This is a genomic window from Xenorhabdus sp. BG5 (genome assembly GCF_015163665.1).
GTDB lineage: Bacteria > Pseudomonadota > Gammaproteobacteria > Enterobacterales > Enterobacteriaceae > Xenorhabdus.
Window position 1 is genome coordinate 57,672 of the sequence record NZ_JADEUG010000011.1, and the last position, 47,218, is coordinate 104,889.

Sequence of the window (47,218 nt, forward strand, 5' to 3'; positions counted from 1 at the left end):
TTCGGGTATTGCCAGATCCCAAAGAAAGTACCGAAGTTTTCCGCCAACCAAATAAAAAAACCAATCAGTATAAAAGCAAGTAAGAGAGGCATTCTGCGTTCTTTATCCAACGGCGTATAAAAAACAGTACCACGTGCATATAAACCGAAAATAAAAGCAGTTAAATACCAGCGATAATCATCAATATAGTGATGACTAAAGAAATTAATATAAATTGCCACTGCCACCAGCGTTGCCATCCAATACGGTGGGTAATGCTCAATCCGTACCTTAAAAAAGCGCCATGACTGTATAATGTAACTCCCCACGGCCGCATACATAAAACCTGTAAATAGTGGGACACCCCAAAGCTTAGTAAACGCAGCATCAGGGTATTGCCATGAACTAATAGATGCTGACGTTTTAAATAGTTCCATCATAAAACCAACTAAGTGGAAGACACAGATCGCTTTCAATTCATCCCATGTTTCGAGTTTTGACTGTATTAGAAATACTTGAAAGGTTACTGCAAATACTAATAGTACATCATAGCGGGGTATACCCAGGATGCCTTTTGCAGGAACCAAAAATAAAGCCAAAAAAAAGAAACTTGCAAATAAGCACGAGCGTGCATTAATCAATCCAAAGAAAAGAAATTCTAAAATAAATCGCTTAATACCTGTGCTGTTATTGGGCTTATGATCCATTAAAAAGTTATCAACTCTACGCAGAATATTTAGTTTCTGGCACATACTTTCCATTTAATTAACCCTGTTGGTCTTATTTGTTGTTAATTCATTATGATAATGCCGATTTCACGCCGCAGATTCTAGCAAGAAATAGCATTAATGTTGATATGTAATGCCAGGACGGTATCACGAATATCTGAATTATTCATCGGGAGATCAACAATTTGCTTTTTACTTTCAGCCTGACAGGTGTGATAGGAATGATGAATCCAGTTCCATATATCAGGTGGTTCTAATTTTGTCGTTCAAAAATACATACGGTTCTTAGGAAGTATCTCAATATTTTCCGAAGAGAGTGTTAATGCTGAACATTGCTGTGCAAAGCGAACACTTTCTTTCAGTTTCATGCCTTCTAACTTTTATCCTGTTATAATTTCTTTTAAAACAGCGTGTTGGATTGATTTATGGAAACTACAAACATATGTTTGGTTTTTATGATTTGTTGATTTTCATGGCGAGGTGAAACTGGAGTATATGACGAGAAAAAATTACCCCTGGCTACATAATTAGCTATGTCACCAGGGGAGCTGATCTACAACTTAAATTCCATTAGTCGGTATTATTTTTGATCAGCTAACAGATGGTATGAAACGGCAATACCTGCGGCTTGACCGGCAAGTGAAGGTTCATCGCTGGCTAAGTACAGCCCTGCAATATAGTGACCATCAACAGCATATTTTCTGTATTTTGTCGCGTAGCGCTCACCAACTCTGAGTTGACGCCCATCACTTAACGTAAATAACGCCTCATCAACAGCGCCATTGCCCCATACTTCCAGCCTTTCGATAACACTATCATTGAGTTCAATTGAACTCGTTTCTGATGTTACTGTGCCGAGTGTATAGGATGAGCCGTTGGCAAATGTGATTTTAATACCACCCACTCTAGGGGCATTCCCAATTCTTCGTACGTAACCAAGTAACGATTTTATTTTATTGTATTTACCGTCAATCAAAGATGGCTTGAAGGGTTCCTGCATTTGATCGTCTTCTGTCAGGGCCTGAATTCTCGTCTTATTAGTAGGACGATCAAATACGGTTGAATAACTGATAGTTTTAGGATTGAAACCACTTTCCAGGCTATTATTTTGTAGATGTTCAATTAACTCAATACACTCTAAACCGTGTAATAAACAATATCCTCTTACAGACAATAAATTATTAGTGACACTTGCTGCTGTTGATGTGTTTATGGCATCGTTATATTCATTGGTATACATCATATGGATGTAGTTCTTGGCTTTGTCAACCAATTTGTCGATAAGTTGTTTTAACTCATTGACTTCAATATCTGTCAGCCCAATATCATTTTTCTTCTCTATTCCCATTTTCCAATAAGGAATCTGTAACATAACCGTGTTAGTGTACATTGGCAGAATCTGGTAGTTTGTTTTATTATCAAAAGACTTGAATTTTTCATCTATACTCACCAGATATCTCGCCAGGAACATATATGCATCATGGCTTTCTTGACTGCCAGGCGAGGTTTCCAGCATATATTGCACATGTTCCATTTTCCCTTTGATCTCTTGTATATCTCCATTAAGTATTCCTTTAATAGTTTGTAGAACGGCATTCTCTATCATTTGCTCTACTTTTTGGAGAATTTGCTCCCAGGTATTATCTTTCTGTTGAGGCCAAAATAGCCCTAACAGGAAGGACATTGCGGGACCTGCTCCTGGAATAAACCCTACGCCACCAATAATGGCATCCTTTATAATTGATGACATATCCCATTCATAATCGGGGGTAGAGGTGGTATAAGGCGCTATAAGCATAATATCGGTTGGTACAGGCAATATTTCATTTTTAGATACATTAATCGGTGTGGTATTCATGATTTTATTTTACCTTAATTCCTTAGTTAAATAGTTATTAAATTAAAACTTATTAGTTATAAATGTTTTTTCATATTGTTACTTATTATATCCAGTAACAAAGGCTCGTTTATCTGTATCGTTATAAATGACAACTTTGCTGTAATATAAAGAATTGCTTGGTGATTGTAATATGCCGTCTTCCCCGGCTTTCACTGTGATAGCAGAATATTCGAACCATTCTGATGTGAAAGAATGAGACCAATAAAAAACAGCCCTGACTGACGATGCGGGGCCAGAATTGGCTACATAGTAATTGGGGCGTGTTTCGGGAATAATAGGTGTGTCAGTTCTTGTGGCTTCAATAGAAGAGTGTGGCTCTATTGTCATATCCTTATAAGGGCTGACGGTAGGAGGGTCTGATGCTGGTGTGTTTGTATTATAAGTTAGTGGCTCAGGATTAGAATCATTATTACTTATGACTGTAACGTTACTACTGCTTATATTTATATTGATTGTGTTCATAAGATGTTATCCTATTTTAAAGGTTGGTTAAAATATAGTTTTGTGTTGATTTTAATATTTTGGTTATTGTTTTACAGCATATTTACTGTAGTTATAATATGTGATTATTTATAATTATGGCAGATTTCTCCTTACAGTTGATATTTTATTATTGAAAGTGAATCTATATATTATGACCGCGGATATTCTAAACATATTGGCATGGCAGGATAAAATATAAAAAATGTAAGTTTGGTTTAAAAATTATACTGCTTATTGAAATGCTATTGTTAGTGTGTAGATGTGATTAACATTTATTAATGGGGGTGGGTAAGTGATAGTATTTCTATTTTAAATAATGCTGACGAATTTGTTGATGCAAGATATAAACAGAGTTTTCATTAATAATGTCAGTTTACTTCTATAAATAAGTATTAATATAATTAAATATAGCCCAATATAATTGGGCTAATATTCATATTTATAAGTGCTCTCTAAGCAACCGCATTCTGATATAAATCCCAACGGTTTCCATAAATGTCTTCAAAAACGACGACCATGCCGTATTCTTCCTGACGGGGTTCCTCACAAAAATGGACGCCATTTTCTTTCATTTTGTAATAATCACGCCAAAAGTCATCAGATTGCAGGAACAAGAACACCCGTCCGCCACATTGGTTACCAATAAATGCTTCTTGTTTTTCGTTAGAGGCTCTTGCCAGCAGTAAGTTACAGTCACTTTCCGGGTTTGGCGTGACAACAACCCATCTTTTTCCTGGCTGTGGCGTATCTTCTACCAATGTAAATCCCAATTTATTGGTGTAATAATCGATAGCTCTATCATAATCATCTACAACGATAGCGACGTAACCCATACATCTTTTCTGTGTTCTCATGGTATTCCTGTTATTTTACGACTCAAAAAATTACAACATTCGGGTGCCTAATTTCACATTTTTTTCTGGCTGGATAAGGACAGTTCCTTGTTCGTCACAAACTGCGGCTAAAACCAAAACTTCAGATTTAAACCCCGCCACGCGCCTTGGGGGAAAATTCACTACTGCCAGTATTTGCTTACCGATTAATTGTTCGGCTGTGTAGTTTTGGCATATCTGGGCAGAGCTCTGTTTCTCGCCGATGTCACTACCAAAATCGATATAAAGTTTATAAGCGGGTTTAATAGCTTTCTCGTTTTTTTCTGCTTTGATAATTTTGCCAATGCGAACGTCGAGTGATATGAAAGCGTCAATTGTAGCGGGTGTCAGAGTTGTATTTTCCATAGGGTTTAATTCATTGTTTAAATTATGTTATTTATAATAAGGAAAATGTGAAGATATGTATAGATTTCAGCGAACACCCCCCGCAATGAGTTTAACCTGGTGAGTTTTTGGATAGTGCTCAGAAATTTTCTTTTGATGCAGCCACCAGCGTAGGTAATTGACATCATGGCGATGTGAGTCGAATAACAGGCCGACGACACTGCCACTATGGGCAACGTTCAGGCCATAGATACCCGTTTGCTCAACCAAATCCCGCAGTTGATCAAAACAGGGTTTCGGTAGTATCGATTGGCTGGCGATGGCGCTTAATGTGCAAGCTTCCCCAAGGCGGTAGTAGTCATGTCGTTGGTTCGCGGTACGAAATTGCCACCATGCTTGTTGGAATAAAGGAGCATTCTCCCGCCATTGTGCGTGATGATCCTGTTGGTGATATTCTTCTGTCAAAATGGTTTGCGGGCTTTCCAATAGCAAAATATCGATATTCGGTTGCCAATCGAAGGGAATTTGCGTTTGGGCGGTGAGATGATCAAACAAGGTTAATCGTTCGAATATCGTACTGTCAGTGGGTTCCAGTTTGACACAGAGTTGTGCTAGCTCCGTGCTTTCCAGTGACTTACCCAATAATCTGGCGGTGGCCTGGGCGGTAGCAGCAATATCCGCTGTGCTGCTGGCCATGCCTTTGGCGATTGGAATTGTCGATTGATATTCAATACGCAAGCCAGCAGTCAATTCTGGGGGTTCCTGCCAGTAATTCAGCAGTAAATTCACCATTTGGCGCATACGTGGCCGTTCATGTGGTATAGGGATCCCTTCGCTGACGGAAACACAGCTGAACCAATTGATTGGGCAGGAGATTAACTTTTCTCCTCCAAACAGCCATCCTTGTAGCAGCTCTCCACAGGAAGCGGGACAAGAGGCTTCAGCCATAGGCAAAAACCTGTTGCATCGCTGCAATTAGGCGCTGATTTTCCCACTCACTGCGCACGGCTATGCGATAGTAACGTTCGTCTAACCCGACATAATTTTTACAATGGCGAATTAACAACCGATATTTAAGTAAAGAATGCCATAAATCAACATTGGGCTTATGACAACGGAAGAACAGAAAATTAGCCGATGGCGGCCAGACAGTCAGTTCTGGGAAAGTTAAAAGCTGGGTCCATAGATAATGTTGCTGCGATGTTAGCCATTGATGTGTTGCAGCAATATAGTCATGTTCATCAAACAAAATTTCTCCAACCCGCGCAGCAAAGGCATTCATTGACCACGGTTCACGCCGATTTTTCATCTCTGCAATCCCTGCGATATTTCCGCTGATTAAATAGCCCAAACGTAATCCGGGAATGGCAAAGAATTTGGTCATTGAACGTAATACATAAAGATGCTTAGTGACAGCCAATTGCGGAATCAACCCTCGGTTATCAGGGAGAAAATCAATAAAGGATTCATCGACAATCAATGAGATCCCTTGTCGTTCACAATATTCCACTAGCGATTGCATAAACGGATGGTCCGGCATTAATCCGGTAGGATTATTGGGCGTAGCGATAAAAACGCAATTGGGTTGAATTGTAGAAAGCGTATTCAGCAGGCGTAAATCAGGTTGAAATCCGGCTTCCTCTGTTAATGGATAGTCGATAATTTCTGTGCCAATTTGCTGCAAAGCTCGTCGATATTCAGCAAATCCTGGGATAAGGAGCAAGGCGCGCTTAGGATTGAGATAACGGGTGATGGCATAGATCAGTTCTGTTGCACCATTGCCTGCGATTACTGAGTTGTAATCGCATTGATGGGCCTCTGCGATCGCCTGATGCAAGTGGCGATATTCCACATCTGGGTACTTTTCGATGTCGGCAAGACTATTTTTGATCAACGCCTTAACCCGTTTTGGTGCACCTAACGGATTAATATTAGCACTGAAATCAATCAGCTCGTTGGCTGGAAGACCATATTGCTGGGCAATACCGATGATATTGCCGCCATGTTCACTCATGGTATTGCTCCGTAAGTGGGGGGAAGGAGAGCCTTGTCCCTAAATTGACGACATCACCAACCACAATCAATGCGGGTGCATGTAAGTTCTTCTCTTCCGCTTTTGCAGCCAGGGTTTCCAGTGTGCCTATCACGCTCTCTTGTGTGGGGTGGCTGGCATACATGATCACCGCAGCAGGTGTTGTGGGAGGTTTACCATAGAGTATCAATTGTTGGCAGATCTCCATCAGGCGGGTCATCCCCATTAGAATAACCAATGTTCCTTCCAATTGGGCGAGTATCTCCCAATTCTGTTGTTCATTGCCTTGAGAAGTGTGTCCAGTCACAACGTGGAAACTCGATGCATAATTGCGGTGGGTAATGGGAATCCCGGCAGAGGCTAATCCGCCAATTGAGGAACTGATCCCCGGAATGACTTCAAATTTGATGCCATGTTGTGCCAGCACTTCCGCCTCTTCCCCTCCACGGCCGAAAACATAGGGATCACCGCCTTTTAAGCGAACAACCCGTTTTCCCGCCTGCGCATGTCTGACTAGAATTTGATTAATCTCTTCTTGTGGGATGGGATGGAAATCATGTTCTTTCCCAACATTAATAATTTCACAGTGGTCTGGTACCTGGGCAATAAGTTCAGGATTGACGAGACGGTCATGGACAATGACATCCGCAGATCGGATACAGTGCAGCCCTTTAACCGTAATTAAACCTGCATCACCAGGACCGGCTCCCACTAACCATACATTACCTTTATTCATTGGATTACCTCCTATGGAATTAAAATATAAATCATCAAAGGGAAAAATATATTTTCATCAGGATGGTGAGGCTCTGTTTTTATTTTTATAAAGGGCTGTTTATTCTGCCTTATGCTTTTTCTTTATTGCTTTATGGGTGATTTATTCTTGTTTTTATGAGCGCTATTATGTCTATTTCAATTTTTTATCATTATTGCTTTAATGTGGGATAAGTAAAATTGATTTATGTCAATATTCGCATTCTTAATTATGAATTATTTTCAAATTGAATTTTATTGCCTGTTGAAAATATTTTCCTATATAAATTCTTTTATCACATCAATGACTTTGGTTTTATACTTGATAAACGCAAGTTGCAATCCACAAGACGTATTGAGGCCTTATATTCCCCCCGTTGCGCGGGGAAATATAACACGCACCCCGAAGTTGGGTTTGTATGTAGTTTTTAATCAATTCAATAAGTTATGATAAATTGTTAATTACTGGGTTTGTAGTTGTGTATTAATTTTTATTTTGTTTGAAATAAAAACAGTGTTTAAGGATTCATAATCATGAACAAGATCACAAAAATAATAAAGGGTGTTTTTATAAAAATGAAAAGTGTGTATTTTGAAAATAAATTTATTTCTCCATTTTATTTTTATGCGAAATTAATATTGTGATAATGCTTTTTGTTAAGTTGCTTATTTGTTACGAGATAAAGGGTTGCGGATATCTACGTTATTCATGGAATATTAATTGTTTTGTCGAAAATGAACTAAAAGACGTTTATTTGATAAATATCAATGAATGAGAATCTGCGTTGCAGATTTAAAACTAATACCGATTTTAACACCAATACAGAATTTAAATGTTTTGGGGTAAGCACATGCAACAGAAACATGCTTTTGTCATTGCAGGTACAGGTAGCGGCTGTGGTAAAACCACCGTTGCTCTCGGCATCATGCGAGCCTTGATGAACCGTTCATTGCGGGTACAGCCGTTTAAAATCGGGCCTGATTATCTGGATGGTGGCTGGCATCGTGCTGTGACGGGCGTCGCTTCACGTAATCTTGATGCTTTTATGCTACCCGAATTCATCCTGAATGGTTTATTTAACCAGGCTATGGCTGATCAAGATATTGCCGTAATTGAAGGGGTTATGGGGTTATATGATGGCTATGGTACTGATCCCAATTATTGCAGTAGTGCGGCAATGGCAAAGCAACTTGGTTGTCCAGTAGTTTTATTGGTAGATGGGAAGGCGGTTTCCACCTCAATAGCCGCTACCGTGATGGGATTTCAGCAATTTGATCCAGAAGTCAATATTGTGGGCGTGCTGATCAATCGCGTTAATCGGGATAGCCATTTTCAGTTATTAAAGCAGGCAATTGAAGGCTATTGCGGTATTCCTGTTTTGGGGCGGTTGCCGTTGATGCCAGAGATTACCCTTCCTTCCCGCCATCTCGGGCTGATCTCTGCACAAGAGCAAGTCAGCCAACGCGAAGAATGCTGGATTCGCCTGGCTCAGCAGATCGAAGCCTCAGTGGATTTGGATAAGCTGCTGGCATTAACCCAGCTATCTTCCTTGCCAAAAGGCAATATTGATTCCCTTGTTGATCCTGTGATGGGGCAAGGCTTAACGCTGGCTCTGGCAGAAGATGAGGCATTCCACTTTTATTATCCTGATAACCTGTTGTTGTTGGAAAGAACGGGTGTGACTATCAAACGGTTTAGTCCCCTGCATGATCATCGGTTACCTGAATGCCAGATGATCTATTTGGGGGGTGGATACCCTGAGATTTATGCTCAGGCTCTGTCTTGCAATCACGCTATGCATACGGCATTACGTCAGGCGCAGCAAAAAGGCATTCCCATTTATGCGGAATGCGGCGGTTTGATGTATCTCGGCGATGCCCTGATTGATGCAGATAGTGTACGACATGGCATGGTAGGGTTGATTGCCGGTGAAAGCCAGATGGGAGAGCACCTGAAACGTTTTGGTTACTGCGAAGCCATGGCGTTGTGTGATACGCCTTTAGTAGCGAAAGGGGAAACGTTACGCGGGCATGAATTCCATTATTCAGATTTTATCACGGCCCAATCCCCCGTTTTTCAGTGTGTTAAATGGTCTGATCCAAAAGAAACCTTAAAAACAGTGCAGAAAAGCTGGCTGGGTGGTTACCAGAATGGCAATACCCTGGCGAGCTATCTGCATATTCATTTTGCTCAACGCCCCCATTTGCTCCGGCGTTGGCTGATGATGGCACGGAGGCTGTTATGACCGTCTTATTGTGGTTTGCGGCTTTTATTCTGGATATGAAATTGGGTGATCCTCCCCATTGGCCGCACCCCGTGCGTTGGATGGGGCAACTTATCAACCGAATTGAGCAACTTATTCGCCGGATTTGCCAAACTGAAACCGACTTGAAATGGGGCGGTGTACTGTTATGGCTGGTGGTTGTAGGGAGTGTCTGGCTGGCGAGCTATTGGGTTTTGCAATTGGCTTATGGCGTGACGTTCTGGCTGGGATGTTTGGTTGAAGTTTGGCTGATTTATACCGTGTTGGCAGGGCGTGGCTTAGGCGATGCGGCAAACGCTGTTTATCAGGCATTGCGTCAGGGAGATTTAGCGGCCAGCCGTCAACAGCTTGGCAAAATTGTCGGTCGGGACACTGGCCAATTGCAAACACCACAAATCAGCCGTGCCGCGATTGAAACCGTGGCAGAAAACAGCGTGGATGGCGTGATTGCTCCATTGTTCTTCTTAATGCTTGGTGGTGTTCCACTTGCCATGGCTTATAAGGCAATCAATACCCTCGATTCAATGGTGGGCTATAAAACGTCTCACTATCGGGCACTGGGGATGTTTTCGGCACGTATGGATGATGTGGCGAATTGGCTGCCTGCCCGTTTGGGCTGGCTTTTACTGGCAATGGCCGCGAAATGGCAGGGATTGGATTATAGGCAGGCGCTACGCATTGGCTGGCGTGATCGCTACCAACACAGTAGCCCCAATAGTGGCTGGCCGGAAGCAACTGTGGCAGGGGCATTGGGCATCCGTCTTGGCGGGCCGAATGTCTACTTTAATCAGCTTGTCGAAAAGCCGTGGATTGGTGATGCAAGGCGTGAAGTCACGCCTGATGATATCCCACAGTCTGTTCAGATGATGGTGGTGGCATCCGTGATAGCACTCCTGCTGTTTGCGCTGCTGCATAGTCTGGTCAGTGTGACGGTATAAGGAGGGAACAGCATGAGCGATTACATCCGACAACCTCAACAGATCGAAAGAAATAGCTTTGACATTATCAGCCAGCTTATTTTTGAATCGTGGCCTGATTATCGTTTTGTGGACGCGGATCAAGAAGCCGTGATCAAACGGGTGATCCATACCACCGCTGATTTTGACTGGCTTGATATTCTCTATTTTTCCCCGGATATTTTTCGCCACATTAGCGACGGTATTTTGCGTGGCTGTACGTTATATACCGATACGACAATGGCGCTATCTGGCATCAATAAAACGCGCTTGGCTCAGTATGGCAGCAAATGCCGTTGTTATGTCAGCGATCCCCGCGCCATACAAATGGCAAAAGCCCAGCAAATCACACGTTCAATGGCAGCAGTCGATCTGGCCTTGCAAGAAGCGGGGGAGAAGATTTTTGTCTTTGGCAACGCCCCGACTGCGTTGTTTCGTTTGATGGAACATCAAGTTGCCCCGATTGCCGTCGTTGGGGTGCCTGTTGGGTTTGTCGGCGCAGAAGAGTCAAAAAATGTCCTGATCAATAGCGGGTTAAATTGCATTGCAGCAAAAGGGCGTAAAGGGGGCAGTAATATTGCTGCCGCCATTATCAACGCCATTCTGTATCGGATGCCGGAGGTCAGGCATGAATGAAATCAGTGATACACAAGCTAATGGTCTCGGAACGGTTTGGCATCGGGGCAAGCAGTATCGCAAGGGCTACACCACGGGGTCCTGTGCCACAGCCGCTGCCAGGGTTGCTGCATTGATGATCTTGCGTCAGCAGATTATTCATCAGGTTTCTATTGTCACGCCTTCTGGTGTCACCCTGGCCTTGAATGTCGAACAGCCCTTGATTGAAGGACAGCAGGCGGTTGCCGCTATCCGTAAAGATGGTGGCGATGATGTGGATGCAACTCACGGTATGTTGATTTTTGCCCGTGTCTCCCTGAATAACAGCGGCGTGATCACACTGGATGGCGGTGAAGGCATTGGCAGGGTAACGCGAGTGGGGGTGGGTTTGCCGATTGGCTGGGCAGCCATTAATAAAACCCCACGACATACCATTGAAGAAGCGGTACGGGAGGTCATCGGTCCACACCGTGGGGCAGATATCGTCATCTTTGCCCCTGAAGGCGAGGAACGGGCGAAGAAAACCTATAACGACAGATTGGGGATTAAGGGCGGCATTTCGGTTATTGGTACGACTGGCATTGTGACGCCGATGTCGGAAGAGAGCTGGAAACGTTCTTTGGCGCTGGAATTAGAAGCCAAACGTGCCGATGGGCTGGATCGCATTATTTTTGTACCGGGAAATCACGGTGAACGTTTTGTCAGCCAGCAGTTGGGTATTAATGCGAATTATGTCGTCACAATGAGTAACTTTGTCGGTTATATGTTGCAAGAAGCCGTGCGTCTGGAGTTCCGCCATATCGTTCTGGTAGGACATGTCGGCAAGTTGGTGAAAATCGCTGCCGGTATTTTTCATACCCACAGCCATATTGCTGATGGTCGCATGGAAACGTTGATTGCCAATCTGGCCTTGATAGGAGCACCTTTCGAACTAATTCAGGCCGTGGATCAATGTGATACCACCGAAGCGGCCATTGAGTTGATTGCAGAACAGGGCTGGCAGGCCGTGTACCAACAAATTGCCCAGAAAATCTGTGGGCGTATTGACCAAATGCTACGTTTCGCCAGTGGTAAACCGCAGTGTGATGCCATTCTCTTCTCTTTTGATAACCAGATCTTGGGCTGCAACCGGCCTGTGGACTCGATAGTGAAGGATTTCATGGAGGATTGCCGATGATTACCGTTGTTGGTATTGGCCCCGGTGCCGTTGCAAACCAAACACTGGCGGCGTTGGAGGCGATCAGACAGGCCGAAGTGTTGGTCGGAGGAAAGCGCCATCTCGCCGAATTTCCCCATTTCAACGGAGAAACCCGCCGTTTGGATGCTGATGTGGATGGATTGATGCAGTGGCTTGAACAGAATCAGCATCGGCAAATTATTGTGCTGGCTTCGGGTGATCCTCTCTTTTATGGCATCGGTAAACGGATCACTGAGCATTTTTCTGGACAAAATACCCGCATTATCTCCGGCATCAGTTCAATCCAATATTTATGCGCCCAAATTTTGCTGGATATGAACGACATTTATCTCACCAGCAGCCACGGGCGCAAACCGGATTTTGATTGGCTACTGCAACACGAAAAAATCGCCATGGTAACGGATGACGTTATTGGTCCTTACCAGATTGCGCAAGAAATTCTGGCACGCGGGCAGAAACGGCGCATGGTGATTGGTAAAAATTTATCCCATGAACATGAACAAATTATTTGTTTGCAGGCGGAACAGGTTGTGCAACGCGGCGACATTGATTATGGCCTGAATGCAGTGGTGATTTTAAATGGTGAACCTGAATGAAAGATGAACTGTTTTTGCGCGGTCATCGCATCCCCATGACCAAAGAAGCCGTTAGGGCGCTGGCATTGGAACGATTGGAACTGGAAAAAGCCCACCGTTTTATCGATGTTGGTGCAGGTACAGGTAGCGTCAGTATTGAAGCGGCCTTGCGCTATCCCGCATTGGATATTCTTGCCATCGAACGCAAGGAAGAGGCCCTGTTATTGCTTGCTGAAAATATTCGGCATTTTGGCTGCCATCGGGTTCGTATCCAGTCTGGTATTGCCCCTATTCCATTGGACAACACCGCGGATGCTATTTTCATTGGTGGAACGGGAGGGTATCTGACAGAAATCATTGATTGGGCATTATTGCACCTGAACTCAGGTGGACGTTTAGTCATGACTTTTATCCTGCTGGAAAACTTCACGCAAGCATTATCGCACCTGAAATCCTGTTGGGTGACAGCGCTTGATGGGCGTGAAATTCAGGTGGGAGAACTGACGGCACTAGGGCAAGGACATTATTTCAAACCCAACAATCCCACTTATTTACTGTCCTGCCAGAAAGAGTCTGAGCAAAAGGAGCGGGATGATGCCTGAATATATTAACGCTGAACCGATAGATAACGTCAGTTTTGATCCTGAAAAAGTCTGGTTTGTTGGTGCGGGGCCAGGAGATAAGAGCCTGATTACCCTCAAAGGCTATCAATTATTACGTCAGGCGCACGTGGTGATTTATGCCGGCTCGCTGGTTAATCGGGAGTTACTGGATTATTGCCGTGCAGATGCCGAATGCCATGACAGCGCGAGATTGACGTTAGCGGAAATCACGGAATTGATGGTGAATGGCGTGAAAGCGGGCAAATTGGTGGTGCGCCTGCAAACGGGGGATTTATCGCTGTTTGGCTCCATACGTGAACAGGCCGAAGAACTGGCAAATCATGCTATTGGTTTTGTCTCTGTGCCCGGAGTGAGTTCGTTTCTTGGCGCAGCTGCACAGTTGGGCGTGGAGTACACCGTGCCCGAAATCACGCAAAGTTTGATTATTACTCGTATGGAAGGCAGAACGCCAATGCCGCCACGGGAAACGTTGGAAGCCTTCGCTGCTCACCAAACTTCAATGGCGATCTTCCTTTCGGTACAAAACATAACAGAGGTTGTGGCTCGGTTGATTCAGGGAGGATATGGACAGGAAACCCCGGTTGCGGTGGTTTACAAGGCAACCTGGCCGGATTGCCAGATAGTGCGGGGAACATTAGCGACGATTGCTGAACAGGTACGCAGCGCCGGCATCCGTAAGACGGCCTTGATCCTGGTAGGGGCTTTTCTTGGCGAAGAGTATCACTACTCGAAATTGTACGATGCGAGGTTCAGCCATGAATACCGTAGCGCCTAACTTAATCTTATCTAAGACTGAGTTACCTAAAATAATGTCACCTAACAAAGAATATGCCTTGTTTTGCCTGACAGAAGGGGGAATGGCATTGGCTCGTCGTTTGCGAACCCATCTGGCGGTGGATTGTTTCACTTCCCCGGAATTGGTGGCAAGTGACGTTATAAATGGCGGTAACGGGTTCAAGGCATTTGAAGGCGGTTTTGCCAATACGGTACGCAAGGTATTCACTCAATATGGTGCGTTGATCATGGTTGGCGCGACGGGGATTGCCATTCGGATTATCGCTCCTTTGCTCAAGGACAAAATGACTGATCCAGCGGTCGTCGTATTGGATGAAAAAGGACAATTTGCTATCAGTTTATTATCGGGACATATGGGAGGCGCGAATAAACTGGCACAACAGATTGCAGATATTCTCGATGGTCAGGCGGTGATCACCACTGCAACCGATGTTAACCAGGTTGCCGCATTGGATCTGTTATCGCAAGAAATTGATGGAACAATGGAGAATTTCCGGACGAATGTCAAAACCGTTAACCAAATGCTGGTTAATGGCAAGCGGGTAGGAATATGGTGGCACCCGAACTTAAGTGATGAAAAAGATCGCTATGACACGCGTGGGTTTATTCCTGTTGACTCTCTGGAAGAGCGGCCTGAGCTGGATGCTCTGGTATACATCAGCTATGAACGGACAAATCTGGCACTGGCAATCCCGACGTTTAAATTAATCCCCTGCCGTATTGTTGCAGGCATTGGTTGCCGGCGGGGCGTGGAAGCGGAGCGGCTCGCCGAATTATTAGATAGCCATCTGGCAGAACATAACCTTGAATCTTTGGCGTTAAAAGCCGTCGGCAGTGTTGAACTGAAAAAAAATGAACCGGCGTTAATTCAATTGGCACAAGAACGCCAAATTCCATACCAAATCTTCTCTGTTAATCAGCTTGCTCAGTGTGAACAGACATTTCCGGTTTCTGAATTTGTCCGAAAAACAGTGGGCATAGGCTGTGTCTCCCAACCTGTGGCCTGGCTAATGAGTCAGGGGCACCTGGTTGGCCATACCCTGCGTGAGCAGGGCGTCACCATCACATTAGGAGTATTGCATCCATGTTAACGGTCATTGGAATTGGTCCCGGCAGTGAAGCCATGATGACGCAGGAGGCGATTGCGGCATTGAAAGCAGCTGACATCGTGGTGGGTTATAAAACCTATACCCATCTGGTGAAACCACTGGTAGGCGATAAAGAAGTTATCAAAACTGGCATGTGCAAAGAGATTGAACGTTGCCAGACAGCCATTGAGCTGGCCGAACAGGGTAAAAATGTGGCGGTAGTTTGTAGTGGTGATGCGGGTATTTATGGTATGGCAGGCTTGATTTTGGAATTGGTCAGCCAGCAAAAGCGCAATGTAGACGTTCGGCTGGTGGCGGGAGTGACGGCAAGTACGGCTTGCGCTGCCTTGCTTGGTGCACCATTGATGCATGATTTTTGTCATATCAGCCTAAGTGATCTGCTCACCCCGTGGGAGGTTATTGAAAAGCGGGTTCAGGCTGCGGCAGAAGCCGATTTTGTGGTCTGTTTCTATAATCCGCGCAGTCGTGGACGGGAAGAACATTTGGCACGGGCATTTTCCTTGATGGCGCCGTGGAAATCACCAGAAACGCCCGTTGGTGTGGTGAAAGCGGCAGGGCGCAAACAGGAAGATAAATGGCTGACGACTTTTGGCTCAATGGATTTTTCCCGTGTTGATATGCGCAGTCTGGTGATAGTGGGCAACCAGTCAACGTATATCCGTGATGGGCTGATGATCACGCCGAGAGGGTATAAGTTATGAAACGGCCATTGATTCACATTTTTGGCGGTACGAGCGATGCCCGCCAGATTTGTGTGATGATGGATATTGCCGGAATAGATTATGGCTTATCAGTGGCAACGCCGACGGGGGCACAGCAGGCGATGGGGGTTCGCGGTGAAATTGTTACCGGCAGGATGGAAGCCGAAGAGATGGCCGAATATTTGCGAAAGCGAGGGACGAAAATGGTCATTGATGCGTCCCATCCTTATGCTGAACGGCTGAGCCAAAACATTGTCGATGCTTGCCAAAAGCTAGGTATCCCTCTTATTCGTTATATTCGTCCCAGCGATATTGATGCTATTGAACATCCCCTTATCTATAAAGTGGCAACCATTAAGCAGGCGTGTGAAATAGCAAGCAGTTTGGCAACCCGTATTTTGCTGACAACCGGCAGTAAGCAATTGACCGACTATGTGGCACACCTGCCGGGAAAAACCGTACTGGCCCGTGTATTGCCCACCGCAGAAGTTTTGGCTCTGTGTGAATCTTGTGGTTTGTCAGTTGATCAGATTTTTGCCCTGAAAGGGCCATTCAGTGCCGATTTCAATCGGGCATTTTACCAATTTTGTCAGGCAGAAGTCGTCATTACCAAAGAGTCTGGTGAGCAAGGAGGATTCAGGGAAAAAGTGGAGCCTTGCCTTTCCCTTGGGCTGCCCTGCATTGTGCTCTGTCGCCCAGGGCAGCAATTTACCGGAGAAGGGATCACGCAGGCCAATGGATTGGACGAGATGTCACAGTTATTGGCGAATTTTGGTACGTAAATAAACCAATAAGGAAAGGCGAAATGAAAAAAGCATTATTGGTGATAAGTTTCGGAACCAGTTATCCCGAAACGCTGAAAAACAATATTGAAGCCTGTGAGCAGCAATTGGCCTCAGTGTTTCCAGACAGGAAACTATTTCGGGCATTTACCTCTGGCATGATCATTCGCAAATTGCGTCAGCGCGATGGTATTCACATTGATACTCCCCATGATGCACTGACCAGGTTGCATCACGCAGGTTATCACGATGTTGCTGTTCAATGCCTGCATATCATTAATGGCGATGAATATGAAAAAGTGCGGCGTGAGGTTGAGAAATTTCGCCCTCGTTTTAAGCGGCTGGTGCTGGGTACGCCTCTGCTTAGCCACTTTGATGACTATCTGCAATTGATGCGGGCACTGCGCCACCAGCTTCCGCGGTTGGCAGAGAATGAATGTGTTGTTTTTATGGGACACGGTACAACCCACCCGGCTTTTTCTGCCTACGCTTGTCTGGATCACCTGATGAGCCACTCCCATTTTCCGGCACGGGTAGGTGCGGTCGAAAGTTACCCCGAACTTCCTCTGATCATCAAAGGATTAAAAGAGCAAAAAATCCGCAAGGCTTATTTGATGCCATTGATGCTGGTAGCAGGCGATCATGCCACCAATGATATGGCTTCCAATGAAGACGACTCCTGGAAATCACAGTTGGAGGACGCGGGAATTGTTGCGATCCCCTGGTTACAGGGATTGGGAGAAAACCCGATGATTCGGCAGATGTTCGTCGATCACCTTGCTTATGCGCTTAATGATCAGGAGAAAGCCTTATGAACGAAACAGTAACAGCAGGAAAACTGTATGTTATGGGCGTTGGCCCAGGTGCCAGTGATCTGGTGACTGTACGGGCTGCGCGTATTCTTTCTGAGCTTGATGTGATCTATACCCCGACGGGAAAAAAAGGCACCAAAAGTCTCGCCCACTCCATCATTGAAGAATACCTTTCGCCGAACACTCACGTTTGCACTTATCACTTTTTAATGAAAGCCGACATGTCAGCAAAACAAGCGGTGTGGGATGAAGTGGCGCAAAATTTGAAAGAGGAAGTCGCGAATGGCAGGAAAGTTGGTTTTATCACTTTGGGCGATCCCATGCTGTTTAGTACATGGGTATTTCTTTTGCAGCGGTTGGTATCGCAACAGATGACTTCTCTCTCATGGCTGGAAATTGTACCGGGGATCACCTCATTTTCTGCTATTGCCGCAGCCAGTGCGATGCCACTAGCGATGGAAGATCAAACATTGGCTGTGATTGCCTGTACCGCTTCTGAAGCTGTCTTAGAACAAGCATTACTCAATTACGATTGCATTGTCCTGATGAAAGTCTACTCGCGTTTTCCCCAGATCAGTGACCTGCTGCGACGTCACAATCTGTTAGAACATGCGTTGATGATGGCTGATGCGACTTTGCCGACTGAGCAATGTTGGCATAATCTCGCCACACTGTCCCTCAGCGAAAAAGAGAGGATGCAGGAATTATCATATTTTTCAACGATTTTGGTTAATAAAAACTGGCAATTATCAAAGTAAGTGATAATGGTGTGGTGAGGGTGGGTAAAAGTACAGGAGAAAATAGAATGACATTATCGCTGATGGTTCAGGGAACGGCATCTGATGCAGGCAAAAGTGTGCTGGTAGCGGGATTTTGTCGGATATTTGCCCAAGATGGCTATCGCTGCACTCCCTTTAAGTCACAGAATATGGCGCTTAATTCTGGGGTTACCGCAGACGGTAAAGAGATGGGAAGAGCGCAGATATTTCAGGCGGAAGCAGCAGGGATTGCGCCGGATGTACGGATGAATCCTGTATTGTTAAAACCCACCAGTGATCGCAAGGCCCAGGTGGTTTTTATGGGGAAAGTGATGTGCAGCATGAATGCGGTGGAATATCACGAATATAAGCCGCAATTGCTCCAGCAGATTTTGATGGCATATAACGGGTTAGCGGCAGAAACGGATATCATGGTGTTAGAAGGGGCGGGCAGTCCGGCTGAGATCAATTTGCGTGATCGCGATATTGTTAATATGGGGATGGCTGAATTAGTGGATGCTCCAGTCATTTTGGTGGCAGATATTGATCGGGGTGGTGTATTTGCCTCCATCTACGGCACATTAGCCTTGCTTAAACCTGCGGAAAAAGCGCGTATCAAGGGGGTGATCATCAATAAATTTCGCGGTGATATCGCCTTGTTGCAATCAGGCATCGATCAGATCGAAGCCTTGACACAAGTCCCGATATTGGGGGTGTTGCCGTGGCTGGAGCTTGATCTGGAAGATGAAGACAGCGTCGCGTTACAGGTAGGTAAATATGATCGACAGCAACAAAAAACAGAAGACTGTCTGGATATTGCTGTTATCCAATACCCCCATATTGCCAATTTCACCGATTTCAATGCACTGGCTGCTCAACCGGATGTGTTTTTGCATTATGTCTCCGAACCTTCTGAACTCCAGGAAGCCGATCTTATTATTCTTCCCGGCAGCAAGAATACATTGGCAGATTTGGCATGGTTGAAAACCCAGGGTTTTGAGCAGGCAATTATCATAGCCCGGCAGAAAAATGTGCCGATTATCGGGATCTGCGGTGGTTATCAAATGTTAGGTAAGCAGATCGTGGATGGCGTGGAATCTGGCTTAACTCAAATGGCAGGATTAGGTTTATTGGATACGGAAACCCATTTTGCCAATGAAAAACAGACCGCGCAGGTTGAGGGCGTAGTTATGCCTGCATTGTCGGGTATGCTGAAATTATGCAGCGAACAACCCATTGCGGGTTATGAAATCCATATGGGGACCACACGGCTTGGTCAGCAGGCAACGCCTTTTGCTCAAATACATTGGTGCAATAGTGGGGAAAAAAATGGATTTGAGGGTGCAGTTGCTCAAGATGGGTTGGTAATGGGCAGTTATCTGCATGGCCTGTTTGATCAAAACACGTTTACCCGCCCACTATTAAATCAATTGCGTATTAGAAAAGGCGATGTTCCACTGGAAAATGTAGACTTTAATTACCTCCAGCACAAAGAAAAACAATTCAATAGGTTGGCTGCCAGTATGCGTGAGCATCTGGATATCGCGCGGATTTATCAATTAATGCATGAACATACCTCTGGCGGAGGGATGCCATGATTTTGGTGACTGGCGGTGCCCGCAGTGGCAAGAGTCGCTATGCTGAACGCTTGCTCACTAAACAATGCGAGCAAGTGTTATATATCGCGACGGCACAGGTTACAGATGAAGAGATGGCGGCGCGTATTAAGCGACATAAACAGGAGCGTCCAGCACATTGGCGAACCTGGGAAGGCCATCAAAATTTAGGCTCTGTTATCCGCCAGCACCGCCAATCCCAGGAGGGCGTTATACTAGAGTGTGTTACCACACTAATTGCTAACTTGTTGTTTGACTTATCGGGTGGTGTATCACCTGATGAACTTGATTTCACCTCATTAGAGGTGATTATCCATCACCAGATCGATGACCTGATTGATGCTAGCTTGATGTGTCCGATGCCAGTATATTTGGTGACCAACGAGTTGGGGATGGGCATTACACCTGAAAACCGATTGGCACGCCATTTTGTCGATATTGCTGGACGTGCCAACCAAAAGTTGGCACAAGCGGCTAAAGACGTCTGGCTGATAGTTTCGGGCATTGGAGTGAAGATCAAATGAAATTGCATCTTTTTTGGGCCACACTACAGTTTATGACACGGCTTCCGATCCCCAAAAAGTGGGCGACAGGTGTCGATTTTCGTCAATATTGGCGTGGTGTACCTTATTTCCCGTTGATTGGGTTCATTGTTGGTGGTCTGGCTGGGCTGGTATCACTTTCGATCAGCCAGTCGGGTGGGGGAATGTATATTGGTGCAATGGGTTATGTGTTGGCTTTGGCTTTATTGACGGGAGGGTTACATGTAGATGGATTGGCGGACACCTGTGATGGGCTTTTTTCCTCCCGCCAGCGTAAAGAAATGCTGGAAATTATGCGCGATAGCCGACTTGGAACGTATGGTGGTGTCGGGTTAATTTTCTGTCTTGCCCTCAAAACATTCGCTGTTGTTGAATTATCTTATCATCCTCCCTTTTATTTACTTGCCTTGTTGACCTGTGCATCGATTGTCGGACGAACAGCCGTGGTGCTTTTAATGTATGCGCAACGTGACGCCCGTGAAGGCGAGGGAATGGGAAGCAGTTACATTGGCCAAATTAGTTTCTCTGCAACTACGCTGACTTTGTTGGCTGGTATTGTATTGGTGATGATGCTAGGGAATTGGCAAACTTTGTCGGCAATGATGGTGTCATTGCTTGTGGTTTACGGGCTTGCCCTCTATTTCAATTATCGTCTTGGTGGACAAACGGGCGATACGCTGGGAGCTTCCATCGAGGTAGGGGAAATTGTTTTTTTGCTGGCAATGATTTGGCAATAACGACCTATCAATGCTGTGTGGTCTTTTGCCTTCCAGCAAGGAATCATCACCATGCGGAATTTACCACTTTGCCCGTATTCAACGCCGGGACAGAATGTCGGTTGGATGGATAAACATGACACTACAATCATTGATTGATGCGATCCAACCCTTGGATCGGGCAAATATGGAAAAAGCGGCACAGCACATTGACAGCTTAGTCAAGCCACTGGGAAGTTTGGGGCGTCTTGAAGCGTTGGCGATACAATTATCGGGTATGTCAGGTATTGTTGGCCTACAAAATCTGCAAAAAGAGATTATCGTCATGTGTGCTGATCATGGTGTATATGACGAAGGTGTGGCTGTTTCACCTAAAAACGTGACAGCCATACAGGCCCGCAATATGTTGAAAGGATTAACAGGTGTTTGTGTGCTGGCGAAAAACAGTGGAACGCATGTTTTGCCGGTGGATATTGGCATTGATTGTGATCCTATCGAACATATGTTATCCCTTAAAATCGCACGGGGCTGCGGTAATATTGCCAAGGGAGCTGCGATGGATTATGGACACGCTGAAATGTTGTTGCTGGCAAGCGCGCAATTGGTGCAACAGCGTATTGCAGCAGGAATAACGGTATTGGGTATTGGTGAGCTGGGAATTGCCAATACGACTGCGGCAGCCGCGGTTATCAGTGTCCTGACAGGCAATGATCCCTGTGATGTGGTTGGGTTAGGCGCTAACTTTCCTTCTGAGCGGCTGGCGTATAAACAATCTATTGTGCGGCAGGCTATCGCCATCAATCAGCCAGATCACAATAACGCCATTGATGTGTTGGCAAAAGTGGGAGGATTTGAACTTGTCGGCATGGCCGGTGTGATTCTGGGGGGGGCGGCTTCTGGTGTACCTGTGGTACTTGATGGTTTTTTGTCCTATGCATCAGCATTAGCCGCATGTCAACTATCCCCCATCGCACGGGAGTATTGCATCCCTTCCCATCTGTCGGCAGAAAAAGGTGCTGCGCTGGCGCTACGATATTTGAATTTGCAACCCTACTTGCATTTAGATTTACGCCTTGGTGAGGGAAGTGGTGCGGCCCTGGCGATGTCGCTGATTGATGCAGCCTGCTCGATGTATTGCCATATGGGGAAATTGGCAAGCAGTGGGATCAATTTACCGGCGGTAGAAAGGCCGCATGTAATAGCGCCGTCTTTAAACATATAAATTAAGTCCAAGGGATTAATTTATCGTTATTTTCTTTATGCTGGCTATATTAGTCTTTGACACGTTTTCTCAATTGATCTTTTACCACTTTGCCATTGGCATTTCGCGGTAAAGTTAAAAAAGTATATCCTTTAGGGCGTTTATAGCGTGCTATTACCGTACAAATATAATCGTCTAACTCTTGCTCCGTGATTGTTGTATTTTCATCGAGTTCAATAAAAGCATGGGGAACTTCTCCCCAATAGGGATCGGGTTTTGCCACAACAGCAACCGCTAATACACTTGGGTAACTGGATAAGGCATTTTCCAGTTCAAGGCTGGAAATATTCTCACCACCGGAAATAATGATATCTTTTTTTCTATCGATGATTTTGATATAGCCATCAGGATCGACGACAGCTAAATCACCCGTATAAAACCATTGGTTAGTGATCTCCGGCGTAACATGACGTACAGGATCATAAGCTGCTACGATATTACCGCGGATTGCGATCTCACCGATGGTTTTGCCATCAAAAGGCACTGCTGAGTTATTTTCATCAATGACGCTCACCTGACCTTGCAAATTAGAGACAATTCCCTGACGCATCCGTTTTAAGACTTTTTCTGATTTTGGCAGTGCTTGCCATTCATGCTTGTTTTCACAAACAACCACAGGGCCATAAGTTTCGGTTAATCCATAAACATGCGTTGCATTGATACCGACTTCGTCCAGCAATGAAAACATCATTTCTGTCGGTGGGGCACCAGCAATCAGGCCATAAACGCGGCCATTAAAATGCTTTTTATGCTTTTGCGTTATCTTGCCTAAAGAGTAGTGAATAATCGGAGCACCACAATAATGGGTTACGCGATGTTCCTGGATCAGTTGCATTACTTCTTCTGCATCAAATTTCCTGATACAGATGTGTGTGCCAGCCCGTGCCGCAACTGTCCACGGGAAACACCAGCCATTGCAGTGAAACATGGGAAGAGTCCATAAAAAGATGGGATTTTTGGGCATGTCCCAATCCAGGATATTGGAAATAGCATTTAAAAATGCCCCACGGTGAGAATACACAACCAGTTTCGGTTGCCCGCTGGTGCCCGAAGTGCAATTGATACTAATAGCGGCTTGTTCGTCAATTTGGATAAATGAGAGTGTCTTTGATGAGTGTTCGGTTACCAGTGATTCGTAAGCGATAAATTCATGGCCGGCAGTGGATATAGGAATCGCTAAATTATTTTCATCAACAATAATTATCTTAATTGGATTATTGAAAGAGACATTATTTAATAGCGAAAGATAGTTTTTGTCGATAAATAATATCTTGGGATGCAATTTTTCAAAAACAAAATTTAATGTGGCTGCATCTGTTCGGGTACTCAAGGCATTAAGAATACCACCGGATAAAGGAACAGCAAAATGTAACTCAAGCAATTCATGGATATTGGGTAAAATAGCCGAGACTACGCTCCCTTTATCTACTCCCATTTGTTGGAGTGAAATAGCAATTCTTTCACAGCGATTGGCATATTGGTGCCAGGTCCAACGCTGTTTTCCATCAATGATGGCTATATCATTACCACTGCTTAATACAGCCCTTTTAAGAAATAAAATCGGTGATAATGCTGTACCGGTATATTCATGCAAGAATGAATTATCTAGAATCATACTCTTCACCCCATATTATTATCGTTAACAAAATGTTATGTACTTTAAAAGTAATCTCTGGCAGAAGAATAAGCAATGTCGGAAAAGTTTAAGGAGGGTGTTTTATTTCAATTTTTCATGTAAATAATGCGGCCTTATTTTATATTTTTTAATATGCAGATTTCATTAATTAAACCTGATAAAGTTACGATTTAAAAATAAATTGAATAATTCTATTTTATACCAATCTAACTTCAAGATGCGTGTGATTTCATATCATGTTGTAAAGGGCAACTTGAAGTTTAATGTGTATAGATAATAAAAAACGCTTACCACTAATACAAAAGGAAAAACTATGTTCAATTTAGCGGGAAAAATTGCTTTCATTTCAGGCGGCACCAAAGGTATTGGCACGGGAATTGCCAAGGTATTGAAGCAAGCGGGTGCTGTTACCATTATTGCCGGCACTGATGAGCTGAAAGGAGAAGCCATTGCCAAAGCGCTGGAAGTGGATTTTATGCCCCTTGATGTGACTGATCAAGCAGCATGTAAAAATGTGATTGCCCAGATTGTTGAAAAGTACGGCAGACTCGATATTCTTTGTTCCAATGCAGGTATTTTTCCACAGCATTACCTGAAAGATATGACTGCGGCGGATTGGGATTTAGTGCACACGGTCAACCTTAAAGGGACATTTTTCCTGGTACAGGCGGCATTGAATGTCATGGAAAAGCAGCATTACGGGCGCGTTGTTATCACGTCATCAATAACAGGTGAGATAACAGGCATTCAGGGTTACAGTCACTACGGTGCCAGTAAGGCAGGACAACTCGGGTTTATGCGCAGTGCAGCGTTGGAATACGCGGGACAAGGCATCACCATTAATGCAGTTATGCCAGGCATGATCATGACGGAAGGTTTAAAGTCATTTGGTGATGAATTCCTCAGTTATGCGAAAGAGATCACACCAATGCGGGCTTTGGGTACGCCAGAAGATATTGGCTATGCTGCCTGTTTCCTGGCTTCCGATGAAGCGAAATATATTACCGGACAAACGATAGTCGTTGATGGTGGGCAGGTTTTACCAGAAGTACCGGAGGCTTGATCCTTTTACAAAGATTGTCGTAAGACAGTAGAAGAAGGTAAAATGTTTACCCAGTAAACACAAGGAAGGGGATTTGTTCTCTTCCTGATTTTTTATTGTCTGAATCAGGTAAGAAATATTATGTCACTGAATTATGAGCGTAAACCTCTTCCATTGCCAAATGGGAACAAGAAAGTGCTGCTGCACTCATGTTGTGCACCATGTTCTGGGGAAGTGATGGAAGCAATGTTGGCTTCAGGAATTGATTTCACAATATTTTTCTATAACCCGAATATTCATCCCCTGAAAGAATACGAGTTGCGCAAAGATGAAAATATCCGTTTTGCGCAGGAGATGGGTATTCCTTTTATCGACGCCGATTACGACCGTGATAATTGGTTTGAACGCGCGAAAGGAATGGAAAATGAACCTGAACGCGGTATTCGTTGCACAATGTGTTTTGATATGCGTTTCGAACGAACAGCACTTTATGCTTACGAACATGGTTTCCCGGTGATTACCAGCTCACTCGGTATTTCGCGCTGGAAAAATATGCAGCAAATCAATGAATGTGGGGTTCGTGCTGCTTCCCGTTACCCTGACTTAATGTATTGGGAATATAACTGGCGCAAAGGGGGTGGCTCCGCCCGCATGATAGACATCAGTAAACGAGAAGAGTTCTATCAGCAGGAATATTGTGGTTGTATTTACTCGCTGCGGGATACTAATCGCCACCGTCTGGCTACTGGCCGTGAACGAATTAAATTAGGTACAGTCTTTTATAGTGCAGATAGCAAGCAAAAAGAATAAAAAAGCCTGCGCGGAAGCAGGCCAAAATACGGCAAATATAAAAATCCCTGGTGGTGACCTTAGAGCTTAGTCGGATTAGCTCTAAACAGTGATGAGTCACCATGACTATATGTGAGATGAGCTACCGTCGTCCAATGGATTGCACAGATCAATAAGAGGAGATTGATCGATAAAAACGATCATACATGGTTTAGGTAATATCTTAGTCTAATTGTGGTTGCGGCTTTTCAGTTTGATCTAAACAAGGTTATATCAAACTGGAAAGCCTTGATTTATGGAATATAGCACTAACGATTAGTTATTAAATGAATCACTAATCTTTGCCGTATCTGGAGCGATTGGGTGTACAACCAAAACGTCGGCGATAGCTTTGAGTGAAATAGGACTGACTGGAAAAACCCGATTCCAGTGAAATATCGGCGATACTCATTTCGCTATTGAGTAATAATTGATGTGCATAAAGAATGCGTTGTTCACTAATCCAAGCCTTGGGTGACGTGCCATAGACACTGTTAAAAAGCTCCTTAAAAGAAGTTAACCCCATACCAAATTCACGTGCGAAGTCATTTAATTTCCATTCTTTGAGATAGTGAGCCTCCATAAATGTTTGCAGGCGTTCTACTGGACGGTTGCTTAATTTCCGTAGAATAGACATTAGCAATGTTCCCTGCTTACCCAAGGAAAGCAGCAACAATAACTCTTCAATTCTTAGTTGAACCAAAGCAGGAGGGGAATCATGCGCCAGTAAGTTCGCCAGCCCGCGAATGCTTTCCGTTAACAAGGGAAACTGGTTAAAAGGAATCAACCTATAAGCAGGAAACTCCTGTCGCTCTAACTGACTTAATAATGAACCGAAGCGTTGTAAAAAACTACGTAAGAATTCCATGTGTAAGGGTAACCATAATAGCTGGCAACTTTCTGTATTGGTTTTAGCGGCATAACTTCCGGGGTGAGTAAAAAGGATTTCATTCGATTTAATGTGATAAGTGTTTATGCAATCTTTCCACACCATTTCGCCATCAAGTAAAATATATAGCCCTCTTTGTTTATGCTCCAGGATATTGAAATCCGGCATAGTTAATGGGATCGTACAAATATTCTTTTGGTTTAAGCCCGTCGTCCTTTTCATCTAATACTCCTAATTTTCCGTATCGTGAGTAATCATTTTTTGATGAGTGCATGAAGTGTTTTTTATTATTAAATAACCGCTGGTATTATATAGCTAAATAAATATTTGTGTTAGGTTTAAGTGTAATTTTTTGTGATTAAAAATGATTTGTCTGTTTTTTACCTTATTTTGATCAACATCTGCATGGTCAATTTTAAGATGTTGTTAATGTTAAAATAATCTTTATTTCTTTATAAGGTTTTTTTATTGAGTTATTTATTTTTAATGTTTTTAGCCGTGGGTAATATCAATGGCGAGATGAATTTCGTTATAAGTTTTTTTATTCATTTAAATGTTTGTGTAGTAATAATATATACCAATCTAACTTCAAATTGCAGCTTGCAAATCAATGTGATTGTTTATATCTCTCCGCTACGCGGGGAAATATAACACGCATCTTGAAGTTAGATTGGTATATACGCATTAAACTTCAAGTTGCAATTGACAACACGATATGAAACTTGATGTCTCCCCGCGAAGCGGGGAGACATCAGAAGCATCTTGAAGTTGGATTGGTATAGATGAAATAACCATAAATCAAATAGTTATTGGGGATGATGTGTTTTCAGGTTTTAACCATGATGTATTTATTAACTTTTCGTGTTAATTGTTAATGAATTGTTTTTTTGTGATTTGTGATATGAAATAAGAAATGAAATTTATATTTCTGGCTTTTCTTATTTCATAAATGTGAGAAAATTCAACGATAAATCAGAGGATTAAACTCAAATAGAAACTTTATCCGTGTAATAACGCTATAAATCCCTCTGTTATAGCTTCGTAGATTGTTTTTTATACTTGTACAATGGTAGGATGTGCTCCCACAGCCTGTTTTTGTTACCTGCTAAGGCATATGTATAGATATATTTTGCTGATGGAATATAAGAAAAAACCACAAAAACGAGAACAATATGACAATGTATCGTTTTTCAGATAACGCTTTTTTATACAGTGTATGGCTCCTTTGGGGAATTGCATTGGGACTGTATCTGTATGGTGCGCATTTTAGTTGCGCCATGACAGCAATTTTATCTTTTTTAGCCTTAGTGTTTTACTTTATGAAAATGAAATTGAGAATAAACGCTATGTTTGGAAAAAAAACAACCGAGGCAGCAACTGCCAGTTCTGCGACATCCACTATGGGTATCAAGCCTGAAGAGAAAAAATTACCTGAAGCTGAGATCCGCCCTAATACTATTATTGCAAAAAACTCAGTCTTCAAAGGGGATGTCGAAATGGAAGGCGATATCCAGATCTGGGGTAAAGTTGTTGGCAATATTCGCGTAAAAGGGGGAGCTATTCGGATTATGCATGCCGGCAAAGTAGAAGGTGAGCTGAATGCACCTGAAATTATCATTGATGGTCACGTTGAAGGCACATGCTGTGCGGAAACGTTAGATATCCTTGAACATGGCGAGTTACGAGGCATTAGCCGTTGCGGCAGTATGTCAATTCGACGCGGTGGGTTGTTTTTTGGTCAATCTGAACAGGTTGATAATAAGAAAAAACCAGAAATGGAACGAGTGATTTCCATTAGAGAAAATCAAGGTGATAAGCCAAAAGCGAAAAATAACGCTTGATAATCAAGGAGGTGTTGTGGTTGTCGAATTGGGAACAGAAAGATTGCGACTCCGTGCCTGGAAAGCTGAGGACAGAGAACCTTTCTTTCGCTTAAGTAGCAACCCTGACGTAATGGAATTTTTTCCTGACATACTGACTAAAGCGCAGAGCGATATTTTTATCGATAATTGTATCCGCAAGTTTGAAACGCAGGGTGGTTGGGGATTATGGGCGGTTGAATTAAAACAGAATGGTGAATTTATTGGCTCTGTAGGACTGAATGTCCCGAACATCAAATTTCCATTCTCGCCTTTTGTTGAAATCGGCTGGCGTCTGGACAAGCCATTTTGGGGGCAAGGCTATACGTGTGAAGCTGCCCGCAGAATTTTTGACTTTGCATTTACGGAAATCGGATTGGAGGAAATTGTCGCTTTTACCACGGTTTCTAATTACCGATCGGAAAGTGTCATGCAAAAATTGGGCATGATCAGAGATGAAAAAACATTTCTCCACCCTGGGTTGGAAGAAAATCATCCATTAAGGGAGCATGTTCTGTATCGGCTTCGGCGTTCAGATTTTGTATGAAAATGGTTGAACGCCATCAAGGTTATCCTAACGGATAGAGATAACCTTGATGGAAGCGGTTTTATGTCAGATTATTACTGCCTGGATATGACCAGAGCGACGCGGCCAATAAATTTGATATCGCTGATTGCACAATCAAAAGTAACGTCGCTATCGCTGACCCGAATCTTGCTGATTGGGATTTTGGCAATCTTTTTGATACTGTGCATACCTTCAATATCCACCAGCCATAAACCATCTTGAATATTGTCTTCCTGCGTATCTAGCAGATACCATGAGGCACCATCATCAACAATCAGTGGATTTTTGAGTTCCTTGGAAATCAACTCGCTGTCCAAAATCGCAGGGCTAACTTCATTGAGTTTACCGCCCGATAATTTTACACGAGAGATGGATGGGGCAATGATATCTTCCAACCGTTCCGCTTTTTTGCCGCTTTCTCCATCTGGGAACATTTCTCCCTGACCCGTGCTCAACCACAGCAGTGAAGCACCAGTTTCGAGATTGCACTGGATGATCCAATCCGCAGGGAAACTATCACGAAGGTAGCGGTTTGCCATCGTGCTTTTGGAAACGCCCAAATGGTCACTTAGGGCCTGACGTGATTTAAATCCATATGCGCGGACAAGACGTTCAATAGCAGGTCTTCCCCCACTATCGGCCCCCATTTTGATCTCAATATTGGTATTTTTCATTGACAGTACAGATAAGAGCTATTAGTATCCCGCCTAAGTTCTCGATATGAGATCCTTGGTGAGCCCAGATTGGTTAAGATGAAAACCATTGAGAGATATTGCATCATGAACGCCCAAATTTCAATCTTTATGCCTGATGTCGGTGTATTTCGGAAATGCCATTGAGGGAAAATATGGCGAATACTGAGCAAGAAAAGTTTACCCAGATTAACCTCGGCCAGCGGCTGGAAGGATTGAATCACCTGTCGAGGATTAGGGCGACATATTGGGGTGACAATGAAAAGGAGTTAAATCGGTTTTTGGCTGATATGCGTGATAAAAGAGACGATTTCTACGAAGAAAATAAACGAGCGTTATCTGCCATTTTCTATTTGGCGAATATCCCGCGCTCCCGCCACGATAGTGAATTCAACCATTTTACCCAAGAGGAAAAGCGGGCGCTGATCAAGGCGATGAATCATATCAAGGTTGTTGTCAGTCAATTTCCCAAGTACCTGACATTGCCTAACTAATTACAGACTTATCAACACATTATCTCTTTTTTGAACAAATGGCATAGATACGCCAGGCTCTTACTCGTCCTGAATATGGTGAAATTGATGAATAGTAACGTTATCACTTATGAACAAAACATACCGCTGGGTGTTTCAATGGCGGAGCGCCTGTTATGGGAAGTTAACGCGGAAGATCATCAATGGCGTCACCAATATATAGGACAAATGCCAGATTTTTTGGCTAAATACTTTAGCCACCGTTATATCGATATCTTTAATCGCTCAGGCCGCCGTGATGCAAATTCTTTTCTGAGAAAAACGGTTGGACAGAATGTCCTGCCGAGATTGCAACGGGTAAAAGAAAGGTATCAGTTTAGTCATTGCGTTTCTAATATAAATGTTTCTGGTATGACGCCTTTTCCTTTTATTGAACAATTGGAAAATATGGTGACATATGATCGCAAACGTCTCTTGAAACTTGCTCACGATATTTCCGTTTTTATTTCGGGTAATTATGAGCACTATTCTTTACGTGTTTCCCAAAAACACGCATCAACGTCTGTTGGCTGTAAAGATGAGGCATTTTCCCGTGTCGCTAAGTTGTACCGATTACTGGCAAAGCTGACTTTGCAATGTGGCACTCATCCCCCTTATTGGCAGCGTCTCAATCATGGCCGCAAAATGCCATCTGTTGATCAACTTTGTGCTGGCATGTTGCGCATGATGTCTGCTCGTTGGTGGTATTTTCGTTTAAAGCGTTTGCGTGATATCCAATCTGAACATATGGCAATTGCCGTTGGGCAGGTACAGCAAGTCGCTTCTCCTTATGTTTCACGCCAGGCATTGTGGGAATGGTTGGAACAAAAACGCCGCAATCGTGAATTTTTCAAGCATTTTGATTTGGAAAATGAAAAAGGAGAACGGATCTCACTGGCAGAGACAGTTGTTCATAGCAATGCGAATCCTGCGATCCGACGTTGTGAATTGATGGTCAGAATGCGCGGTTTCGAAGATATTGCCAACAAGATGCATTGTGTTGGGGAGTTTTATACCATCACGGCTCCTGCGAAATATCATGCTGTCCAGCACAAGGGCGGGTTTGTCAAATCCTGGAATGGCGCAACGCCACGTGATACCCAACGTTATTTATGCGGTGTTTGGGCAAAAGTTCGGGCAGCGTTGGCACGGGCAGGTATTAATCTCTTTGGTTTCCGTGTGGTGGAACCACATCATGATGGCACTCCTCATTGGCATATGGTGCTGTTTATGTTGCCGGAGCATTTGCAGCAAGTCAGAAGGCTGCTGGAGCATTATACCTGTCAAGAAGAGCAGGAAGAGTTGCAGGACGATGAAGCCAAAAAGGTGCGTTTTAATTATCGGGCGATCGATCCCAATAAAGGCAGTGCGACCGGTTATATTGCCAAGTACATTTCCAAAAATATTGATGGTTATGCGCTGGAAGAGGAAAAAGACCATGAAACCGGTGAGTCCCTGCGCGATATGGCAAAATCAGTGACTGCTTGGGCGAGTCGCTGGCGCATTCGCCAATTTCAACAAATCGGCGGCGCTCCAGTTTCGGTTTGGCGCGAATTGCGTCGGCTCAGAGAAGTACGTTTGTCTGACCACAAGATAAACGCAGTGTTACAAGCGGCAGATGAGGGAAATTGGGCTGCTTATACCCAAGCACAGGGCGGGCCTTGGGTTTCACGTCGTGATTTAGTTATTCGCTTATCTTACAAAAACATCCCTTTTGGCAGCCCTTATGGTGAAGATGTTCAATCCATACAGGGCGTGACCTCACCATTTTTATCTCATGCAGGATTTATTTGTACGCGGCTCCACCAATGGACCATCGTACCAAAATCAGAATCGACAGTGACATCTAAACGAATTGTTTATAAAAGACGCATAAAATTTTCCTCTTGGAGTTCTGTCAATAACTGTACGGATGAACGGGGAGATAGAAGGATAGTGGGTTATATAGACCGTAGAATTGTCATAGCAGAAAAATCAAACAAATTGGCAAATATTTCTGCTAAAACAACAAACAATAGTTACTAACTATTAAATTTAATGACTAAAACAGGTAAAAACTACTTTAATTTTAGTCTTATTACGTGTACTGTATATATATACAGTTTCTTATATGGAGGCAGATAGATCAGTGGAATCTCTTATGGAATCATTGGTAGCGCAACGTATCAATTTCATTGCTAGAATGGCAACAAGTTGCGAATGCAATCATGCGGAAGACAAAGAGCTGGCACTGGTTTGGATAGCAGAGCTATCTGCACCTTATGAAAAGAGGTTTAACAGTTACCAGGGTAAACAGGAAAACAATCTGTTAGGTAATGAGGTGAGCAGCAACAAAATATTAGGGAATTCGGATTCAATAGAAGAATAGATTTGGCGGGGGAAAGCATGCGAGTAGAAATACTTTTCGATAAACGAGCTAATGTTTCTGAATCAGTCATATCTTCATTAGAAAGTGAACTAAAAAAAAGAATATTACCACACTATCCTGATACAAATTTTAGAATTGGAATTAGCAGTAGCACCTCCGTAAGAGTGACAGGGACTAAAAAAAGTAGTGAACACGACCACATGATGGAACTCATTCAAGAGGTTTGGGAAGATGATAGTTGGCTATCTGATTAACGCTGACAAAGGGGCAATATCCTCCAATGAATAGCATGTCATTGTAATAACAGATAATAGCCAAGGGCAGGAAACCATTTCCTGCCCTTGGTTTATGTATTACTGACCTAACAATCTCACCGCATTGAGGCATTTCGCTAATTATTTGATCATAACTCTCCGATTTACTATCTGTTTTTTGCAAAGGGAAAGGAGAGTGTATGCAAGTTATCGCACAACAAAATGAGACCGTCGATGCTATTTGCTGGCGTCATTATGGCCGTACATTGGGAATGACTGAGCGTGTGTTGCTGGCAAACCCTGGATTGGCTGATTTTGGCGCAGTATTGCCTCATGGAACGAAAATTGAAATGCCAGAATTTATGCCTGCTGCCAGCAAACCAATTATTCAGCTTTGGGATTAATGGGGAGGCTGAACTCGTTTGTTGGGAATAAATACACTAAAAAAGATGCCCTTAATCATGAGCTTGGTTATTGGTGGGAGTCTTGGTTGGTGGGGACATGGCGCCTTATGTCTCAGCGAAGTGGCGGATTTGAAACAGCAACATGCTACACAGCTTGCTGCCATCAACCAACAAGCTCATTCGGAAACGTTGGCAGCTATTCAGCAAATGAAAGATGCACAAAATCGGGCTGCCCAATTGGATGAATATTATTCAGGAAAATTAGCGCATGTCACCGAAAAAAATGCGACTTTGCGTGCTGACATTATTGCTGGTCATCGGCGGGTGCAAATCGCCGCCACCAACCTTGCTACCTGTCAACTCACCCAAAATCGAGATACCCGCCCCCGCAGCCTGGGCGATGGAACCCAAGTCGAACTCACTGCAAAAGCTGGACGCGCTATTTACGATATCCGAACCGGCATCATCAAAGACCAGGCCAAATTAGATTATTTACAACAGTATGTACGGGATGTTGTTCGGCAATGTAAATCAGAATGAATCGCATCTTATTGCAATACTGTTTTCAAGGCCTTCTTTTATTTCAAGGGGCCTTTTATTTTGTTGATTTAAAACAATTTTTGCTCTGGATTTGTATGCTGTTTCCTACAAACCCAGTTTAATGTCCAGCCTGCTATTTCATGGCATTCTTACGTCATGAACACACAACTCACTGAACTGATGCGCTTATTGCGCAACCTGATCCGAACCGGCGTCATTACCCAAGTGGACACCACAAAGGGAATGTGCCGAGTAGCGACAGGCAATCTTGAAACCAACTGGCTGCACTGGTTGACATCCAGGGCGGGAAACTCCCGCACATGGTGGGCGCCCAGTGTCGGTGAGCAGGTTTTATTACTGTCCATAGGCGGAGAGCTGACCACCGCCTTTGTATTGCCTGCGATTTTTTCAGATGAGTTTCCGGCGCCATCAACATCACCTGAAGCGACGCATATCAAGTTTCCGGATGGTGCCATGATGGAGTATGAACCGCAATCTGGCGCATTGACTGTGACTGGCATCAAAACCGCGACAGTGATTGCTTCGGATTCCGTCCATATTACCGCGCCGGAAATCACCTGTGTTGCCAGCACCCGAATTACGCTGGATACACCGGAAGTCATCTGTACGCAGCTAATGAGCACAGGCAACTTAATCGTGCGCAACGGCGGCAAAATGACGGGCAATATTGAACACACCGGAGGCACATTTAGTTCCAACGGCGTGGTCGTGGATTCCCATAAACACACCGGCATCAGGTCAGGCGGTGACACATCAGGAGGCCCCGTATGATGTACCTGGGAATGAATCGGCAGACGGGCCGAGAGCTGACAGATTTGGCCCATATCCGGCAATCCGTCAGCGATATTTTATTAACCCCTGTGGGCAGCCGTATCGCGCGTCGTACCTACGGTTCTTTGCTGCCAGAACTGATTGACTGGCCACAAAACGCAGCGCTCCAACTTCAGGTTATGGCGGCCAGCTATACCGCAATCAGCCGTTGGGAGCCACGCGTGATGCTGTCCTCCATCACGATGGAAACCCGACAGGACGGCAAAATGGTGGTGGATATTACGGGTACTTATCATCAATCCGCCAAGGAATTTTCACTTTCTATTCCGGTGAGCCATTCCCGGTGAGGTAATAAGTCATGCCAACAATCGATTTAAGCCAGTTGCCACCACCGGATGTGGTTGAGCCACTGGATTATGAACAACTGCTGGAAGAGCGTAAAAGAGGCTTGATCTCGCTCTATCCAGAAGATCAACAAGACGCCATTGCACGTACTTTGCAACTAGAATCTGAACCTTTGGTCAAGTTGTTGGAAGAGAACGTTTATCGCGAGCTGCTCTTACGTCAACGGGTTAACGAAGCTGCACGGGCGGTGATGGTGGCCTATTCAACAGGCAGCGATTTGGATCAGTTGGGGGCGAACAACAACGTATCCCGTATGGTTTTGCATCCTGCGGATAATTCTACCGTACCACCGACACCGGCGGTGATGGAATCTGACAACGACTACCGCGTGCGCATTCCACAGGCTTTTGAAGGATTGAGTGTTGCCGGTCCAGTCGGTGCGTATGAATACCATGCACGCAGTGCGGATGGTCGTGTCGCTGACGCTTCGGCAATCAGCCCGTCGCCAGCGAACGTTACCGTGACCATTATGTCGCGGGAAGACAAGGGGGTTGCTTCCAAAGAGTTGCTGGAAATCGTCGAAAAAGCGCTGAACGATGAAAACGTGCGTCCAGTGGCGGATCGCCTGAAAGTTCAGTCAGCAAACATTGTGGAATATGAAATTGATGCGGTGTTGTACATCTTCCCTACACCAGAGTCAGAACCTATCCGCAAGGCGGCAGAACAGCGACTGAAATACTATGTTGAAGCCCAGCACCGTCTGGGGCGTGACATTCGTTTGTCAGCGATTTATGCCGCACTACATGTAGAAGGTGTCCAGCGCGTGGAATTGAAAGCGCCGCTGAAAGACGTAGTGCTGGATAAAACTCAGGCATCTTACTGCACCAAAACTACCCTGACGATGGGAGGTTCGGATGAGTGATCGCCTTCTGCCGATGGGCTCGACTCAGCTAGAACTAGCGGCGGCCAAAGCCTGCGCTGAATTGCAGAAGGTCAAGGTTCCGTTACGTGAGCTGTGGGACCCAGACACTTGTCCGGCATCACTGCTGCCTTATCTGGCTTGGGCGTGGTCAGTCGATCGCTGGGACGAACGTTGGTCTGAGAGCACCAAAAGGGAAGTGATCAAAAGCTCGCTATTCCTGCATAAACATAAAGGAACGATTGGTGCGATTCGGCGAGTTGTCGAGCCATTGGGTTATCTCATCCGCGTAAAAGAGTGGTGGCAAACTAACGATGCTCCGGGCACCTTCCGGCTGGATATCGGTGTACTGGAAAACGGCATCACCCATGACATGTTCGAGGAGCTGGAAAACCTGATTTTTGATGCCAAGCCAGTGAGCCGACATTTAATTGGGTTGGACATCAACCTGGATACACGCGGTGGATATCACTATTCGGCGGCGACTTACAGTGGTGACGAACTGACAGTTTACCCTTATTTCCCGGAACAAGTAACAATCTCCGGCTCAGAAGTTGTGGGCGCGGGCGTACATATTATTGATGACATGAGGATTAGATCATGAGTACCAAATATTTTGCGCTACTGACGCAGTTAGGCGCAGATAAGTTAGCAAATGCTGCGGCCTTGGGTACTAAAATTGAAATTACCCATATGGCCGTTGGTGATGGTGGTGGCAAATTGCCGACACCGGACACCAAACAAACCAAATTGATTAATGAAAAGCGTCGTGCAGCGATTAACACGCTAAGCATTGATCCGAAAAACACCAACCAAATCATTGCAGAACAGCTTATTCCTGAAAACGAAGGTGGCTGGTGGATCCGTGAAATCGGCCTGTATGACAAAGACGGTATCCTGATTGCCGTGGGTAACTGTGCGGAAACCTACAAACCCCAATTGCAGGAAGGTTCCGGCCGTACCCAGACAATCCGCATGATCCTGATTGTCAGCAGCGCTAACGCAGTGACATTGAAAGTTGACCCGTCAGTAGTTTTGGCGACGCGTGAGTATGTTGATGATTCCATTAAGAAACATGCCAATAGCCGTAATCATCCTGACGCGACGCTGAAAGAGAAGGGATTTGTGATCCTAAGCAGCGCGGTGGACAGCAATAGCGAAACTCATGCGGCAACACCGAAGGCGGTGAAGGCAGCGTATGATTTGGCGAAAGCAGCGGATAATAATGCCAATGGCCGCGTTCCGGCAGGGCGTAAGGTGAATGGTAAGGTGCTGTCGGCGGATATTGCACTGAATGCGGGGGATGTTGGAGCGTATAACACAGCCCAAACTGATGCAAAAGTGGATGAGGCTAAAGCCTTAGCTAACACTGCAAACCAAAATGCGGCTAATGCAAATAATAATGCCAACACACGTTTGGAGAAAAATAAAAACGGAGCGGATATTCCAAACAAAGAGGAGTTTGTGAAAAACCTCGGTTTGGCGGAAACCAAAGAACTAGCGAAAAATGCGGTGCCTAATAGCCGGAAAATTAATGGAAAATCGCTTATAAATGATATCGTTCTGAATGCAGAAGATGTTCAGGCGTTTTCCAGAGGATTAACAAGCAGTGTTAAAGGGGATAAAGGTGTACCGTGGAATGCAGCATCAGGGGCATATCATGCCCAGCTAGTTGGGCATACTGCAATGGTTGTTCATTTTAACATAGGTATAGGGAGCACGCCCGCACTCCAGTTAAAATCAATATATAAGAATGGTAGTATAGCCTATCGCTCAGCCAGGGATGGATTTGGATTTGAAGAGGATTGGACAGAATTCTATACCACCAAAAATAAACCTTCTGCAGCTGATGTCGGGGCGTATTCTAAAGAAGAAACTGATGCGCAGATAAACAAATCTGAAAGTCAATTTAACCAATTTAAAACAAATTTACAGGAATATATTCCTCTTCCTTTAAACCTTTTTAATAACTCAATGATGAGATCAGTTGAACCGGATGGGCATCCAACTAACTATACGGCTATAGGATGTACTATACAGGCAGTTCACCCCTGGACTAAAGGATTTGAAGGTTGCTACACAGAAACAGCTCCTTCTAATGTAGCTCCAGATCCAGATTCTGCGAATGAAAACAATCCATATTGGTATGGTCAATATTATTTAGGTGCTCGCATGGGACGTGGTGGCTTGGGTGGTGGGTGGGGCGGAATAGACTCAGGGAAAATTTTGAAAATAACCTCTACCTCCTCTGGTGGACATAAATTCTTTAGAATTCCAGTAGAGACTTATGGGGTTTTTGAACGATTGGGCCTTCGTTTTTGGGTGAAAATAGTCAAAGGTAAATTAGGTATGGGGGTAGATAATGGATACGAAGGTAAATACGATGATGGTAACTACTATAGACCTCTAAGTCATGTCATTGAAAAGGCAGAAGCAGATTCTGCTCAAGATGGTTGGTTATTTGTAGACAAATTAATCGATATATCTCGAGTAACTACCGTGCAAGGTAATGTTCTAAATTTTGGTTTACCTTATGATGAAGACTGTGAAATTTATTTGGCTCTTCCTTATTTATATGTACCAATGGCTAATAAATCTATGATAGTAGCTGCTGGTGAAACAAGCGCATCTCCGGTATTTACCCCAGGAAAACAATCATGAAAGTAATAAATAAAATTAATAATAAAATTATTGGTATATTTAATTCCAATACTGCTGAGGAAGAAGTTCAATTACTAGGTTATAACGTAGATGATTGTGAATTTATTAAATCTCAATCAGAATTAGACCGAGATAATCTTTTATACTTAAAATCGACGGATTGGCTTGTGACCAGACATCGTGATCAATTAAGTTTGGACATTGAATCTTCGATTACTGACGAAGAGTATCAGTCTCTTTTGATAAAACGTCAGGCTGCTCGAATTGCTATTGTCGACCAAGATTCCTTAAATAAATACTATTTTGTTTTTGGTGAAAAACAATAGTAAATACTAAATTGAATGGATTGAGTCTGATTGATTACAGAACTCAATCCATTATGGGGATATAATATATGTCTAACTTTTTGGGGGCAGATCACAATGCCCCTGATTATTATTCTGGTTTTTGGGGCCAATCAGTTTTTTTGATATCTGAAATATCAAGTTCAACTAACTTAACACTATATACTTCCCATTCACGTAATAGTAAATGTTCTTCTTTTGAGGCCATATCATGCCGAACTTTACGCTCTAATTGAATAATTTTTTGTTCAGATTCATGTAACAGAGATTGTTTTTGGTTTTCAACTTGTTGTAAATCATATTTTTGTTGTTCATCAAAATCCGTTACCCATTGTTTTCCATCCCATTTATCAAATGAAGTTTTAGGTTCTAATAAAGTTAATTCAGAAGGTAATTCACCAATTGATTGTATTTTTCGAGATTCTCGGGTTTTAATGTGATAAGCAATTTTTCCACGATAATCGGGTACATTAATCCATGACTTTTCATCGTCACTACGACAAACAGCAATATCAAAAGAATCAGGTAATTTAGGTGCATCTAAATAAGCCCCAGCAGACAGACTAACACCAATAACAGTGCGTTCCATATCTGCACAAATATATTCTCTTGTTTCGGGATTAGCCCGATAAATCATTACCCAGCCATTAGAAGTTGCAAAACCATTTTCATTAAATTTTGGTGTTTTAAGATCTGTAGTATATTTCATTATGCTGCTCTCACTATGTATAAAAATGCGATATTACGGGGACGAGTACTAAACCACCAAGAATTCCACCCAAACGATCTTAATGCTGCGGTAGAAACTGTTCCAGGTATACCTGAATCGTTGTTTCCACCAGGTATTGGTGAATTATTTGGCGCCTTTGCTGTATTTGGTTGCGACTGTGTTGTGAAATCGGCATTATCAAAAGGAATACCAATGGTCTCTGCATGAACTCCATGGGAATCATTCCCTTCATAATCAAGTATTGCTGTTCTTATTAGTGTGGGTGATTGATAACTGAGTAAACCACGACCATTGTCAATCCCACGACCATTGTCCCAAGCTCGAATAAATTCACCACGCAAATCAGGAACAATTCCAGAAGGATATGCCATTGCTAATTTGGGATATTGTTTTTTATCAAAAGACTGACCATTACACTCAAAATAACCCTCGGGTGGGTTTGCATGAGACCACGGTAAAGGAACACCCACAGGAATATTTTGTTGATGGTGCTGTAAATAACGATTGTCAAAGTTACCATAATCGTTAGGCAACATTTTTCCATTTACTGCAAATTGAATTTCATTATTAGTAGCCCTCTGGCTATACCAAAACCATCCTTTATCATCTGCTGCTTCTAATATGGCATGTCGTGTGCCTCCAGTATGTACATCTCCGAATGTATAGAGAAATATTGGTGAATTTGCCGTATTATGTGAAGAGATTTTTAATGAACTATTACCATTTGCACCAACAAGCAAATTTCCTTTTGTTCCTATATCTCCATTACGGGTATTAAATACAATCCTCGTTTCATTATCTGTGGAGGCTTTTAACCCTATACCATACCATGATCTAATTTCCAAATTGTTGCCTTCGAAACTAGCTGCATCTTTTTCACCACCCCAAATACCATGATCTTCATTGCCGATACAAACATTAGATTTTGCTAATAATTTTTCGGCATTGATAGAACCTTGTGTACCAATATGCCCATTACGGGGATTGAAAAAAATTCGTGTTTGATTATCTAAACTTGATTTCAAACCAATGCCGTACCAAGATCTAATTTCTACATTATTTCCCTCGAAACTAGCATTATCAACCGGACCAATATTTATTCCGTGACGTTCTCCTGTAATTTCCTCACCAAGATTTAAGGTAGTTTTTGTCCAAAATTTATCAGCATATACCTCACCATCAATTTTCCCACCTAAGCTTGAAAATGCACCAATATCTGCAGCTGACGGTTTATTTGCAGGGCTATATTGAACAAACCACTTTTCATATTCTTTATTCGGATACCATGATTGACGAACAGCAATGTGTCCACTATGAGACATATACAATTGTGAAGTGCACGAATTACTCACTGTCACAATCATCATGCCATAACCGTAAATTGGATTCCCATTCACTTTGGGGAAATCTGATACTGTCTCAGGTTTACCAATAGCAATGTTATATATTCCTGGAGTGTTACAACTTGCAAATGTTCCACCATTCCCCAATTCTCTGATGATAGATTTAGACCATGCTCCAGCCGCCAGATTAACGGTTTCCGCCAAACCGAGGTTTTTCACAATCCACAGATCCTTACGATCCTAGACAAAATCCCACCCTCTCCCCTAAAAACCACAACCTAATGCTGAAAATTGATCATTTTACCCCATCAAAAAATAACCAAGACCCAGAATTGCCTCGAATAATACCAAAAAGGATAAATTTTGAACCGAAATATTGACTCTCAATCAATCCTTTTCCAAAATTTTTTGACCATCTACAGCTAGATTAACGTATTAAGCGCATACATAATGTATTTTCCCGTGATCTGATAATGACGTTGGCGCTTGGAACCAGAATAAAAAATATTATCTCTCCCTGTTAATCCATAAAAAATACATTTTTTTCAGTCATCATTTGTACTATGAGACCTACAAGGATAATCAATTAAAATCCATCCCAGCATTCATTAATCTGTGCAGACTGCTTATCCGCAGAGGAAAGCGAGATTTTCAAGATTTCGTTTTCTGATTGATTTTCAACTATAAGGAAAAAGATATGTCTGAAACAATTAAAACCGGAAACCAGAACCCTGAGAATGAATGCCCGTTTGATCCCAATAATTATAAAGGCGAGCAGATTATTGCTCCAGAAGGCTCTTTCTATTGGGCTCTGATCCAATTGAAATTGGGCAAGAAAGTGCGCCGCAGTGACTGGGCTGATAAGGAACAGCTAAACTTTGTCCCGCGTCGTACCGACACCGAAGGTAAGTTCGATTATTTATCTCATATTGATAAGAGCAATAAACACGGCAACAGGACCTCTTGGCAGCCGATGCAAGAAGATCTGGTGGCTTGCGATTGGGCGTTGGTTCAGGAAACGATAAAGCCTGAACCCGAAGTAGAGGGTGCAAATCTGGTTTTTGATATTAAATTAGATATGTTCAAATCCTCATTGAGTGGGCAAGGAACTTGGGGGTATATAGGTGAGAATGGGGGACCTCTTTATGATCCATCACTTCTTGGTAGCTTAAATATGATTCGAAATAACACTGATATTAAAACCGTTACGGCGTTCTATGTTAGAGATAAAGTTAGATATGACGAAACGATCAAACATTTCAGATTTCATTTCTTACCTGAAATAAAGCATGATTGGCAGTATGGCAGAGTTATAGAGGCGAAAACTCTGCAAGTAACCGTTGATAACGTTACCTATAATTTAGGGAAGCCTACAGGCTGTACTTTCAACAGCGAAAATGGAGGCATGATTATGTATAGTAATGAAGAATACCCAGCCGTTGATGAACTGATTAAAGTCTTACAGCAAACGGGTAAAACTAAGCGTTTTTACTGTGTTTGGAAGTAATTCAATTCTGAATTAGTTTGTTAAGGCCACACATTGTGTGGCCTTAATCATATCCAATGTTTTCCCCTCACCAAAAAATAACCAAAACCGCCAATTGACTTGAATAATACTGGAAGGAGCAGATTTAGAACTAAAAACAGGCGAACAAAAAACCATATCCGGTATTCTTTGACGGTGACTTCTATTTACAGCATCATGTCGATAAATTAGCCAACAGAGACAATTTCATGACCACACAGGCAAATACAGATCAAGCTATCGACGACGATCTCCAACCACTTCCCGCAATACCCAATAACAGAGTACTCGGCGGATACCAGAAACTCATTACTATTGATAATGACTTTTTTGTAGCAGATGCTGAAATCCAGAACATGTTCAAAATTGATCAGTAAAATATTTTTAAATACCAAAACCTAATTCTTTCCAACGGCGCTCTCCAACCAAAACAAGACGTTACATCCACTCCATTTGTACTATTCATCACACACCGCCAACCGCATGATTTTAAAAGCCTATTGCGTCAATATACTCCCACACCTTAACAGGAGAGAACGCTAATATGGCACAAGATTATCATCACGGAGTCCGTGTACAGGAAATTAACGAAGGTACGCGCACCATCACTACCGTTAGCACCGCTATCGTGGGTATGGTCTGTACTGCACCTGACGCAGACGAAAAAACATTTCCATTAGACACACCGGTATTATTGACTGACGTTATGAGCGCCATTGGTAAAGCTGGTGAAAAAGGCACTTTGGCCGCATCACTGAAAGCAATCGCAGCACAGGCACAACCTATCACTGTGGTTGTGCGTGTGGCTGAGGGCGAATCTGAAAAAGAAACCACTGCTAACATTATCGGTGATGTTACGCCAGAAGGTAAGAAAACAGGTATTAAGGCACTGCTTGCTGCGCAAAGCCAACTCGGTGTTAAACCCCGCATTCTGGGTGTTCCGGGTCTGGACTCACAACCGGTTGCTGCTGAACTGGCCGCTATTGCCAAGCAACTGAAAGCAATGGCGTATGTAAGCGCTTATGGCTGCAAAACTGTCCCTGAAGTCATCAAATATCGTGAAAACTTCGGTCAGCGTGAGGTAATGCTGATTTGGCCTGATTTCCTGAGATGGGATAAGGGTGAAGTTATCGCACCTGCGACGGCTTATGCACTGGGCTTGCGTGCCAAAATCGACGAAGAGACTGGCTGGCATAAGACTCTGTCCAACGTGGGCGTGAATGGCGTAACTGGCTTGTCTGCCGATGTCTTCTGGGATCTGCAAGCGACTGGAACTGAGGCTGATCTGCTGAACAAGAATCACATCACAACACTGATCCGCAAAAACGGTTTTCGTTTCTGGGGTTCACGCACTTGTGTTGGCTCTGATTCTGAGAACTCACTGTTCCAGTTCGAAAGCTACACCCGTACCGCTCAGGTTCTGGCTGACACTATGGCTGAAGCGCATATGTGGGCTATCGACAAGCCGCTGACGCCATCACTGGTACGCGACATTATCGAAGGTATCAATGCCAAGTTCCGCGAGCTGAAAGCCGGCGGTTACATCATTGATGGTCGTTGCTGGTATGACGACAAAATCAACGATAAAGACACCCTGAAAGCAGGCAAACTGACCATCGATTACGACTATACCCCTGTACCGCCACTGGAAGACATGATGTTACGCCAGCGCATTACAGATAGTTACCTGATGGATTTCGCGAAAAGTATTAATAAATAAGGGGCTAACTGATGGCATTACCTCGCAAACTTAAATACCTGAACTTGTTCAATGATGGCAACAACTATCAGGGGATCGTGGAAGAACTGACTCTTCCTAAGTTAAGCCGCAAGCTGGAAGCTTATCGCGGTGCTGGCATGAACGGCAGCGCAATGGTGGACTTGGGTCTGGATGAAGGCGCACTGGATGCTGAATTCACTCTGGGTGGCGTTGAAGCTCAACTGTACAAACAGTGGGGCATAGCGAAAGCCGATGGTGTCATGCTGCGCTTTGCTGGCTCTTTTGAGCGTGAAGATAACGGTGAAGTGGTTGCAGTCGAAGTTGTGATGCGTGGTCGTTTCCAGGAGTTCGATCACGGTACTTATAAACAAGGTGATAACACCCAGACCAAAATCACTGCCAAAAATACTTATTTCAAACTGACCTGGAATGGTGAAGAACTGATTGAAATCGACACCATCAACATGGTTGAAAAAGTAGGTGGGGAAGATCGTCTGGAGCAGCATCGCCGCGCTATCGGTCTTTTTTAATCGCTTCTTTTAGCAATTAACTTTTTTAAAACTTATTTCCTGTCTCATCAGTGTATTAATCGTGCCTGTTGAGACGGGTTTCTAATCGGATAAACAAGGTTGAACCATGACAGAAACACTGAATACTCAAAATGACGATCTGCGCACCATTGAATTGGAAGCACCACTGGCGCGAGGCAACGGCGAAATCACCGAAGTGATGGTACGCAAACCTAACAGCGGTGCGTTGCGCGGTGCACGTTTACAGGCACTGCTGGAAATGGATGTGGATTCTATGCTGCTTGTCCTGCCGCGTGTTACCACCCCTGCATTGACCAAAAATGACCTGATGATGATGTCACCTGGTGATCTGATTAATCTCAGTGTGGAGGTGGTCAATTTTTTGTTGCCGAAGTCGGTCAAGTCCGATTCCCAGAACGATTAACCGTTGATGAATTGGTGGCAGATATTGCCACCGTTTTTCACTGGACTCCGGCAGACACAGATGCAATGTCACTGCCGGAATTATTGGACTGGCGACATCGGGCCATTTTAAGAAGTGGTGCAGAAAATGAGTAATATACAGTCACAGCTTAACAAGGTATTGAGTACCGTTGGAAAGCTGACCAGTTCCTTTAAATCTTTTCAACAGCATCAGAAAAAACTGGTAGGTTCAGTTGATAAAATTTATAACCAGTTCAAAAAACTCAATAAGACTGTTGAAGGATTAAAACCCATTATAGGTTATGCGCAGGAAACTGCGCGTATGCGCGCCGATCTTAAGGCTTATCATCAAACTATTAAACAATCTTTCTCTGCGCGGCAGAACTCCTCACAAGTCATGCAGGTGAGTGCCGCCAGCCAATCAGCTAATATTGTTCAAATAAACCAAAATGTCAGACAGGAAAACTCATCCAGTAAAAAGAATGAGTTCAATCTTGGTGTGACGGGTAATATGACTAACAATTTTAAATTGTTAGATAAATTGGTTATTAATATTAATCCTCAGATAACAATTTTATTTAGTATGCTAAATAAAATTAATGGGGTTTTGAATATAACTGCTGGTTTTGTAAAAGTCACATTCCAAACATTAATCAATTATGTACAAGTGTTTGGCAATGTTGGTATCAAAATATTTGATTCTTTAAGAGTTAAATTAAATATATTTGCATTGCTGGGGATTCAGGCTTTTATTGAATTGAGAGCCAGTCTGAACTTTTTCGTGCAGTTGGGAATTCGGGCGTTTGTCGAGTTAAGAGCCGGACTGAATTTTTTTATCCAGTTAGGGCTTCAGGCGTTTGTCGAATTGAGAGCCAGCCTGAACTTTTTTGCACAGTTGGGAATTCGGGCGTTTGTCGAACTAAGGGCCGGACTGAACTTTTTTATCCAGTTGGGGCTTCGGGCGTTTGTCGAATTGAGAGCCAGCCTGAACTTTTTTGCACAGTTGGGGCTTCGGGCTTTTGTCGAGCTAAGGGCCGGACTGAACTTTTTTATCCAGTTGGGAATTCGGGCTTTTGTTGAACTAAGAGCCAGTCTGAACTTTTTTGCACAATTGGGAGTTCGGGCTTTTGTCGAGTTAAGAGCCGGACTGAACTTTTTTATCCAGTTGGGGCTTCGGGCGTTTGTCGAATTGAGAGCTAGCCTGAACATTTTTGCTCAGTTTGGGATCCAGATTTTTGTTCAGCTAAAAGTCAGTTTTGGTGCATTTGCTGAATTAGGTCGTCAGGCTTTAGAAACATTGAAATCCAGCTTGAATGCATTTGCTCAGTTGGGTATTCACGCTTTGGGGGCATTAAAATCCAGTCTGAATTTTTTTGCTCAAATAGGGATTCAGGCACTGGATAAATTAAAATCCACGCTGGATGCATTTGTTCAATTGGGTATTCAGGGCCTGAATAAATTAACGGCGCCTTTGGATATATTTACCCAAATAGGGATTCAGGCGTTGGATAAATTAAAATCCACGCTGGATACATTTGTGCAATTAGGGCTCAATGCTTTTGATAAATTAAAAGCCAGCCTGAGTTTCTTTGCCCAAATAGGGATTCAGGCGCTGGATAAATTAAAATCCACGCTGGATACATTTGTGCAATTAGGGCTTAACGCTTTTGACAAATTAAAAGCCAGCCTGAATTTCTTTGCCCAATTAGGGATTCAGGCGTTGGATAAATTAAAATCCACCTTGGATGCATTTGTGCAACTAGGTATTCAGGCTCTGAATAAATTAACAGCACCTTTGGATATATTTGCTCAACTGGGAACGCAGGCGCTGGATAAATTAAAATCCACCTTAGATGCGTTTGTGCAATTGGGTGTTCAG

51 protein-coding genes and 1 pseudogene (1 of these 52 running past the window's edge) are annotated in these 47,218 nt (G+C 43.6%); 38 read left to right on the forward strand and 14 right to left on the reverse strand.

Annotation, left to right across the window (positions count from 1 at the left end; all coding sequences use genetic code 11):
* The 8 genes from IQ209_RS07895 to cobA all read right to left on the reverse strand — a co-directional run.
* Positions 1–740 carry the 5' portion of a DUF817 domain-containing protein gene (locus tag IQ209_RS07895; RefSeq protein ID WP_193850601.1) on the reverse strand. Its footprint begins 127 nt before the window's first position, so the window shows 740 of its 867 coding nt (coding positions 1–740); it begins with the start codon at positions 738–740; its stop codon lies beyond the left edge, outside the window.
* Positions 741–1,287: 547 nt separating this feature from the next.
* Positions 1,288–2,565: an insecticidal delta-endotoxin Cry8Ea1 family protein gene (locus IQ209_RS07905; RefSeq protein ID WP_193850603.1), complete on the reverse strand. Its 1,278-nt coding sequence runs from the start codon at positions 2,563–2,565 to the stop codon at positions 1,288–1,290.
* A gap of 78 nt (positions 2,566–2,643) precedes the next feature.
* A complete protein-coding gene (locus tag IQ209_RS07910) occupies positions 2,644–3,069 on the reverse strand; it encodes a JHE-like toxin PirA (RefSeq protein ID WP_193850605.1) in 426 nt (141 codons plus the stop codon).
* 473 nt (positions 3,070–3,542) lie between these two features.
* Complete coding sequence (locus tag IQ209_RS07915) at positions 3,543–3,944, reverse strand: VOC family protein (protein ID WP_193850607.1); 402 nt, start codon at positions 3,942–3,944, stop codon at positions 3,543–3,545.
* 30 nt (positions 3,945–3,974) lie between these two features.
* A complete protein-coding gene (locus IQ209_RS07920; protein ID WP_193850609.1) occupies positions 3,975–4,328 on the reverse strand; it encodes a tRNA-binding protein in 354 nt (117 codons plus the stop codon).
* A gap of 66 nt (positions 4,329–4,394) precedes the next feature.
* The gene (locus IQ209_RS07925; protein WP_193850611.1) at positions 4,395–5,255 is read right to left on the reverse strand and encodes a GHMP kinase; all 861 of its coding nucleotides are present in this window, start codon (positions 5,253–5,255) and stop codon (positions 4,395–4,397) included.
* Positions 5,248–6,321, reverse strand: a complete 1,074-nt coding sequence (cobD, locus tag IQ209_RS07930) for a threonine-phosphate decarboxylase CobD (protein ID WP_193850613.1) — start codon at positions 6,319–6,321, stop codon at positions 5,248–5,250. Before cobD ends, IQ209_RS07925 begins: the two co-directional genes overlap by 8 nt.
* Entirely contained in the window at positions 6,314–7,075 is a 762-nt protein-coding gene (cobA, locus tag IQ209_RS07935; protein ID WP_193850615.1) for a uroporphyrinogen-III C-methyltransferase, read from the reverse strand. The genes cobD and cobA overlap by 8 nt, the downstream gene beginning before the upstream one ends.
* Positions 7,076–7,943: 868 nt before the next feature.
* On the opposite strand from cobA, the gene IQ209_RS07940 reads away from it, so the two are divergent.
* From IQ209_RS07940 to cobT, 16 genes are all read left to right on the forward strand, one after another.
* Positions 7,944–9,338: a cobyrinate a,c-diamide synthase gene (locus IQ209_RS07940; RefSeq protein WP_193850617.1), complete on the forward strand. Its 1,395-nt coding sequence runs from the start codon at positions 7,944–7,946 to the stop codon at positions 9,336–9,338.
* Positions 9,335–10,294 carry an adenosylcobinamide-phosphate synthase CbiB gene (gene cbiB / locus IQ209_RS07945; protein ID WP_193850618.1) on the forward strand — a complete coding sequence of 320 codons (960 nt, stop codon included), beginning with the start codon at positions 9,335–9,337 and terminating at the stop codon, positions 10,292–10,294. The genes IQ209_RS07940 and cbiB overlap by 4 nt, the downstream gene beginning before the upstream one ends.
* Before the next feature lie 12 nt (positions 10,295–10,306).
* On the forward strand, positions 10,307–10,948 hold the full coding sequence (locus IQ209_RS07950; RefSeq protein ID WP_193850620.1) for a cobalt-precorrin-8 methylmutase: 642 nt from the start codon (positions 10,307–10,309) through the stop codon (positions 10,946–10,948).
* Positions 10,941–12,104: a cobalt-precorrin-5B (C(1))-methyltransferase CbiD gene (cbiD, locus tag IQ209_RS07955; RefSeq protein ID WP_193850622.1), complete on the forward strand. Its 1,164-nt coding sequence runs from the start codon at positions 10,941–10,943 to the stop codon at positions 12,102–12,104. The genes IQ209_RS07950 and cbiD overlap by 8 nt, the downstream gene beginning before the upstream one ends.
* The gene (locus IQ209_RS07960) at positions 12,101–12,721 is read left to right on the forward strand and encodes a cobalt-precorrin-7 (C(5))-methyltransferase (RefSeq protein WP_193850624.1); all 621 of its coding nucleotides are present in this window, start codon (positions 12,101–12,103) and stop codon (positions 12,719–12,721) included. Before cbiD ends, IQ209_RS07960 begins: the two co-directional genes overlap by 4 nt.
* On the forward strand, positions 12,718–13,302 hold the full coding sequence (locus IQ209_RS07965; protein ID WP_193850626.1) for a decarboxylating cobalt-precorrin-6B (C(15))-methyltransferase: 585 nt from the start codon (positions 12,718–12,720) through the stop codon (positions 13,300–13,302). Before IQ209_RS07960 ends, IQ209_RS07965 begins: the two co-directional genes overlap by 4 nt.
* Positions 13,292–14,098, forward strand: a complete 807-nt coding sequence (locus IQ209_RS07970; RefSeq protein WP_370588409.1) for a cobalt-precorrin-4 methyltransferase — start codon at positions 13,292–13,294, stop codon at positions 14,096–14,098. Before IQ209_RS07965 ends, IQ209_RS07970 begins: the two co-directional genes overlap by 11 nt.
* A complete protein-coding gene (cbiG, locus tag IQ209_RS07975; protein WP_370588410.1) occupies positions 14,079–15,209 on the forward strand; it encodes a cobalt-precorrin 5A hydrolase in 1,131 nt (376 codons plus the stop codon). The genes IQ209_RS07970 and cbiG overlap by 20 nt, the downstream gene beginning before the upstream one ends.
* Complete coding sequence (locus tag IQ209_RS07980) at positions 15,203–15,928, forward strand: precorrin-3B C(17)-methyltransferase (protein ID WP_189759941.1); 726 nt, start codon at positions 15,203–15,205, stop codon at positions 15,926–15,928. Before cbiG ends, IQ209_RS07980 begins: the two co-directional genes overlap by 7 nt.
* Positions 15,925–16,710, forward strand: a complete 786-nt coding sequence (locus IQ209_RS07985; RefSeq protein ID WP_193850630.1) for a cobalt-precorrin-6A reductase — start codon at positions 15,925–15,927, stop codon at positions 16,708–16,710. The genes IQ209_RS07980 and IQ209_RS07985 overlap by 4 nt, the downstream gene beginning before the upstream one ends.
* Positions 16,711–16,733: 23 nt before the next feature.
* The gene (locus tag IQ209_RS07990) at positions 16,734–17,525 is read left to right on the forward strand and encodes a sirohydrochlorin cobaltochelatase (RefSeq protein WP_193850632.1); all 792 of its coding nucleotides are present in this window, start codon (positions 16,734–16,736) and stop codon (positions 17,523–17,525) included.
* Positions 17,522–18,280, forward strand: coding sequence for a cobalt-factor II C(20)-methyltransferase (locus tag IQ209_RS07995; RefSeq protein ID WP_193850634.1), 759 nt, complete (start codon positions 17,522–17,524; stop codon positions 18,278–18,280). Before IQ209_RS07990 ends, IQ209_RS07995 begins: the two co-directional genes overlap by 4 nt.
* Before the next feature lie 47 nt (positions 18,281–18,327).
* The gene (locus IQ209_RS08000; RefSeq protein ID WP_193850636.1) at positions 18,328–19,878 is read left to right on the forward strand and encodes a cobyric acid synthase; all 1,551 of its coding nucleotides are present in this window, start codon (positions 18,328–18,330) and stop codon (positions 19,876–19,878) included.
* Positions 19,875–20,420, forward strand: a complete 546-nt coding sequence (cobU, locus tag IQ209_RS08005; RefSeq protein WP_193850638.1) for a bifunctional adenosylcobinamide kinase/adenosylcobinamide-phosphate guanylyltransferase — start codon at positions 19,875–19,877, stop codon at positions 20,418–20,420. The genes IQ209_RS08000 and cobU overlap by 4 nt, the downstream gene beginning before the upstream one ends.
* Positions 20,417–21,175 carry an adenosylcobinamide-GDP ribazoletransferase gene (gene cobS, locus IQ209_RS08010; RefSeq protein WP_193850640.1) on the forward strand — a complete coding sequence of 253 codons (759 nt, stop codon included), beginning with the start codon at positions 20,417–20,419 and terminating at the stop codon, positions 21,173–21,175. The genes cobU and cobS overlap by 4 nt, the downstream gene beginning before the upstream one ends.
* Positions 21,176–21,290: 115 nt before the next feature.
* Positions 21,291–22,376: a nicotinate-nucleotide--dimethylbenzimidazole phosphoribosyltransferase gene (cobT, locus tag IQ209_RS08015; protein WP_193850642.1), complete on the forward strand. Its 1,086-nt coding sequence runs from the start codon at positions 21,291–21,293 to the stop codon at positions 22,374–22,376.
* Positions 22,377–22,425: 49 nt separating this feature from the next.
* Here the strand turns inward: cobT and IQ209_RS08020 are convergent, their stop codons facing one another.
* A complete protein-coding gene (locus IQ209_RS08020) occupies positions 22,426–24,030 on the reverse strand; it encodes an AMP-binding protein (RefSeq protein ID WP_193850644.1) in 1,605 nt (534 codons plus the stop codon).
* 334 nt (positions 24,031–24,364) lie between these two features.
* On the opposite strand from IQ209_RS08020, the gene IQ209_RS08025 reads away from it, so the two are divergent.
* Both IQ209_RS08025 and IQ209_RS08030 read left to right on the forward strand, forming a co-directional pair.
* On the forward strand, positions 24,365–25,114 hold the full coding sequence (locus IQ209_RS08025; protein WP_193850646.1) for an SDR family NAD(P)-dependent oxidoreductase: 750 nt from the start codon (positions 24,365–24,367) through the stop codon (positions 25,112–25,114).
* Positions 25,115–25,234: 120 nt separating this feature from the next.
* Positions 25,235–25,903, forward strand: coding sequence for an epoxyqueuosine reductase QueH (locus tag IQ209_RS08030; protein ID WP_193850648.1), 669 nt, complete (start codon positions 25,235–25,237; stop codon positions 25,901–25,903).
* A gap of 313 nt (positions 25,904–26,216) precedes the next feature.
* Here IQ209_RS08030 and IQ209_RS08035 read toward each other — a convergent pair whose 3' ends face one another.
* The gene (locus tag IQ209_RS08035) at positions 26,217–27,032 is read right to left on the reverse strand and encodes an AraC family transcriptional regulator (protein WP_193850650.1); all 816 of its coding nucleotides are present in this window, start codon (positions 27,030–27,032) and stop codon (positions 26,217–26,219) included.
* 1,124 nt (positions 27,033–28,156) lie between these two features.
* Here IQ209_RS08035 and IQ209_RS08040 point away from each other — a divergent pair.
* Both IQ209_RS08040 and IQ209_RS08045 read left to right on the forward strand, forming a co-directional pair.
* Positions 28,157–28,651, forward strand: a complete 495-nt coding sequence (locus IQ209_RS08040; RefSeq protein WP_193850652.1) for a polymer-forming cytoskeletal protein — start codon at positions 28,157–28,159, stop codon at positions 28,649–28,651.
* 16 nt (positions 28,652–28,667) lie between these two features.
* On the forward strand, positions 28,668–29,216 hold the full coding sequence (locus IQ209_RS08045; RefSeq protein ID WP_193850654.1) for a GNAT family N-acetyltransferase: 549 nt from the start codon (positions 28,668–28,670) through the stop codon (positions 29,214–29,216).
* Between the two features lie 74 nt (positions 29,217–29,290).
* Here IQ209_RS08045 and IQ209_RS08050 read toward each other — a convergent pair whose 3' ends face one another.
* Complete coding sequence (locus IQ209_RS08050) at positions 29,291–29,911, reverse strand: phage repressor protein CI (RefSeq protein WP_228005774.1); 621 nt, start codon at positions 29,909–29,911, stop codon at positions 29,291–29,293.
* A 173-nt stretch (positions 29,912–30,084) separates the two neighbouring features.
* Between IQ209_RS08050 and IQ209_RS08055 the strand changes: the two genes are divergently transcribed.
* From IQ209_RS08055 to IQ209_RS08110, 12 genes are all read left to right on the forward strand, one after another.
* Entirely contained in the window at positions 30,085–30,423 is a 339-nt protein-coding gene (locus tag IQ209_RS08055; RefSeq protein ID WP_193850656.1) for a DUF5347 family protein, read from the forward strand.
* A gap of 87 nt (positions 30,424–30,510) precedes the next feature.
* Positions 30,511–32,466: a replication endonuclease gene (locus IQ209_RS08060; protein ID WP_193850658.1), complete on the forward strand. Its 1,956-nt coding sequence runs from the start codon at positions 30,511–30,513 to the stop codon at positions 32,464–32,466.
* Positions 32,467–32,581: 115 nt separating this feature from the next.
* Positions 32,582–32,809, forward strand: coding sequence for a hypothetical protein (locus tag IQ209_RS08065; RefSeq protein WP_193850660.1), 228 nt, complete (start codon positions 32,582–32,584; stop codon positions 32,807–32,809).
* A gap of 17 nt (positions 32,810–32,826) precedes the next feature.
* Entirely contained in the window at positions 32,827–33,063 is a 237-nt protein-coding gene (locus IQ209_RS08070; protein WP_193850662.1) for a DinI-like family protein, read from the forward strand.
* A 200-nt stretch (positions 33,064–33,263) separates the two neighbouring features.
* Positions 33,264–33,467, forward strand: a complete 204-nt coding sequence (locus tag IQ209_RS08075) for a tail protein X (RefSeq protein WP_193850663.1) — start codon at positions 33,264–33,266, stop codon at positions 33,465–33,467.
* Positions 33,468–33,524: 57 nt separating this feature from the next.
* Positions 33,525–34,007: a lysis system i-spanin subunit Rz gene (locus tag IQ209_RS08080; RefSeq protein WP_228005775.1), complete on the forward strand. Its 483-nt coding sequence runs from the start codon at positions 33,525–33,527 to the stop codon at positions 34,005–34,007.
* A gap of 156 nt (positions 34,008–34,163) precedes the next feature.
* Entirely contained in the window at positions 34,164–34,799 is a 636-nt protein-coding gene (locus IQ209_RS08085; protein WP_193850665.1) for a phage baseplate assembly protein V, read from the forward strand.
* Positions 34,796–35,146: a GPW/gp25 family protein gene (locus IQ209_RS08090; RefSeq protein WP_193850667.1), complete on the forward strand. Its 351-nt coding sequence runs from the start codon at positions 34,796–34,798 to the stop codon at positions 35,144–35,146. The genes IQ209_RS08085 and IQ209_RS08090 overlap by 4 nt, the downstream gene beginning before the upstream one ends.
* A gap of 11 nt (positions 35,147–35,157) precedes the next feature.
* Positions 35,158–36,066, forward strand: a complete 909-nt coding sequence (locus IQ209_RS08095) for a baseplate assembly protein (RefSeq protein ID WP_193850669.1) — start codon at positions 35,158–35,160, stop codon at positions 36,064–36,066.
* Complete coding sequence (locus IQ209_RS08100; RefSeq protein WP_193850671.1) at positions 36,059–36,667, forward strand: phage tail protein I; 609 nt, start codon at positions 36,059–36,061, stop codon at positions 36,665–36,667. The genes IQ209_RS08095 and IQ209_RS08100 overlap by 8 nt, the downstream gene beginning before the upstream one ends.
* Entirely contained in the window at positions 36,664–38,724 is a 2,061-nt protein-coding gene (locus tag IQ209_RS18280; protein ID WP_228005776.1) for a phage tail protein, read from the forward strand. Before IQ209_RS08100 ends, IQ209_RS18280 begins: the two co-directional genes overlap by 4 nt.
* Positions 38,721–39,050 (forward strand): hypothetical protein, encoded by a 330-nt coding sequence (locus IQ209_RS08110; protein WP_193850673.1) that lies wholly within the window; start codon positions 38,721–38,723, stop codon positions 39,048–39,050. Before IQ209_RS18280 ends, IQ209_RS08110 begins: the two co-directional genes overlap by 4 nt.
* Positions 39,051–39,159: 109 nt before the next feature.
* Here the strand turns inward: IQ209_RS08110 and IQ209_RS08115 are convergent, their stop codons facing one another.
* Positions 39,160–39,777 carry a tail fiber assembly protein gene (locus IQ209_RS08115; RefSeq protein ID WP_228005777.1) on the reverse strand — a complete coding sequence of 206 codons (618 nt, stop codon included), beginning with the start codon at positions 39,775–39,777 and terminating at the stop codon, positions 39,160–39,162.
* Positions 39,777–41,360 carry a tail fiber protein gene (locus IQ209_RS08120; RefSeq protein WP_193850675.1) on the reverse strand — a complete coding sequence of 528 codons (1,584 nt, stop codon included), beginning with the start codon at positions 41,358–41,360 and terminating at the stop codon, positions 39,777–39,779. Before IQ209_RS08120 ends, IQ209_RS08115 begins: the two co-directional genes overlap by 1 nt.
* Before the next feature lie 478 nt (positions 41,361–41,838).
* Here IQ209_RS08120 and IQ209_RS08125 point away from each other — a divergent pair, with 478 nt between their 5' ends.
* On the forward strand, positions 41,839–42,648 hold the full coding sequence (locus tag IQ209_RS08125; protein WP_193850677.1) for a DUF2829 domain-containing protein: 810 nt from the start codon (positions 41,839–41,841) through the stop codon (positions 42,646–42,648).
* A 206-nt stretch (positions 42,649–42,854) separates the two neighbouring features.
* On the opposite strand, the gene IQ209_RS08130 is transcribed toward IQ209_RS08125, so the two are convergent.
* Entirely contained in the window at positions 42,855–43,061 is a 207-nt protein-coding gene (locus IQ209_RS08130) for a hypothetical protein (RefSeq protein WP_193850679.1), read from the reverse strand.
* Between the two features lie 149 nt (positions 43,062–43,210).
* Between IQ209_RS08130 and IQ209_RS08135 the strand changes: the two genes are divergently transcribed.
* The 5 genes and pseudogenes from IQ209_RS08135 to IQ209_RS08155 form a co-directional block, all read left to right on the forward strand.
* The gene (locus IQ209_RS08135) at positions 43,211–44,386 is read left to right on the forward strand and encodes a phage tail sheath protein (protein WP_193850681.1); all 1,176 of its coding nucleotides are present in this window, start codon (positions 43,211–43,213) and stop codon (positions 44,384–44,386) included.
* Positions 44,387–44,397: 11 nt separating this feature from the next.
* Positions 44,398–44,916 carry a phage major tail tube protein gene (locus tag IQ209_RS08140; protein ID WP_099113837.1) on the forward strand — a complete coding sequence of 173 codons (519 nt, stop codon included), beginning with the start codon at positions 44,398–44,400 and terminating at the stop codon, positions 44,914–44,916.
* A 106-nt stretch (positions 44,917–45,022) separates the two neighbouring features.
* Complete coding sequence (locus IQ209_RS08145; protein WP_074020973.1) at positions 45,023–45,340, forward strand: phage tail assembly protein; 318 nt, start codon at positions 45,023–45,025, stop codon at positions 45,338–45,340.
* A gap of 14 nt (positions 45,341–45,354) precedes the next feature.
* Positions 45,355–45,474 carry a GpE family phage tail protein gene (locus IQ209_RS08150; RefSeq protein WP_208605066.1) on the forward strand — a complete coding sequence of 40 codons (120 nt, stop codon included), beginning with the start codon at positions 45,355–45,357 and terminating at the stop codon, positions 45,472–45,474.
* Positions 45,467–47,218: pseudogene (locus IQ209_RS08155) on the forward strand (phage tail protein); the annotation flags it as partial. The gene IQ209_RS08150 and the pseudogene IQ209_RS08155, both read left to right, overlap by 8 nt.

Coding starts and splice junctions, on each gene's coding strand:
- IQ209_RS07905 (WP_193850603.1), bottom strand. CDS start 2,565: ATGAATACCACACCGATTAATGTATCTAAAAATGAAATATTGCCTGTA.
- IQ209_RS07910 (WP_193850605.1), bottom strand. CDS start 3,069: ATGAACACAATCAATATAAATATAAGCAGTAGTAACGTTACAGTCATA.
- IQ209_RS07915 (WP_193850607.1), bottom strand. CDS start 3,944: ATGAGAACACAGAAAAGATGTATGGGTTACGTCGCTATCGTTGTAGAT.
- IQ209_RS07920 (WP_193850609.1), bottom strand. CDS start 4,328: ATGGAAAATACAACTCTGACACCCGCTACAATTGACGCTTTCATATCA.
- IQ209_RS07925 (WP_193850611.1), bottom strand. CDS start 5,255: ATGGCTGAAGCCTCTTGTCCCGCTTCCTGTGGAGAGCTGCTACAAGGA.
- cobD (WP_193850613.1), bottom strand. CDS start 6,321: ATGAGTGAACATGGCGGCAATATCATCGGTATTGCCCAGCAATATGGT.
- cobA (WP_193850615.1), bottom strand. CDS start 7,075: ATGAATAAAGGTAATGTATGGTTAGTGGGAGCCGGTCCTGGTGATGCA.
- IQ209_RS07940 (WP_193850617.1), top strand. CDS start 7,944: ATGCAACAGAAACATGCTTTTGTCATTGCAGGTACAGGTAGCGGCTGT.
- cbiB (WP_193850618.1), top strand. CDS start 9,335: ATGACCGTCTTATTGTGGTTTGCGGCTTTTATTCTGGATATGAAATTG.
- IQ209_RS07950 (WP_193850620.1), top strand. CDS start 10,307: ATGAGCGATTACATCCGACAACCTCAACAGATCGAAAGAAATAGCTTT.
- cbiD (WP_193850622.1), top strand. CDS start 10,941: ATGAATGAAATCAGTGATACACAAGCTAATGGTCTCGGAACGGTTTGG.
- IQ209_RS07960 (WP_193850624.1), top strand. CDS start 12,101: ATGATTACCGTTGTTGGTATTGGCCCCGGTGCCGTTGCAAACCAAACA.
- IQ209_RS07965 (WP_193850626.1), top strand. CDS start 12,718: ATGAAAGATGAACTGTTTTTGCGCGGTCATCGCATCCCCATGACCAAA.
- IQ209_RS07970 (WP_370588409.1), top strand. CDS start 13,292: ATGATGCCTGAATATATTAACGCTGAACCGATAGATAACGTCAGTTTT.
- cbiG (WP_370588410.1), top strand. CDS start 14,079: ATGAATACCGTAGCGCCTAACTTAATCTTATCTAAGACTGAGTTACCT.
- IQ209_RS07980 (WP_189759941.1), top strand. CDS start 15,203: ATGTTAACGGTCATTGGAATTGGTCCCGGCAGTGAAGCCATGATGACG.
- IQ209_RS07985 (WP_193850630.1), top strand. CDS start 15,925: ATGAAACGGCCATTGATTCACATTTTTGGCGGTACGAGCGATGCCCGC.
- IQ209_RS07990 (WP_193850632.1), top strand. CDS start 16,734: ATGAAAAAAGCATTATTGGTGATAAGTTTCGGAACCAGTTATCCCGAA.
- IQ209_RS07995 (WP_193850634.1), top strand. CDS start 17,522: ATGAACGAAACAGTAACAGCAGGAAAACTGTATGTTATGGGCGTTGGC.
- IQ209_RS08000 (WP_193850636.1), top strand. CDS start 18,328: ATGACATTATCGCTGATGGTTCAGGGAACGGCATCTGATGCAGGCAAA.
- cobU (WP_193850638.1), top strand. CDS start 19,875: ATGATTTTGGTGACTGGCGGTGCCCGCAGTGGCAAGAGTCGCTATGCT.
- cobS (WP_193850640.1), top strand. CDS start 20,417: ATGAAATTGCATCTTTTTTGGGCCACACTACAGTTTATGACACGGCTT.
- cobT (WP_193850642.1), top strand. CDS start 21,291: ATGACACTACAATCATTGATTGATGCGATCCAACCCTTGGATCGGGCA.
- IQ209_RS08020 (WP_193850644.1), bottom strand. CDS start 24,030: ATGATTCTAGATAATTCATTCTTGCATGAATATACCGGTACAGCATTA.
- IQ209_RS08025 (WP_193850646.1), top strand. CDS start 24,365: ATGTTCAATTTAGCGGGAAAAATTGCTTTCATTTCAGGCGGCACCAAA.
- IQ209_RS08030 (WP_193850648.1), top strand. CDS start 25,235: ATGTCACTGAATTATGAGCGTAAACCTCTTCCATTGCCAAATGGGAAC.
- IQ209_RS08035 (WP_193850650.1), bottom strand. CDS start 27,032: ATGAAAAGGACGACGGGCTTAAACCAAAAGAATATTTGTACGATCCCA.
- IQ209_RS08040 (WP_193850652.1), top strand. CDS start 28,157: ATGTTTGGAAAAAAAACAACCGAGGCAGCAACTGCCAGTTCTGCGACA.
- IQ209_RS08050 (WP_228005774.1), bottom strand. CDS start 29,911: ATGAAAAATACCAATATTGAGATCAAAATGGGGGCCGATAGTGGGGGA.
- IQ209_RS08055 (WP_193850656.1), top strand. CDS start 30,085: ATGGCGAATACTGAGCAAGAAAAGTTTACCCAGATTAACCTCGGCCAG.
- IQ209_RS08060 (WP_193850658.1), top strand. CDS start 30,511: ATGAATAGTAACGTTATCACTTATGAACAAAACATACCGCTGGGTGTT.
- IQ209_RS08065 (WP_193850660.1), top strand. CDS start 32,582: ATGGAATCATTGGTAGCGCAACGTATCAATTTCATTGCTAGAATGGCA.
- IQ209_RS08070 (WP_193850662.1), top strand. CDS start 32,827: ATGCGAGTAGAAATACTTTTCGATAAACGAGCTAATGTTTCTGAATCA.
- IQ209_RS08075 (WP_193850663.1), top strand. CDS start 33,264: ATGCAAGTTATCGCACAACAAAATGAGACCGTCGATGCTATTTGCTGG.
- IQ209_RS08080 (WP_228005775.1), top strand. CDS start 33,525: ATGAGCTTGGTTATTGGTGGGAGTCTTGGTTGGTGGGGACATGGCGCC.
- IQ209_RS08085 (WP_193850665.1), top strand. CDS start 34,164: ATGAACACACAACTCACTGAACTGATGCGCTTATTGCGCAACCTGATC.
- IQ209_RS08090 (WP_193850667.1), top strand. CDS start 34,796: ATGATGTACCTGGGAATGAATCGGCAGACGGGCCGAGAGCTGACAGAT.
- IQ209_RS08095 (WP_193850669.1), top strand. CDS start 35,158: ATGCCAACAATCGATTTAAGCCAGTTGCCACCACCGGATGTGGTTGAG.
- IQ209_RS08100 (WP_193850671.1), top strand. CDS start 36,059: ATGAGTGATCGCCTTCTGCCGATGGGCTCGACTCAGCTAGAACTAGCG.
- IQ209_RS18280 (WP_228005776.1), top strand. CDS start 36,664: ATGAGTACCAAATATTTTGCGCTACTGACGCAGTTAGGCGCAGATAAG.
- IQ209_RS08110 (WP_193850673.1), top strand. CDS start 38,721: ATGAAAGTAATAAATAAAATTAATAATAAAATTATTGGTATATTTAAT.
- IQ209_RS08115 (WP_228005777.1), bottom strand. CDS start 39,777: ATGAAATATACTACAGATCTTAAAACACCAAAATTTAATGAAAATGGT.
- IQ209_RS08125 (WP_193850677.1), top strand. CDS start 41,839: ATGTCTGAAACAATTAAAACCGGAAACCAGAACCCTGAGAATGAATGC.
- IQ209_RS08135 (WP_193850681.1), top strand. CDS start 43,211: ATGGCACAAGATTATCATCACGGAGTCCGTGTACAGGAAATTAACGAA.
- IQ209_RS08140 (WP_099113837.1), top strand. CDS start 44,398: ATGGCATTACCTCGCAAACTTAAATACCTGAACTTGTTCAATGATGGC.
- IQ209_RS08145 (WP_074020973.1), top strand. CDS start 45,023: ATGACAGAAACACTGAATACTCAAAATGACGATCTGCGCACCATTGAA.